This window comes from Tundrisphaera macrotermitis (genome assembly GCF_051175315.1).
GTDB lineage: Bacteria > Planctomycetota > Planctomycetia > Isosphaerales > Isosphaeraceae > Tundrisphaera.
This window is the reverse complement of the sequence record NZ_CP195103.1, coordinates 1-52434: the sequence shown is the minus strand read 5'-3', so window position 1 is coordinate 52434 and position 52434 is coordinate 1. Positions and strand designations below refer to the sequence as shown.

The 52434-nt window shown below is 57.2% G+C and carries 56 protein-coding genes; 16 read left to right on the top strand and 40 right to left on the bottom strand.

The features are described 5' to 3' along the window. Window positions 1-428 precede the first annotated feature (428 nt). Window positions 429-1241: a MobF family relaxase gene (gene mobF / locus TA3x_RS29250; RefSeq protein ID WP_435022769.1), complete on the bottom strand. Its 813-nt coding sequence runs from the start codon at window positions 1239-1241 to the stop codon at window positions 429-431. Between the two features lie 477 nt (window positions 1242-1718). Further along, complete coding sequence (locus tag TA3x_RS29245) at window positions 1719-1976, bottom strand: hypothetical protein (RefSeq protein WP_435022749.1); 258 nt, start codon at window positions 1974-1976, stop codon at window positions 1719-1721. On the opposite strand from TA3x_RS29245, the gene TA3x_RS29240 reads away from it, so the two are divergent. From TA3x_RS29240 to TA3x_RS29230, 3 genes are all read left to right on the top strand, one after another. Continuing rightward, window positions 1969-2226 carry a hypothetical protein gene (locus TA3x_RS29240; RefSeq protein ID WP_435022747.1) on the top strand — a complete coding sequence of 86 codons (258 nt, stop codon included), beginning with the start codon at window positions 1969-1971 and terminating at the stop codon, window positions 2224-2226. The genes TA3x_RS29245 and TA3x_RS29240 overlap by 8 nt on opposite strands. Window positions 2227-2511: 285 nt before the next feature. After that, window positions 2512-2790, top strand: a complete 279-nt coding sequence (locus tag TA3x_RS29235) for a hypothetical protein (protein WP_435022745.1) — start codon at window positions 2512-2514, stop codon at window positions 2788-2790. Window positions 2791-2809: 19 nt separating this feature from the next. Continuing rightward, a complete protein-coding gene (locus tag TA3x_RS29230; RefSeq protein ID WP_435022743.1) occupies window positions 2810-3040 on the top strand; it encodes a hypothetical protein in 231 nt (76 codons plus the stop codon). A gap of 21 nt (window positions 3041-3061) precedes the next feature. Here the strand turns inward: TA3x_RS29230 and TA3x_RS29225 are convergent, their stop codons facing one another. After that, window positions 3062-3511, bottom strand: a complete 450-nt coding sequence (locus TA3x_RS29225) for a type II toxin-antitoxin system VapC family toxin (protein ID WP_435022741.1) — start codon at window positions 3509-3511, stop codon at window positions 3062-3064. Continuing rightward, a complete protein-coding gene (locus tag TA3x_RS29220; protein WP_435022739.1) occupies window positions 3511-3795 on the bottom strand; it encodes a hypothetical protein in 285 nt (94 codons plus the stop codon). Before TA3x_RS29220 ends, TA3x_RS29225 begins: the two co-directional genes overlap by 1 nt. Before the next feature lie 81 nt (window positions 3796-3876). On the opposite strand from TA3x_RS29220, the gene TA3x_RS29215 reads away from it, so the two are divergent. Together TA3x_RS29215 and cas4 (TA3x_RS29210) are read left to right on the top strand one after the other, a co-directional pair. Beyond that, window positions 3877-4110, top strand: coding sequence for a hypothetical protein (locus TA3x_RS29215; RefSeq protein WP_435022738.1), 234 nt, complete (start codon window positions 3877-3879; stop codon window positions 4108-4110). Continuing rightward, window positions 4110-4613 carry a CRISPR-associated protein Cas4 gene (gene cas4 / locus TA3x_RS29210; protein ID WP_435022736.1) on the top strand — a complete coding sequence of 168 codons (504 nt, stop codon included), beginning with the start codon at window positions 4110-4112 and terminating at the stop codon, window positions 4611-4613. Before TA3x_RS29215 ends, cas4 (TA3x_RS29210) begins: the two co-directional genes overlap by 1 nt. Here the strand turns inward: cas4 (TA3x_RS29210) and TA3x_RS29205 are convergent. Genes TA3x_RS29205 through TA3x_RS29190 form a run of 4 tightly spaced genes read right to left on the bottom strand, consistent with a single transcriptional unit; the run spans window position 4603 to window position 9580 of the window. Beyond that, entirely contained in the window at window positions 4603-5943 is a 1341-nt protein-coding gene (locus TA3x_RS29205; protein WP_435022734.1) for an SEFIR domain-containing protein, read from the bottom strand. The genes cas4 (TA3x_RS29210) and TA3x_RS29205 overlap by 11 nt on opposite strands. Next, the gene (locus tag TA3x_RS29200) at window positions 5940-8258 is read right to left on the bottom strand and encodes an argonaute/piwi family protein (RefSeq protein WP_435022732.1); all 2319 of its coding nucleotides are present in this window, start codon (window positions 8256-8258) and stop codon (window positions 5940-5942) included. The genes TA3x_RS29205 and TA3x_RS29200 overlap by 4 nt, the downstream gene beginning before the upstream one ends. Before the next feature lie 25 nt (window positions 8259-8283). Continuing rightward, on the bottom strand, window positions 8284-9246 hold the full coding sequence (locus tag TA3x_RS29195; RefSeq protein WP_435022730.1) for a tyrosine-type recombinase/integrase: 963 nt from the start codon (window positions 9244-9246) through the stop codon (window positions 8284-8286). Beyond that, window positions 9236-9580, bottom strand: coding sequence for a hypothetical protein (locus tag TA3x_RS29190; RefSeq protein ID WP_435022728.1), 345 nt, complete (start codon window positions 9578-9580; stop codon window positions 9236-9238). Before TA3x_RS29190 ends, TA3x_RS29195 begins: the two co-directional genes overlap by 11 nt. Before the next feature lie 175 nt (window positions 9581-9755). Here TA3x_RS29190 and TA3x_RS29185 point away from each other — a divergent pair, with 175 nt between their 5' ends. Both TA3x_RS29185 and TA3x_RS29180 read left to right on the top strand, forming a co-directional pair. After that, window positions 9756-12278 carry a DEAD/DEAH box helicase gene (locus TA3x_RS29185; RefSeq protein WP_435022726.1) on the top strand — a complete coding sequence of 841 codons (2523 nt, stop codon included), beginning with the start codon at window positions 9756-9758 and terminating at the stop codon, window positions 12276-12278. A 228-nt stretch (window positions 12279-12506) separates the two neighbouring features. Next, the gene (locus tag TA3x_RS29180; RefSeq protein WP_435022724.1) at window positions 12507-13385 is read left to right on the top strand and encodes a DMT family transporter; all 879 of its coding nucleotides are present in this window, start codon (window positions 12507-12509) and stop codon (window positions 13383-13385) included. Window positions 13386-13551: 166 nt separating this feature from the next. On the opposite strand, the gene TA3x_RS29175 is transcribed toward TA3x_RS29180, so the two are convergent. From TA3x_RS29175 to TA3x_RS29135, 9 genes are all read right to left on the bottom strand, one after another. Next, a complete protein-coding gene (locus TA3x_RS29175; protein WP_435022722.1) occupies window positions 13552-14370 on the bottom strand; it encodes a hypothetical protein in 819 nt (272 codons plus the stop codon). After that, the gene (locus tag TA3x_RS29170; protein ID WP_435022720.1) at window positions 14367-14732 is read right to left on the bottom strand and encodes a hypothetical protein; all 366 of its coding nucleotides are present in this window, start codon (window positions 14730-14732) and stop codon (window positions 14367-14369) included. Before TA3x_RS29170 ends, TA3x_RS29175 begins: the two co-directional genes overlap by 4 nt. Window positions 14733-14783: 51 nt before the next feature. Next, window positions 14784-15152: a hypothetical protein gene (locus tag TA3x_RS29165; RefSeq protein WP_435022718.1), complete on the bottom strand. Its 369-nt coding sequence runs from the start codon at window positions 15150-15152 to the stop codon at window positions 14784-14786. Between the two features lie 6 nt (window positions 15153-15158). Beyond that, a complete protein-coding gene (locus tag TA3x_RS29160; RefSeq protein WP_435022717.1) occupies window positions 15159-16592 on the bottom strand; it encodes a type IV secretory system conjugative DNA transfer family protein in 1434 nt (477 codons plus the stop codon). 161 nt (window positions 16593-16753) lie between these two features. Next, window positions 16754-17071 carry a hypothetical protein gene (locus TA3x_RS29155; protein WP_435022715.1) on the bottom strand — a complete coding sequence of 106 codons (318 nt, stop codon included), beginning with the start codon at window positions 17069-17071 and terminating at the stop codon, window positions 16754-16756. A 26-nt stretch (window positions 17072-17097) separates the two neighbouring features. Continuing rightward, complete coding sequence (locus TA3x_RS29150) at window positions 17098-17637, bottom strand: hypothetical protein (protein WP_435022713.1); 540 nt, start codon at window positions 17635-17637, stop codon at window positions 17098-17100. Window positions 17638-17831: 194 nt separating this feature from the next. Further along, window positions 17832-18632, bottom strand: coding sequence for a hypothetical protein (locus tag TA3x_RS29145; RefSeq protein ID WP_435022711.1), 801 nt, complete (start codon window positions 18630-18632; stop codon window positions 17832-17834). A gap of 333 nt (window positions 18633-18965) precedes the next feature. Then, a complete protein-coding gene (locus tag TA3x_RS29140; protein WP_435022709.1) occupies window positions 18966-19433 on the bottom strand; it encodes a hypothetical protein in 468 nt (155 codons plus the stop codon). After that, window positions 19415-20365, bottom strand: a complete 951-nt coding sequence (locus TA3x_RS29135) for a ParA family protein (protein WP_435022707.1) — start codon at window positions 20363-20365, stop codon at window positions 19415-19417. Before TA3x_RS29135 ends, TA3x_RS29140 begins: the two co-directional genes overlap by 19 nt. A gap of 133 nt (window positions 20366-20498) precedes the next feature. Here TA3x_RS29135 and TA3x_RS29130 point away from each other — a divergent pair, with 133 nt between their 5' ends. Beyond that, window positions 20499-20771, top strand: coding sequence for a hypothetical protein (locus TA3x_RS29130; protein WP_435022705.1), 273 nt, complete (start codon window positions 20499-20501; stop codon window positions 20769-20771). A gap of 136 nt (window positions 20772-20907) precedes the next feature. Here TA3x_RS29130 and TA3x_RS29125 read toward each other — a convergent pair whose 3' ends face one another. The 4 genes from TA3x_RS29125 to mobF (TA3x_RS29110) form a co-directional block, all read right to left on the bottom strand. After that, window positions 20908-22416 (bottom strand): hypothetical protein, encoded by a 1509-nt coding sequence (locus tag TA3x_RS29125; RefSeq protein WP_435022704.1) that lies wholly within the window; start codon window positions 22414-22416, stop codon window positions 20908-20910. Window positions 22417-24065: 1649 nt separating this feature from the next. After that, window positions 24066-24278 carry a hypothetical protein gene (locus TA3x_RS29120; protein WP_435022702.1) on the bottom strand — a complete coding sequence of 71 codons (213 nt, stop codon included), beginning with the start codon at window positions 24276-24278 and terminating at the stop codon, window positions 24066-24068. A gap of 50 nt (window positions 24279-24328) precedes the next feature. Beyond that, a complete protein-coding gene (locus tag TA3x_RS29115) occupies window positions 24329-24673 on the bottom strand; it encodes a DUF7249 family protein (RefSeq protein WP_435022700.1) in 345 nt (114 codons plus the stop codon). A gap of 454 nt (window positions 24674-25127) precedes the next feature. Beyond that, window positions 25128-27704 carry a MobF family relaxase gene (mobF, locus tag TA3x_RS29110; RefSeq protein ID WP_435022767.1) on the bottom strand — a complete coding sequence of 859 codons (2577 nt, stop codon included), beginning with the start codon at window positions 27702-27704 and terminating at the stop codon, window positions 25128-25130. Window positions 27705-28168: 464 nt separating this feature from the next. Between mobF (TA3x_RS29110) and TA3x_RS29105 the strand changes: the two genes are divergently transcribed. From TA3x_RS29105 to TA3x_RS29095, 3 genes are all read left to right on the top strand, one after another. Further along, complete coding sequence (locus TA3x_RS29105) at window positions 28169-28624, top strand: hypothetical protein (protein ID WP_435022765.1); 456 nt, start codon at window positions 28169-28171, stop codon at window positions 28622-28624. A gap of 99 nt (window positions 28625-28723) precedes the next feature. Then, complete coding sequence (locus TA3x_RS29100; protein WP_435022763.1) at window positions 28724-29002, top strand: hypothetical protein; 279 nt, start codon at window positions 28724-28726, stop codon at window positions 29000-29002. A 19-nt stretch (window positions 29003-29021) separates the two neighbouring features. Continuing rightward, window positions 29022-29252 carry a hypothetical protein gene (locus tag TA3x_RS29095; protein WP_435022743.1) on the top strand — a complete coding sequence of 77 codons (231 nt, stop codon included), beginning with the start codon at window positions 29022-29024 and terminating at the stop codon, window positions 29250-29252. Between the two features lie 21 nt (window positions 29253-29273). On the opposite strand, the gene TA3x_RS29090 is transcribed toward TA3x_RS29095, so the two are convergent. Together TA3x_RS29090 and TA3x_RS29085 are read right to left on the bottom strand one after the other, a co-directional pair. Further along, window positions 29274-29723 (bottom strand): type II toxin-antitoxin system VapC family toxin, encoded by a 450-nt coding sequence (locus tag TA3x_RS29090; protein WP_435022741.1) that lies wholly within the window; start codon window positions 29721-29723, stop codon window positions 29274-29276. Beyond that, a complete protein-coding gene (locus TA3x_RS29085) occupies window positions 29723-30007 on the bottom strand; it encodes a hypothetical protein (RefSeq protein WP_435022739.1) in 285 nt (94 codons plus the stop codon). The genes TA3x_RS29090 and TA3x_RS29085 overlap by 1 nt, the downstream gene beginning before the upstream one ends. Window positions 30008-30088: 81 nt before the next feature. Between TA3x_RS29085 and TA3x_RS29080 the strand changes: the two genes are divergently transcribed. Continuing rightward, entirely contained in the window at window positions 30089-30322 is a 234-nt protein-coding gene (locus TA3x_RS29080; protein WP_435022738.1) for a hypothetical protein, read from the top strand. Beyond that, a complete protein-coding gene (gene cas4, locus TA3x_RS29075; RefSeq protein ID WP_435022736.1) occupies window positions 30322-30825 on the top strand; it encodes a CRISPR-associated protein Cas4 in 504 nt (167 codons plus the stop codon). Before TA3x_RS29080 ends, cas4 (TA3x_RS29075) begins: the two co-directional genes overlap by 1 nt. Here cas4 (TA3x_RS29075) and TA3x_RS29070 read toward each other — a convergent pair. From TA3x_RS29070 to TA3x_RS29055, 4 genes are read right to left on the bottom strand one after another with little or no spacing between them, the layout of a single operon-like run. Further along, window positions 30815-32155: an SEFIR domain-containing protein gene (locus TA3x_RS29070; RefSeq protein WP_435022734.1), complete on the bottom strand. Its 1341-nt coding sequence runs from the start codon at window positions 32153-32155 to the stop codon at window positions 30815-30817. The genes cas4 (TA3x_RS29075) and TA3x_RS29070 overlap by 11 nt on opposite strands. Then, window positions 32152-34473 carry an argonaute/piwi family protein gene (locus TA3x_RS29065; RefSeq protein ID WP_435022761.1) on the bottom strand — a complete coding sequence of 774 codons (2322 nt, stop codon included), beginning with the start codon at window positions 34471-34473 and terminating at the stop codon, window positions 32152-32154. Before TA3x_RS29065 ends, TA3x_RS29070 begins: the two co-directional genes overlap by 4 nt. Window positions 34474-34498: 25 nt before the next feature. After that, a complete protein-coding gene (locus TA3x_RS29060; RefSeq protein ID WP_435022730.1) occupies window positions 34499-35461 on the bottom strand; it encodes a tyrosine-type recombinase/integrase in 963 nt (320 codons plus the stop codon). After that, window positions 35451-35795, bottom strand: a complete 345-nt coding sequence (locus TA3x_RS29055) for a hypothetical protein (RefSeq protein WP_435022728.1) — start codon at window positions 35793-35795, stop codon at window positions 35451-35453. The genes TA3x_RS29060 and TA3x_RS29055 overlap by 11 nt, the downstream gene beginning before the upstream one ends. Before the next feature lie 175 nt (window positions 35796-35970). On the opposite strand from TA3x_RS29055, the gene TA3x_RS29050 reads away from it, so the two are divergent. Continuing rightward, the gene (locus TA3x_RS29050; protein WP_435022726.1) at window positions 35971-38493 is read left to right on the top strand and encodes a DEAD/DEAH box helicase; all 2523 of its coding nucleotides are present in this window, start codon (window positions 35971-35973) and stop codon (window positions 38491-38493) included. 228 nt (window positions 38494-38721) lie between these two features. Beyond that, entirely contained in the window at window positions 38722-39600 is an 879-nt protein-coding gene (locus tag TA3x_RS29045) for a DMT family transporter (RefSeq protein ID WP_435022724.1), read from the top strand. A gap of 165 nt (window positions 39601-39765) precedes the next feature. Here TA3x_RS29045 and TA3x_RS29040 read toward each other — a convergent pair whose 3' ends face one another. The 9 genes from TA3x_RS29040 to TA3x_RS29000 form a co-directional block, all read right to left on the bottom strand. Continuing rightward, entirely contained in the window at window positions 39766-40584 is an 819-nt protein-coding gene (locus TA3x_RS29040; protein ID WP_435022722.1) for a hypothetical protein, read from the bottom strand. After that, the gene (locus TA3x_RS29035) at window positions 40581-40946 is read right to left on the bottom strand and encodes a hypothetical protein (RefSeq protein ID WP_435022720.1); all 366 of its coding nucleotides are present in this window, start codon (window positions 40944-40946) and stop codon (window positions 40581-40583) included. Before TA3x_RS29035 ends, TA3x_RS29040 begins: the two co-directional genes overlap by 4 nt. Before the next feature lie 51 nt (window positions 40947-40997). Next, window positions 40998-41366: a hypothetical protein gene (locus TA3x_RS29030; protein WP_435022718.1), complete on the bottom strand. Its 369-nt coding sequence runs from the start codon at window positions 41364-41366 to the stop codon at window positions 40998-41000. A 6-nt stretch (window positions 41367-41372) separates the two neighbouring features. Next, window positions 41373-42806: a type IV secretory system conjugative DNA transfer family protein gene (locus TA3x_RS29025; protein WP_435022717.1), complete on the bottom strand. Its 1434-nt coding sequence runs from the start codon at window positions 42804-42806 to the stop codon at window positions 41373-41375. A 161-nt stretch (window positions 42807-42967) separates the two neighbouring features. Beyond that, window positions 42968-43285, bottom strand: a complete 318-nt coding sequence (locus TA3x_RS29020) for a hypothetical protein (protein WP_435022715.1) — start codon at window positions 43283-43285, stop codon at window positions 42968-42970. Between the two features lie 26 nt (window positions 43286-43311). Next, a complete protein-coding gene (locus TA3x_RS29015) occupies window positions 43312-43851 on the bottom strand; it encodes a hypothetical protein (RefSeq protein WP_435022713.1) in 540 nt (179 codons plus the stop codon). A gap of 194 nt (window positions 43852-44045) precedes the next feature. Then, complete coding sequence (locus tag TA3x_RS29010) at window positions 44046-44846, bottom strand: hypothetical protein (RefSeq protein WP_435022711.1); 801 nt, start codon at window positions 44844-44846, stop codon at window positions 44046-44048. Window positions 44847-45179: 333 nt separating this feature from the next. Then, window positions 45180-45647 carry a hypothetical protein gene (locus TA3x_RS29005; protein ID WP_435022709.1) on the bottom strand — a complete coding sequence of 156 codons (468 nt, stop codon included), beginning with the start codon at window positions 45645-45647 and terminating at the stop codon, window positions 45180-45182. Further along, a complete protein-coding gene (locus TA3x_RS29000; protein WP_435022759.1) occupies window positions 45629-46393 on the bottom strand; it encodes a ParA family protein in 765 nt (254 codons plus the stop codon). Before TA3x_RS29000 ends, TA3x_RS29005 begins: the two co-directional genes overlap by 19 nt. A 318-nt stretch (window positions 46394-46711) precedes the next feature. Between TA3x_RS29000 and TA3x_RS28995 the strand changes: the two genes are divergently transcribed. Beyond that, on the top strand, window positions 46712-46984 hold the full coding sequence (locus TA3x_RS28995) for a hypothetical protein (protein WP_435022705.1): 273 nt from the start codon (window positions 46712-46714) through the stop codon (window positions 46982-46984). Between the two features lie 136 nt (window positions 46985-47120). Here the strand turns inward: TA3x_RS28995 and TA3x_RS28990 are convergent, their stop codons facing one another. From TA3x_RS28990 to TA3x_RS28975, 4 genes are all read right to left on the bottom strand, one after another. After that, window positions 47121-47726, bottom strand: coding sequence for a hypothetical protein (locus tag TA3x_RS28990; protein WP_435022757.1), 606 nt, complete (start codon window positions 47724-47726; stop codon window positions 47121-47123). 361 nt (window positions 47727-48087) lie between these two features. Continuing rightward, window positions 48088-48630, bottom strand: a complete 543-nt coding sequence (locus TA3x_RS28985; RefSeq protein WP_435022755.1) for a hypothetical protein — start codon at window positions 48628-48630, stop codon at window positions 48088-48090. Between the two features lie 1915 nt (window positions 48631-50545). Then, window positions 50546-50890 carry a hypothetical protein gene (locus TA3x_RS28980; protein WP_435022753.1) on the bottom strand — a complete coding sequence of 115 codons (345 nt, stop codon included), beginning with the start codon at window positions 50888-50890 and terminating at the stop codon, window positions 50546-50548. Window positions 50891-51345: 455 nt separating this feature from the next. Continuing rightward, window positions 51346-52416 (bottom strand): AAA family ATPase, encoded by a 1071-nt coding sequence (locus TA3x_RS28975; RefSeq protein WP_435022751.1) that lies wholly within the window; start codon window positions 52414-52416, stop codon window positions 51346-51348. Window positions 52417-52434 lie beyond the last annotated feature (18 nt).

The window sequence follows — 52434 nt, the reverse complement described above, 5'->3', positions numbered from 1 at the left end:
CGGCGACGGCACAGCCCCAGATGAGTCGGTTGGGGTCCTCTCGCCTCCAGGCGTCCACGCAGGTCTTTAGCGTCGTCGTCTTCCCGGAACCGGCAACCCCTCGAAGTAATCTCACGCCGGGCCCAGAGCAAAGCTCCTGGACCGCCTTCGCCTGCTCGGGGTCAAGCTTCTTCCCGTGGTCGGCGGTGTGCTTGAGAGCGGCCTCGATGTGGCGGGCCGGGGTGCCGCTCCGGGGTCCGCGAACGATGAACTCCACATCCTGGAGCATCTGCCGTTGACTGGCGGCCTGATTTCTGGCGGTGGCGAATCGTTCTTCAATTCGCTCGATGTATTGCTTCTGCTTGGTGTTGCGGCTCTCGGTCTTGATTGGGCCCAGAGAGATGAGCTCAGGGCTCCGAAGCTTCTGCTCCATGAGCTCGCGAACATCCCTAGCCGAAATTCGCCCCGCCGACCGCTCGGCAACGGCCTTCGTGAGCTCGGTCTCGTTCCAGCCGGAGTAGTTCTCGCTGGAGAGCGGAGACGGCCTCCTGGTAAATCTTCTCCTTCCGTTCGGCCCGTTCCTCGGGGGTGAGCTTCTGATGAGGCTTCAAAAGCCGCCCGATGACTGCCTCGGTAACTCCGAACTCGAGCCCCACCTTCTTCCACTCGGCAATGAGTTCCGCTCGCGGCTTCTCGGTCTCCTTGGTGCGGCGGGTCTCTTTGGCGATGAGCTCGGCGTATTTCGCCGATGACGCATCGAGACTTCCGGCCCGAAGGTCCATCACCGCCTCAATCTCGGCTCTCCTCTTGGAAAATTCCTCGATGAGTTTGGATGGAATCCCCGCCAGCTCAAAGCCGATGCTCGAGCCGAGCGGGCGTTGTTCAACCTGGAAGCCGAGCTTCTGCATCTGGTCGGCGAGTGCGGCCCGGGACACGGCTCCTGCGGCCATTTTCACGTGATAAAGAAACGTAGAATCGACTGCCGTGGTCCTCCCGTCCGGGTGAACGGTGAGATTGATGAGGACCGCGTGGGTGTGGAGCTGGGGGTCCAGGGCTCGCGAGGTGCCGTGCTCAAAAAGTCCGAGAAGGAGCGGGGCCTTCACGAGGCTCTGCCCCTGGCTGCCGACACGAGCGTAACCGGCCTTGTCCTCGAGGTACTCGATAGCCTGCTTCACGGCGGCGAGCTGCCCCTTCTGGATGGCCGGCCGAGTTGCTTCGTCGCCAATGGCCCAGGCGACCGAGACAGATTTGGCAGAGAAAATGCGAGGTCGTGCCCGGGATTTCTGCCCTCGTCTCCAGCATTCCGAACGAGCCGTTTAGTCCCGGTCTCCGCATCGAACCCGGCACAGAGTCTTTGAGAACGCGCTCAGCCTGGGCGTTCCCGAAGAGGCCCAATTCCCTGGCGGCGGTCCCTGCCCAACCCGGGAGCGGCTCGCCCCCGAGCGAGTAGTAATTGATGCTCGTCAATTGCAGGTAGTAATCGGGTCCCCCGGAAAGGGCGGCGATGGAAAGCACGAGGGCACCTCTCAAACTTCAAGAGTGTTGAAGCTAGGCCGACGACCTGGTGAGCGAAAGGGAGAGGAGGAGGCGGGACAAACGATAAATGATATCCACTACGTCAACGGGTCAGAATTAAATCATAATTGATGGCGTATTTTGCTCCGCGTCGGGATAATCCGACACGGAAATGCTCGGAAAAAGGCCGCGAGAAGCGGCCTTTTCTCTTGGCGATACGAAAATCAATTTTGGATTTTAAGCTGCTGTTGCAAAGGGATTTGCGATGAAATCTTGCGGAAAATAATCCGATCGTGCAAGAGCCGCTTGCACAAATTCGCGGTCGCTTCCTGCTCGTCTTTTCGTTGTGCGTCCATGGTTTTCTTGCCATCGTCGGGCATGGACGACTCAGAAAAACGTGGGACACGCAGGAGGTGGAATAATCGACGGCGTGATTCAAAGCCGACGCCGAGTTTTCCGGATATGCCCTTCAACGTGGGCAAAGAAATCACCCCGAAGCATCTGGGCTTCCTCCACGTCCATCGCGGAATCCCGGTCTCTGATATCGTGAACCGCTATCCGAACCGTCTGAGTATGGAGCTCGCGTATCTCGGGCTCTCCAACTATTTCAGGGACCGCGAAAAGCTCGACGCGGAACTAAAAGCCGAGTTGAAATTCATCGGCGGGTCCGCGTTGGAAGATAGCTCGTTTAGCCTTTCCTCGCGTGGGCCTGGCCTCTCTCGTCGTGGCTGAGGAGGCGTTTGCGGCGGTCGCTGAAGCCGACCGGAAACGAATCGAAAAAGAGAATTGGAAACCAACGCTCCGCGTTGGCGAGCCTCCGAAGCTGCCAAGCTCTCAGCCATCCCCTCCGGTGAAAATGAGAAGGCTCGCAAATGGTCCGCAAAATCCATCTGGCGAGAGTTCAAGGGCCAGAGCTGAAGGTGAGAATCCGCCTCGAAGAGGCTTGAGCTCTGACCAGTCCACCCGGCTCGTCGAATCTCGTTGACTATCGCACCTCGTTCTATGATTCTTCCATATATGAGGAAGATAGAACATGACGCAGGTGCCCTGACCCCCTTCGGAATCACCAACTCGGGCTGCGGGCTCTCCAGGGAACAGGTCAGCAGAATTCAGGAAATCATCGCCCCTAGCTTCTCCTACCTCGCTCGCCTGAAGGTGAACCTCGAGGAGAGAAAAGGGTTTTACCCGCAGTTTGGTCGCGTGGTCTCAAAGGCCCATGAGGGCCTCGAAGAGCTTTCGATGTTCCTCCGCTACGAGGACATCAGGAGGGAGAACAGCCGAAAGGGTGGGGCTTAATGGGTTCGCGTGAGTTCGTATGGCCGATATCAAGAAGCGAATTTCGACGAAGCAGGCGATGTGGTCCCTCGAGCGGACAGAAAGGATGCAAGCCTTTCTGAGCAAGATGGATACGTGGCTCGCCGATGGCGACTACACCGACAAAGTCAGGTCAGCGACCTCGGAGGCTCACGAGGCAATTTTCAACCTGAATTACCGGCTCAAGCTCGAGGCGGCGATTCAAGCCGACAAGAAATCCCAACGCAGGTAGGCGGGGAAGAGCGGGGTTAGTTCAGGGTTGAATCGTCGAAAGCCCCTCGAGTCGAGCGACGTCGATGAGCCGCTGGTCCGAGCAGACGAAGTGGTCGAGCGGGAACGAGCGGTGAAGGTGAAGGGCGACAGAGAGCTGAATCGCATCGAGGGCCCGAAGTTGCCGACTCATGGCGTGCTTGCCGATGAGGTCCCCGGCGAACTCGTAGTGAGCGTTCAGAACTCGAATGGGCCGGATGGCCCGGCTCTTGATATCGGCAAGAAATCTCTTCCGGAGGTTGCCGTAATCAGAACTCGAAAAGACGCCGGTCCTCACCTTGCCAGCGAAGCCGGAAAGCATCTCAACCGAGGCGAGTCGGGAAATGAAGACCTCCGTGCCTTCCTCGTCCAGGAGCTGCCGCACGAGGGGCGAGCCGACCTCGGCGTGGTAATTCTTCACGAGCGAGCTGGTATCGAAGTAGAGTCGGGCCATCAGAACCGCTCGGCCCGCTCATCCTCGATGATGGCATCGGCCATCGAGCCGGGGATTTTTGAGGTGGCGGCGAGCACTTCCTCGAGCGAGACGGAATCATCACCCTCGCGAGCACAGTATGCCTCGAACTCGAGGTCGATGAGGTCCTCTAGCGTTGGGTTCGTCTCCCGGCCCTTCATGGCCTTCAAGGCGGCGAGCATGACCGCCTCTTCCGAGGGGTACTGACCGTTCTCGATTTTCTCCTCGACCCAACGCTTCAGGTCCGAGGTCAGTGGCAAGTTCATCGATTTGGCTCCGGGTTCTCTTCCGGGTAGCTTACCACGAGTCGCGTATTTTGGGCACGAAGAATGAAGCGAAGTGATGACGTGGTATCGGCTTCGGAGATTGCCTCCTGGGAATGGTGTCCGGAATCGTGGCGGCTCCATGCCATCGGCCACAAGTCAGGTAACCGTGAAGCCCTGGAGCGGGGGACCGAGCACCACACCGAGAAGGCGGTGTTCGAGAAGCGGTCCCGCTCGGCCATCTCCCTCGGTTGGTGGCTAATCGTCCTGGGCGGTCTCGCTGCCCTGGCGTTAGCCTACGCCCTGGTGAGTGCCTGATGGTCACCCTCTACCGTGTTGCCTACCTCCTGCTCCTCCTGGGCGTTGTACTGGTGGTCTTGTCCCGGCGAGGCCGAAAGGCAAAAGGACTCGGCGATGGGCAGACGGTCGCCCTGGATAACGTGACGCTCTTCTCCGAGCGGCTCGGGCTTGTGGGACGACCCGACCGCATCGTGAAGGTGGGAGAGGCGTTCATTCCTGAAGAGTGGAAGAGCTCAAAGAAGGTGAGCCACGGGCACAAGCTCCAGCTTGCGACCTACTTCCTCCTCATCGAGGAGGAGTATGGGGTGCGGCCAGCCCACGGATTCGTCGTCCTGGGCGACGGGTCGAGACACGAGGTCGAAAACACCGAGTCGCTTCGCTCAGAAGCTCTCGCGATAGCCGAGAAGATTCGCGAACACCGGATGAGCATCGGCGAAGAGATACGGGTGCGGCAACCGTTATGGACGTGCCGCGTGTGCGGCCAGAGAGCAGTGTGTGTTCAATCGTCAGTTAAGTCGTAGAACCGAAGGGCTTTACATCGCGTGGCGGGAGGATGGGCATCTTACCGATTGGTGACGGTAGATAAGCTGGCTGATTCGTCAAATGCCGCAAAAGGTTTTCGAAGCCCTCGGATAGTGAAAGGTCGTAATAGGTGGCTCCGGTCAGAATGGTCGGACGTTGTGCCAAATCCTTGCTGTCAAAAACGATGGGTATGAACTTGTCATTATGAAATTCATGTTCATAAAGTGTTCTTGTGATAATTCCGCCTTCCCATTTCACGCCCTTTCCTTTACCAGCCTCTTCTTCACCCTCACATCGTTTACGGTATTTCTCTGTGCAGACGCAGAGCACATAATCAGCCCATCGAATTTGTCGAATCATCCAATCCGGAAGCCCTTCGGGCGGCATACCGGAAATGAAGACATCAACGCTTGCCTCGAACCCATTTTCCCGAAGAGTGTTGGCGAGGCTAACGACTCGCTCTTGATGGGGTGGAGCTTCCCAAGCGTAACTCAGGAAAATCTTATTTTTAATCGCTCCACTCATGGGATTTACCCGTCTTTCCGAAAGGTTGCTTGTCGATTCCGAGAGAGTATCTTCGTTCATAGGTAAAACAAGGCGTGGGCCAGAATTAATAATTTGAGCATTGCGTTTAATGCCGTCAAACGCGGCCACCCTGAGAGCAAGTTGAGCCGTGCAAAGTCCTTCGGATGGGCTAAGCAGAAGAGCAAGAGATGCTACTTCGTCGGATTCCGCATGTCCCAGCTGAACTGGGGGGAGAAGGTCTCTCGAACGTAGTGTGACGCGGACGTCGGCCACAGTCTCATCTGATGGGAGAGGGCACGAAGCGGCGGCTCCGACTAAACGACGAACGGCAGCAAAGAGGCATCGCTCCCAGTCATGAGTACTCTTGCGTGAGTGGGAAGTCGAAAGGAACCGAGTCATCCATTCGCTTAAGGATTGCGTGAGAGATGGGTCGCCACAGTGGCGGGCACCAAGGGCGATACCGAGTAGTGCAACGGCGTCGGTCGTAAAACTCGCCGATGAGCCTGCAACAGTCTCGGGCCTTCCAGAAATCCAATTCAAAGAGTCTTTGAGCACCTCCAAGTGTTTGAAGGCAAAACCCTGTGCGTTCGCCGCGATTCCTAGAGTCGCCACACCTCGGGCTTTCCTGCACCCCGTTCTCAGAGCAACTTGGAGCGGTCCTTCGATAGTCAGAACGCTTTCGGACTCCCCAAGTAACCAGGCAGCAAAGACTTCGTCCAAATCGTTTCGACCCGAAAGCTTCCTCACATCTCTGACAAGGTCTTCTCTGGCGTCCTTCAATAGCCTGTTTTGGGTTTCGGTCATAGAAACCACCTCGTCCAACCAATCCTTCCCAACATCGCGTTGGAATTCCAATTAGGGATGGTTGAGAGTTGACCGAGCTGCCGTGCGATGAGCCCAGAGTAGAGGATGGAAACGGGCATGTCGCAGGGGAAGAAGCCTTGCCAAGAATGGCTAGCGAACGTGAAAACTTGTCTAGACAGATATGTTGTATCGACAAAAGTGGAGTGGCGATGAAGACGCAAGAGTACTGGGAAGGGAATACCGTCGTCGGGTCGTTTTACCTCTCTAAAGCCCGTTAGAGATAGTAGAACTTCATCATGTGACAAGCGAAAGAAAAGACCACGAGTAGGGCCAAAAACACCCTTCATTTTGCGAGTGCGTTTATCTAGAATCCCACCCTGATTTTCATCAAATACAAGATAAGGGTGGTCGGTTACAACGTGAATAAAAGCATACTCGACATCGTATTCACCCATCTCTTCCATAAGAGCTTTGACTGCCAATGTCTCAGCATCACGAAGCGGCTTGAAGGCATGGAAGATAAGGCGAACAGGGTCTCTAGCCCTCCAGTTGATGTCAGCTCTGACCTGATTCACAGCGATACGAAGCGTCGCTAAAAGCTCGTCTCTATAGTCGCGGTAGGCGACAGCTCGAGTGAGGTTAGACACACAGTAGTTGCCATCGCCAGTAAAAACAGTCGTTATTCCAACAACTCTTTCACCAACACCCAGGCGACTATCGCCAATTCTTGCACTTCCAATCCCTATCACCAATTCGTGGGCAATGCCTTGGTCAGCCCTAATGAGCCATGGAGTTCCACCAAGTTTTGCGTATATTGCAAGAGATATGTTGTTTAATGCATATGACAAACTGTACTCATTTAAATTGGCGGTCTCAATCTCAAATTCTTGCGAAGGGATTTGATGAGATAAAAATTCAGCCTTTGAAATGAGGTAGGGATTTGAACCTCCGTAGAGCTCATGGAACTTCTCTTCTGTTTGTACTAGAGCAAGATTCCATCTTGGGCCATTAGGACCTCCACTTTCTAACGCCTGTCGTATAGCTCTCTTGTAAGCCTGTGCCGAATTGTCTTCGGTTACGAAGAATTCGGTGTCCAAGTCCTCAAGGTGGTACTTGCGGAGCAATCCCTTCTCGAATGGATTGGAAGAAGACTTGGAATTCGTTATTCCTTCCTTGAGCTTCCGGATGAATTGCTCAACCTGACCCTTTTTCGATTTTTGACAAATGACGCAAACCTTTGGCCTTGTGATGAAATCGCGTTGTGAATAAGGGCCATGTTTTTCCAAACCGTTATCGACTGGCCAAATGGATGTGCGATTACCTGTAGGGTCAAATACGTAAGTTGCTCCTGGTGCTTTGAGAACGGTAGGGAACTGTAGTTCCGAACTATCTCGAACCTCAAGGAACGAACCAAACGTACAAGTTAGTCCTTGAGCCATCTCGAGATTCTGCTTTGAGATGTACTCCAATACGCGTCTTAACCTCTCGAGCCTTTCAGGTCCTCTGCGTAATTCAGCAAGTCTAGTATCAAGTCGGAATTTAATATCGGGGACAAGCTTTCCGAAAGCGTAACTGAAACACCGCTCCCATGCGTCAGGCCTTGTTTCTATGAATGCTTCCTCAGCAGGAAATTCGGAGATTCCATCGCGAGAATCGGACAGCTTCAAAATCCCTTTGCTGAAGGAGTCGATTCTTCCTATCAACTCACTTTTAGGGAAAATCCTAGGGTCTCTAGTTTCCATCCGTCGCTTGACGTAAAGCCCTCGCGGGTCAAATCCGTCATTAATTAACTCTGAACAATTCCAGCCAATTTGCCTCGTTGATTTGAGGTCAAGTGTTAGGCCAACGAAGGGAGGACTATGGTCCAACTTGAACTCTCGAACGTCAATTTCAAACAAGGGATGAATGGAAATCCACTCAGGGCAGGTGACTCCTGTTGGCATGGACTGCGAAAGCAGTTCATCTTTGATTCCATCAGCCACAAAAAGAATCGGTAGAAAATCAAGTATGGTTCTTTTGTACGACGCAAAGAAATTAATAAGACTGTTTCTGATAATAGTGCAACATAACCAGCGATTATCATGCGAGTAAATCACTTCTGTTTCCCCACCTATGGTTGGGGATTCAAGTGAGAGCGGGACGCAGATGATTCGGTCGGCCTTCTCGCTGAGGTCCCTTTTAAAGACGTGGGTTTTGTAATACCTCGCCCTCAATTCATCCAATTGAAGATTGCTATCGTAATCAAATATCTCGACTTCCAACGGTGAGTTTGCAAAGTAAACGGGTGAGACATTGAGGAGTAATTTGGAACGCATGGCTCTAATAACCTTGAATGCCCAATCAGATTGTAATCCGCTCGATTTCGTCGAGTGTGATTTGGTCGCTCGTCCGGTCGTAGAGCTTGGTGGTCCTGGGGCTTTCGTGAGCCGCTATCTGTTGGGCCTTCTCTATCGTACCACCTGATTCGAGATAGGCCGTTATCCCAGTCGCCCGGAACGTATGGCAGCAAACGCGATTCGGCAAGCCAGCGGCGACCGCCCGCCTCTTAATCATGTCGAGGGCGTTGTTCCTTCGGAGAGGCGACTCGGTAACGTTTTGCGAGCGGCCTGGGATGGAACGGAAAAGCGGCGTCTTCGCATCGCCCGCAATTCCGGCGGCCTCAAGGTATGCGTCGAGATAGCTCTCGGTGTTGTGGTGGGCCGGGACCTCGTGGAACTTGCCGCCCTTCTCGTGGAGCCGGAGCCACCACCGCTTGCCGTTCGAGTAGTAGTCCCCGACCTTCATCCCGACCACGGCCGAGACCCGTGCGAACGAGTAGACCATCGTGGCAATTAGGGCTCGGTCCCTCAAACCCAGGACGGTCGAGGTCTCGATGCTGTCGAGGAGCTTCCGGGCGTCGGCGGTCGAGAGTACATGCGTCTTTCCCTTCCTCACAATGACCTTCGGACCCTTGACCGAGGCCGCCGGATTCGTCGGAAGGATTTGCCCGGTCACGAGGTAATCGAAGAGCATCTTGATGGCGGCCAGGTGCTGTTTGACCGTTTCGTCGGCGAGCCGGGCCCTGGACTCCTTGATGTAGGCGGCGACGGCGATGGGCTCGATGCTCCGGAGCGTGAGCCCGCGGGCCTCGGCCCAGCGAAGGAACTGGCCCACGGCCTGGGCATAGGCGGCCCGGGTGTTGTCGTTGGGGATGTTGGCGGTGAAGAACTCGAAGAAGCGGCGTGAGGCCTGCTCACCCTCGTTGGTGATGAGGGCCGGGACCACCAACGCGTTGGATTGCCTCGGAACCAGCTCACCGCTCATCGGCCCATCCCCTCGGTCTTGAGTCACCCGCGTTCAGCCTGACCCTAAGTCCCGCCGCTTCCCACTCCGAAACCGACGCGAGTCGGCTGAGGACCTTTTCGACAAGAGCGGCCACGGGTCGGAAGCGTTGGGAAAATTCGCCCACCGTCTTCCGCCGCCAAGCTCGCACCTCGGCCTGGCTCTCCTCGAGGAGCTTGACCCGGAGTTGCCTCAGCATCGCGTCGAGGGCCTCCATCCGCTCAGGCCGTCCCTCGGAGCAGGTCTCCTCGAGGAACGTTCGGCAGGTCGCCTCGCACGCGTTGAACTTCAACCACCATCTCGCCTCGTCTTCCATGTTCCTCCCGGGTCGCTGAATGCGTGGATGTTGTACCACGTCGTTCGTAGGTCATAAAGGGCGTTATGACCTACGAAGATGCCCGGAAAGTTTTGCCAACCAACTGACTTGCATCGATTTGTCGGCCCAGGAACAATCAACTCTCAAGTCCATCCCCCCAAGCGAGATTCAATCGATGGTTGATTTCAGCAAGTTGCTAAATGAAGACGAGTCGCCGATTCCGATTGAACCGGGTGAGCTCTTTCAGAGCTTGGTCCGTGAACCTGCTTACGAGTATGTGAGAAGCGTTCAAACGGAAGTCCTCGATGCGTGGTTCGCCCGACGAGACGAGCAGGACGCCGTGATTAAGATGAATACAGGAGCGGGTAAGACCATGGTTGGTCTCCTGATGCTCCAGTCATCCTTGAACGAAGGGGTGAGTCCTGCAATCTATCTTTGTCCAACTAAGCAATTGGTCGAGCAAGTAGTGGCCCAAGCTAAGGGTTGCGGAATACAGACGGTAGAGTTCGGTGCCGACAGAGAAATGCCCCCAGAATTTCTCAACGGAGAAGCAATCCTTGTCACAACATTTCAGAAGCTATTCAACGGCAGGACAGTCTTTGGGATTCCAGGAAGCGGAAGGCAACCGGTCCATCTAGGAGCCGTGTTGATTGATGATGCACATAGTTGTCTCTCAATTGCGAGAGAAACTGTTTCTATCACCCTTGCTGGCGGGAGTTCTGGCTACGAAAGCCTACGAAGCCTGTTTCGTCCAGCTCTAGAAACTCAGTCGATGGGTACTGCAGCTACCATTCTGAACAACGACCCTCGTTACTATATGGCCGTTCCTTATTGGGCATGGATGACAGCACATGCCAGTGTTGCAAGAATCTTAAGTGACTTGAGAGAAACCGAACCTCTTAGGTTCTCTTGGGATTTGATTAAAGATGACCTCGAAATGTCCCATTGCGTGATTGCTGGTCACAAACTTGAAATCACACCTCATATAATACCGATTGAACGAATCCCGAGTTTCACTGAAGCAAAGCGTCGTTTTTTTCTGTCAGCAACCCTCGTAGATGATTCAGTTCTACTCAAAGAGTTTGGGGTTTCGGAATCGGCTGTGAATTCCACTATTAAACCCAAAGCCCGTGGCGATATAGGCGAAAGGATGATTGTTGCTCCACGACTAGTCCACAAAGACCTAACAAGAGACAACGCACTAACGATAGCAAGTGCTATTTCCAAATCTAAGAGGAACGCCGTCGTATTGGTTTCATCGAAAGAACGGTCGAAGTATTGGGAGGACAATGGGGCGATTGTAGCAATGGGTGAATCCGTCGGGCCCATGGTATCGAGACTGCTTGAATCGACGGGAAACTTTGCAGTCCTTGTAAATCGCTACGACGGGATTGATTTGCCAGGCTCTGCATGCCGTTTATTGATAATGGATGGACTTCCGGCGGGCATGTCGCTCTATGAGCAGCATTTAATGAGTGTCTTGCCCAATTCACCGCAACAGCGAGCGAACATGGCTCAGAAGATTGAACAGGGCCTGGGCCGGGGCGTCAGGTCTGGAAGTGACTATTGCGTGGTCTTGTTGACAGGCGTCGACCTGGTGGCGTTCATAACGCGTCGCGAAAATCATGCTTTCCTCTCTCCTGAAACAAGGCGTCAAATCGAGATTGGTCAAGAACTGGCGAAAGTGTCTCAGCAAGAAGTTGGCGTTCCGCAGAAAAGGCTTCAGGATTTGGTCATCCCCTGTATCAACCAAGACGGAAGTTGGAAGCGTTACCATGCCCACAAGATGACAAACTTAGACAAGCCTTTGACCGACGAAGTCAGGCTCAAACTTGCAGCAATGGAACGGGCCGCTGTTGAGAAGTTTCGTTCGGGCTCTGCCCTTGAGGGAGCTTCCATTATTCAGAAAGTGTTGAGCGAACTGAAAATGTCGGAGGGGCCAGACTTTGGATGGTACCTACAATTAGCTGCCAACCTCACTCAAAAGATTGACCCCGCAAGAGCTCAGGAAATGCAGCGGAAGGCTCACGAAGCCAATCGGAACCTTTTCCGCCCCATCGATGGAATCAAGTATCAGAAATTGGCGTCCAAAGCTGGTTTACAGGCAAATCGGGTTTTAGCATGGGTCAGGGGACATACTGACTCCAACGCGATACCTGTCGCGATGGCTGCCATGCTGAGCAACCTGAGTTTCGGAGTAAGCTTTGAGGATTTTGAAAAGGAGTGGGCTCACTTGGCCGATGTTCTTGGATTCGCAGGTCAGAGACCAGAGAAAGAGTTCGGAAATGGTCCAGATATACTTTGGAACATGACAGACGGCTACTACCTCGTCCAAGAAGCCAAGAGTGAAGTTGAACTCAAGCGGAAGACGGTCCATAAGAGTGAGGCCGGACAGCTTTCGGTGAGCGTCAATTGGTTTAAGCAAACCTATGGTGAGGGAACTCCTTTCTCGCCGATTCTTATTCATCCAGCCACAGTTTGCCATGAAGACGCCTTCGCTCCTGAAGGCACTCTAGTCCACGATGGTGATAGCTCGGCTAAACTACATCGGAAACTAACCGAGTTCGCGGCCGCTTTGGCCTCTAAAGCTCCAGAGGCTTGGTCGGTTGAAGAGATTTCGGAACTGCTCTCATCGCATTCACTCACCCCGAGCCGTTTCCGAAAAGGGTTTTTCAAGCCTCTGGAATCTGCTCGCTGACTCTAGCTATCTGGCTGGGGTGTGAAGACGCGAATCAAGCTACGCAACATCGTTGGTTATCTGTTTACCGGAGATAAAGGGAATTATCTCCGGTAAAGGTGGCGGGGTTGAGGTCCCGATGTTCGCGGTGCGTGCTTCGTCGCGGTAGACTCGTCTGCCCCTCGTGTCGGTCGGTCGGGCCAGTCTCAAGGAGGAGGGGTTTAGGCTGGCGACAACGAGCGAGAGCCGATGAAGCAACTAGCGGGTTTCTCAAGGCAAGAAGCGGCCCTGGTCATCGTCACGATGGTCTGGGGCGGGACCTTCCTCGCCGTCCAGCAGGCCCTCACCGTCAGCGGCCCGCTTTTCTTCGTCGGCCTCAAGTTCGCTGCCGCCGCCGCTTTCGTCGCCTTAGCTTCGGTCCGCCTCCTAAAGAAAATGACCCGACGCGAACTCCTCGCGGGCGTCATCATCGGCGTCTCAATCTTCCTCGGCTACGTGCTCCAGACTTACGGCCTGCAAACGATTTCGAGCAGTAAGTCGGCCTTCATCACCGCCCTCTACGTGCCGATGGTCCCGCTCCTGCAATGGGGACTCCTCCGTAAGCCGCCCCGATTGATGAGCTGGGCCGGCATCGGCCTCGCCTTCATGGGCCTTGTGCTCCTGGCCGGGCCTGATGTTGGGCCGATTGGGCTCGGACGGGGCGAGATGCTGACGGTCATCAGTGCAGTCGCCATCGCCGCCGAAATCATCCTCATCGGTCTCTTCGCAGATGACGTGGATAGCCGCCGCGTCACCGTTGTCCAATTGGCGGCGACCGCCGCCATCTCCTTCTCGCTCATGCCTGTCGTCCGAGAGCCGGTCCCGGCCTTCTCCTGGCTCCTAGTGTTGATTGTCGGAAGCCTGGGGCTCGCCAGTGCGGCCATCCAACTTGCGATGAACTGGGCCCAGAAGTCGGTGTCACCGACGAGGGCAACGGTGATTTACGCGAGCGAGCCCGTGTGGGCAGGAGTGGTCGGCTACCTGGCTGGCGAACGGCTACCCGCCTTGGCGTTGCTCGGAGCCGCCCTGATTGTGGCAGGAGTCATCGTCAGCGAGTGGAAGTTAGTACCCAAAAACAAGGTGACATAAAGGGCATTCTCGGACGCCCTGAGCGAGCCCTAATCTCACCGAGCACGCTTGTCCGTGGGATAGAATACGGAAGAACGACTCGGTTTCATCCGAGCGGGAAATGCCAGAGGCCTGCCATCCCCGGGGGGGGAAGATGGCAGGCCTCTAACACTTCGAAGAGCGTGCGTCACCGGCCCTGTTGCTGCCGCCGGTCGTGCTGGATGGCGGGTCGGTTCAACACCTGGTTCGAAATTGCCTTCTGCTGGGTATTGCGGCGATTGGCCTCGAAGCGTTGGGCCACCTCGGGCCGGAGCTGCAAAGGGACCATTTGCCCCCGGTGGGGCGGTCGCTCCCCCGCATGCCCTTCGATTCGAGTGAAGGGATGCCGCACCTGGTGACGCTTGGCCGCCTCGAGGTTGTCAAAGCTCCTCACCACACGGCCTTGGGCCGCCCCGTTGGGGGCACACTTCTCGATATAGACCAGAGCGAACCATTTCGTCTGCCCGGGGGGGCGGTCCTCCGCCCGCTGGGTGGGGGTGCTTCGGGCTTTCTGCTGCTTCGGAGCGGCATCCCGCTTGAGCGAGCGGGGGCCGCGTTTGGCGGCTTGCTGAATCCTCGTTGTCAGGCCGAGCGGTTGATTGATGACCCTCCGAATGTTGCGGAGTTCCTCCGCCGGGCCGGTGGCGAGCCGGACCCGGCGGCCATCGGGGTTGATGCGATTGAGGCCGTAAACCTTGCGAATCGTCCCGGCCCGATGGTCCCTGACGCGGTAGAGCGAGATGCTCACCTGCCCATGTCTAACCTCACGCACGAACTCCGCGGTGGGCCTCAACGGCAGGCGGCCCATCGCCCGGGCGTTAACCCGGGCGGTACGTCGGGCCTCGATGCTCGCTACTTTGCGGCCCATGGCGTCGGCCACCGAGGCGGCCTTCGTGGCGACCTTGGTCGCCACGGCCTGACATTTTCGGGCCAGCCTGGCGATGGCCTCGAACGGTTTCTCAATCATTCGGGCAGCTCCCCATTTATCGTCAGCTTCTTCGCGAAGCGAACGATGGCGTTGTCCGTCAGCACGACCCGAAGGAAAACGACCCAGCAGGCGGCGATGATGGTTGACCAGAGAAAAGCCGTGGCTCGCTCGTCCACAGGGCCGAACATGGCCCTGAGTACCAGCCAAGGCATGGCGATAAGTCCCATGCCCAGCACCATGAGGATGAGTTTCATGAATGCGAAGACGACAAGGTGCGTCGCGACCACCCAATAGCCCCGGTAGAAGGCGGCGAGCACGATGACCAGGGCCACGGCCCCGGCGAGGAGCAGCAGCGGGTCTTTTGCGGTCAAGTCCGTGACGGACGCAATGAGGTCGCTCATCGATGTGTTCTCTTCGGTGTCAACTGGGGTAGGAGGGCCAGGGTCAAATCATCAATTGCTGTTATCTTCTTCGTTGATGAAGAGGCTCGACAGGAACCGCGTGAGCAGGTTGTCCCGGGTGAGGATTGGATTGATGACGAGCATCGAGGCGGTGACGATGACGGCCCCGATGAAGTTCCCGGCACGATTCCGCTCCTCCCCGAACAAGGCCAGCCAGAACAGGCCGAACGCGATAAATCCCGCCCCTACGAGGGCGAGCCCGTAGGCACAAAGGAGGATGCGAACGACGGCATTGGCCACGTGCCTCCAGCCACCCTGGTAGAGGACGGCCAGGATGAGGGCTAGAGACCCGGCAGCCAGGAGCAGGACAAACGGGTTATCCGCGGGCAGGGACTCGAACACCGTGGTGGCGGCAATCATCGTGAGCTACTCCTCTTCGGTTGCGAGTTGGGAATCGTCCTGCGGCTTCACTCCGGAGTTCAGGAAGAATTCGCGTTCCCACTCCTCCAGGGGTTCGAGGGTGTATGCCGCTTCGGGCTTCAGCGACCGGGCGTAGGAGACGAACTCCCCCGGCTCATGGACGTGGCGAGCAATCCATTCCGGGGACAGCCAAAACCGCCAGCGGATGGGCATAGGGAATCCGGTCACCGGGCTGATGAGCCGAGAGAGCGGCACGCTCGCATATCCGTACATGCCGAACTCGTAGGTACCGACCGGCAGGTCGCCGATGTCCGACTGCGTGACCCGTTCAAGGTCAAATCGCTCAATGTTCACGCTTTGAGTCACCGACCAGTTGGAGCTTCCGTTCGGCCCGCCGGTACCCCCCGTCTGGCGGCTCGTGCCCCGCTTCTCCTCGAACCCCCGCTCCTTCCCGAGTCGCCTCGCGAAGTAAGCCTGGCCGGGGCCGTCGTTATGCCGGAAGGCCACGATGATGTGGCACTGACCGAGCAGGGTCTCAGCCTGCTTTTCGCCGAAAACGGCCTCAACCTGGGCGGGCGTCTGCATGGCAAGGCAGCTACGGACGTCGCTGGAGCGGCCAAACTCGAGCACCTTCTGGATGATGGCCATCTTCTGGCCGCCACCGGCCGAGAGCTGCGGGAACTCATCGAGGTAGAGCAGCGTCTCGACGCCGATTTTTCCGCGAATGAGCAGCTCGTGGCCGATGAGTTCGAGCTGCACCGCGTTCCACGGCTCGATGGTCGTGTTGTAGCGGGGGTCGCTGCCCCACACCCAGATGATGCCCGGAGTATTGGCCGCCTCCTCGGTGGAAAACCGGCGGTCCTCGGGGGTCGATTCGATGAGCGAAGCGACGAGGTCCAGCCCTTTGAGCTCGGCGATGAGGGTCGCGTGGATGTTCGCGGCGGTCACCCCCTGCTCCGACGAGAGCAAGGACACCAGGTGGGCGGTCTTCTCGCACCGCCCGAGCACCTTGATGCAGAGCTCCAAGTCTCGCAGGATGAGCCCGACGTGCCGCACCGTCCAAAGACCCGGGTGCGTCGTGGCGAGCGACTGCACCACGCCGCGGAGCATGAGCTGGGCGGTCTTCTTGAAGAACGGATTGCTCTCACGAGCGTCGTCCTTGATGACCACCGCCGAGAGCTCATCAATCCGGGGCAAGTTGGTCAGGTTACCCGCACAATCCCAAGACCAGGAATCGGCGATAAACGGGTTGGTGGCCCGCACCGAGAAGCCGAGCGGTTCGTAGCGGGCCTTCAGAAGCGGGTAGAAATCATCCGGTTTTGTAGTGAACGCATGAACATTAAACGGGCGACCGGACGCAATGAGGGCGTCGATGTGGCTCGTCATCTGGGCCTTAAAGGCCGTGGTCTTGCCCGTGCCCATGCCGCCGGAATAGACCATCGCAAACTCGGCGAGCCTCAGGGGGACCGGCACGCCAGCGATGAGCAGCGAGTTCCTCTCCAGCCAATCCTCAGACGGGCGGCCCCTTAAGGCACGCCCCGCGTGAGACCTTTGGGTCAGGAGCGGACCCGCGAGCAAAGACAATATGTCTCTTAAGTGCTTCATTGTTCACGCTCCCAAAACTCTGCAATGAGGTCATCGAGGTGGCGTTCGGCCTCGTCCTGGGAGAACACTCCCGTGGGGCCGAGTTGGGGAGCAGGCGGCGGGGGCGGCTCTGAGATGAACCAGAATTCCTGGTACACCTCCCAGCCAGCGGCACCGACGACGAAGAGGAGGGGCACGCCCGCGACGACGATGAGCACCGACCCATAACCGCCGAGAAGAATGAGGCACAGGGCCGGGATGACCCCGATGTATGTCGCCTTGGCCGCCCCGCGAAAGGCGGCCTCGGCGACGGCCCTCGGCTCGAGGTCCGGCAACCGCCGGGACTCGAGCGGCGTGGGGGTTACGACTGGGCTTCGCCCTGGCCCGTGTCCGTGTCCGGGAGCGGGGACGATTTGGGCTTGTTGCGTGACCCCTTGGGCCGACCCTTGGGCTTTTTCGGCTGGGGCTTCGTCCGGGCCTGGTTGTCGGCCTGGTGCGAACTCGACGCGTCGGGCAAGGCTTCGACCTGGCCCGACCCGCCCTGCGGCCCAGAGACGGGCATGGGCCGCGAGATGGTCGAGCCCATGGAAGGGCGTTGCATTACCTCCCGCCGGGCTTCGGGGTCTGTCGGGAACAGGTGGGTAGGCGTTGCGACCAGGGCGGCCAGCCCTTCGCGATAGGCCAGTGCGGCGGCGGCCACGACCTGGTCACCACCTTCGAACTTCTTGGAGAACTCGGCGACCTGGTTCAGCGTCTCGAGATTCGCCTCGGCCACCTCGGCGAGGTCCTTCAAAGCCGACGAGGCCCGCTGCTCGGCAATCACGCCCTGGTCGAGGTCGAAAATCGCCTCGTGGGCCTGCTTCCTGTTCTGGATGAGCAGGGAGAGCCATTTCCACGCCATCGATGGAACTCCTGATACGGGGTAAATCATGGTGGGATAGGGCCTAGGCTCCGTTTCGCGATGCGCAGCATCGCACCACAACCGCCGAGCGGCTTTCTCGATGGGTGTTTGCTGGTTGAAGTCCAGGCGGGCGTAGGGCCTCTGCCCTCGCGGATTAATTGTGGATTAAAATTCCACAGAAACAATAGCCTGGTTCAGATTTTCTTGGCGGGGCGTCCCGGCTTGCGGTCTGGGAGCTCAAATGAGTCGCATTCGACTTCCGAAAACACTGGCTTCCCGTTCGGTCCAAGAGCACCAATTTGGATATTCGGGTTCAAGAACCATCGCTTGAGTTGAGTTTCATGCAGGCGGATGCCGTGGGACTGGGAAATTCTCTGGGCCGCTTGGTACGTGTTGAGTGTCCTCTCTTCGCTCGGCGGCCTGAGTTCCTCGGCAATCTCCATGATTCGTTCGGCCGCAGGTTTCGCCCTATCCGGATGTGCTCGGCCGAACTCGGTGAACTGCGAGAAGACTAGGGCCTGCCGTTCTTCCGGCGTGAACTTGGTCTCCGTCGTCATCGGGGGAGCCAACATGACGCCTTCCGGCCTCGTCAGGCTGGCCAGCGTCGTCTCCACCCACGGGATTCCCGCAACGACGTCGAGCGATTCGTTGGGAATTGCGGGAGACAAGCCTCTCAGAAGGTTTTTGAGTTGCTGCTTCTCTTTGTCGTGCTGGATTTTGTCTTCTGGTACCACTGGCAATATTTCAAACGGGATGTACTCCAGCACGATACCATCAAAACCTATTGATTCGGAAAACTTCATTTTAAAATGAGGTTCGAGCATAATATTTCCGATATCTTCTTCGGAATTCAGATTGGCTATCACGCCGTAGGTGATTTTCAACTCTTCGTTACTTTCGGCATTCTTCGAGTTCGCAGACTCAACGGCATCATCCGCACGGAGTGGTTCTTTCTCCTTGCTCAGGTGTGTGTCCGGCGGTTTCTTTCTGCCCATTGAGCACCACTCCCCCTCTCCTACGTCTTCTCGCTGTATCCCTAAGACCCACCTGGACCTTCAGACCCCGCAGGGTTCTGAGTCCATTCACTCCCTTGCGGCAGCACCTCCATTTTATGCCAGAATTATTCCCTTTCTGGCATTTCCCATGGTCTGCACCTATCTCAGTTGTGGTCCTCCGGGTGGCCTGCCGGTCCACGCGAAAGCTTAAAAGCGTCATGGCTTTAACGCCTTGATGCCATCTGGCTTCAACGCCTTAAAGACTAGACGGATTGTGTCTCTGTTCAACGATGGTCGTAAACTACTGCCTTGACACCAGATTAAATGCCAGAATTATTCCTTTTCTGGCTTTCTGGCATTTCCCTTGGCCTTCCAATAGTACTCAAGAGCTCGGTCCACCAAGTCGCTGAACTGGCACTGCTCCTTCCACGACCAGTCGCGGTAGGTGGCCGCGAGGTCTGACCGCAATCGGAGCGAGACCTTCTCACGCTCGACCATGGCGGCTGGGGTCTTGCTGCCCGGCGGCCTCCCCCTCCTCGCCTCCTGCTTCTTCAGCGGAGCGGCTCGCTTCGGTGTCGCCGCTGGTGGCTCGGCGAGGTCCACGACCTGGGCGGGGGCAAATTGAGCCCCTTCAACCTGTCGCTGGGCCTCGGGTGGCCCGGGGGTCTCCACCGGCTTGGGCATCTCCACCGCTCGGCTCTCGGCGACCGTCTCCTCTTCGGGGGCGTTGGCTGCTGCCTCGTTCCTCGAGATGATATTCCCGAGGACTCCCCCGATTCCCTTTACTTGCTTTTGAGCCACGGCAGTTCCTCTCCCAATTTCTTGACCACGACTCCGTAATCCTCAAGGGCGGTCGAACGCTTAAGCTTCAACATCCCCCCCCCTGCCGCCGCTTCCACGAGGTCCACGTCCTGCCGAATCTGACCGAGGACCGGATAAATCTGCTTCACCTCCTCGATGACCTGCTGAGTGATGGCTCGACGCGAGTTCGCCTCGGTGAGGATGACCCCGACGATTTTGAGCTGCTTGTTGACGTACTCCTTGAGGACCCGGACCACCTCCGTCAGGTGGCCAACAGCACGGAGCTCAAACCCCCCAGCCTTCATCGGGACGATGATGCCCTCGGCTGAGGTAAAGCAGTTTGTCGCGAGCACGGCGAGAGACGGCGGGCAGTCGATGATGACCAGCGTGTCTTTCGGCAGGTCCGTTTTCTCGAGACAGGTTTTCAGCATGTACTCGCGGGCGGTCTCGGCGAGGAGTTCGGTCTCTGCCTTCGCGAGGTCAATGCTCGATGGGGTGATGGAAAGATTCTCCGCGAGCTCAACTACCGGGAGAGGTCCCCTGCTCTTCAGGGCTTGGTAGAGGACTCCTTCGGTGTCCTCATATCCGAAGGACTCGGTGAGATTCGCCTGAGGGTCCATGTCTACGAGGTGGACCCTTTTCCCCTGCCGACTGAGGAGCACTCCCAATACAGCCGTTGAGGTTGTCTTGGCAACTCCCCCCTTTTGATTCCCAACCGCAAGTATGTGCATCCCCAAAATCCTCCAATAATTCTCCGTAAGTGACTGTAGCGAAACGTAGAAAAATTCTTCCTTTCTGGCAATGCCAGAATTATTCCTTTTCTGGCATTCTTCCAAAGCAAGAATTCTGGCTTTCTTCCTTATCTTCCTTTCTTGCCTTTCAGGCTTTTTCAAATGAATTCTGGCTTTCTTCCTTTTCAAGAATTCTGGCATTTCAGGCAGGCCATTTCGGAGACCGAGTGGAGCGGGGCAGGGGAGGGGGCCGATGCTGACTGGTAGTTGCTGTTTGGCCACAGAGCGGGCAAAGCAGCTTGGCTCCAATCATCCGATAAGGCGGGCTACTCTGATGGCAGAGAACCAGGACGCTCAGGCAGGCAAAGCTCGGAAGCGGCAACCGGCCAAAGCATCGGTCCGTGTCGCCACAAAGAAGCTCAAATCAACTATCCACCTGACCCCGGAAGCGTCTCAGCGGCTTGATATCCACGTGGCGATGATGGGTCCAGGCTTTGACCGCTCGAGCCTCATCGAGAATCTCATCAACACCCACCTTCGTCGCTACGTGGTCTCCGACCGGGGCGGAGCAGCGTCGGACACTGACGAGTTGGCGGCGGCGGGGTAGGGCGGTCGCCATCTCAAAAGAGGGCTTTGGAGCTTCCCTGAGCCCCGTGGTGGCTTTGCTTGCCCGGACCCAAGGGAAGAGGTGGCCAAGCCGGAGACTCGGCGTCCTGGGTCATCCTGGACTGCCAAAACGGATGTTAGGATTCGCCTGGCTCGGGGATACCGAGAAGCTTCCGAACATGCTTCTCGCGTATGACCCTGAGGAAACCCTGCCTAATCGATGAGCGGGGCATCTGCTCGTAGGCGGCTAGCATGACGGGGTCGGCCTGCTTGAGGGCCTCGGCATTGAATTGCTCTAAGCCCCCGTCCTTGGCCGCTCGCTGAGTGAGGTACTCATCGACCTTGGATTTAACAGCGGTTTCGGCTGCCCTAGCTTCCCGGGCTTTGCGAGCGGCTTCGGACACTCGACGTTGCTCGGTCTGCTTGGCGAGTTCTCTCTTTTGGCGGTCGGATTTCGTCTCAAAACCCTGGGGAAGCTTCTCGCTGAAACGTCCTCGGATTGCTGAGGCGAGGTAGGCCCCGTCATCCTTGACCTTGGTGGGTTTCTTTTCCTTGAGCCAATCGAAGAGCTCACACTCGGCCTGAATTTCCTCCTCGGAGAATTCAGCCACGAGTTGAGAGGCCACACCCGAAGAAACCCCCCGGTCAACAAGCTCCTGCTCCAGAGGGGAGAGCACGACCTGGTGAGCGACGGTTTCGACAGTGACAGGGCCTTGCTCGATTTCGAGAGTCCGAGGTCCACCTCGTTTAGTGAACGCTCGAAACTCGGCCTTAGCCTTTGGGCCCGGGGTATAAACCATCGTCCAATCAGGCTTACCCGACTTGTCGATGCACTGCTCAAACTCAACGCACTCGACGTATCCCGAAGCCAAATGGTCCCGGTGGATTCTGGCCATCTGGGGACGAACTTGATTCCAGGTGAAGAACCGTGAAAGCGGAGCGTAGGTGCAAAACTCGGAATAGCAGAGCTTGGCATGCCTGCGACCGAATTTCAGGGCCGCGTAAATCTGGTAGCTCAACAACTCGTAGAGCCTTTGTGATGCGGGCGGTAGGTCCTTCAGGTAATCGTAGTCGAGCGGCCTGGTCTGAGCTCCGCTAATGACCTGCATGAACACGTCGTTTAGCACCAGGTAGACCGCATCGGCCCGCCTTCCGTCGGGTAACTCCTCGCCGGTGAAAATCACGCTATAGCGAGTGAATCCGGCCTCGAGCTCCTTGGTCTTGCCATCGGCGAGCTTGTATTTGAATTTGGCTTTGATGCTGACAAAGGCGTTTTGGAAAAGGGATTTTCTGATGTGGTCGCGAGATTTCCCGCCGCTCAAGCCAAGTTCTCGGCTGATGTCGTGAATGCTGCCGAGTTTAATCAGCTTCGGAATGGGGCGACTGGCTTCCTCGATTCGCCGGTTCACGATGAGGGTATCGATTTTGTACGCCAGGGGCCCGGGCTGACCATAGTGGCTGTCGTGGCCTACCTGCCATTGAACGAGACTCGCTCCGTCTGGGCTTTGCTCGCGAATCTCGATGGAAACCATTCCCTGCTTTGCCAAGCGATGAACGGGGTATCGAGAGAGAGCCGTCTCAACCCTGATGACGTTGAGGGGCGTAAGCCCTGCGGGCTTTTGAATTTCCTCCTCGTCAGCCTTCATGAAATCAAAATCCATAAATACAACAACACTCTTATGGTTATTGTTGTTGTCTTTAAGAGTCTTAACAAGAGTAATAGTATAAAGCGAATTCCCGGGTCAGAAGGCATGGAATACCAGTCACTTACAGGAAAATCAAGCCCGAAAAGCGTAACTCAAAGTGGCCAACCTCGTAACTCAAAGTGGCCAGGGCGGTAACTCAAAGTGGCCAAAGGCGTAACTCAAAGTGGCCAACCTCGTAACTCAAAGTGGCCAGGGCGGTAACTCAAAGTGGCCAGCGAAGCAACGCTCGAAGGACCAAAATCGGGCAAATCGCCTCGCTACTGTCAGCGGGAAAGATGACCAGGGCTGGGTTTACGTCCAATCTCGGTACCCAAGCCATCTAACACGGCGTTTAATCAGCTTGGGGTAGGTCGTCCGGTGGCCACTTTGAGTTACGGCCCTAAAGGCAATTAGTTTCAGGTATTTAGGCTCCCTAGATACCGCAAACACGCTGAGTCTTCTCATATTTCCTATTCTTAAGAGCATTCGCAAGTAATTGGAAATATTCAGCTTGCGATGATATTTGGTTTCTGGATTGAGCCGTCCAGTCTTAGAGGCCAGTCCGGTAACTCAAAGTGGCCAGTAGACACCTAAAGGGCCTGGTCTGGCTTCCGGTTTCACGCTTTGGGGTTTGCAAAATGTCCCCCGGTTATCGGTGGAGCCGTAACCGAAACCGTGATTGTGGTCCGAACGAACTCCAAAGCGTGAAGCGTCACCAAAGGGCAAGGAGTTCATCCTTCGGACCGCGGTACACGCCGAGAACCGGGGAACCTTTTACTTTTCTCTCCCTGCCCCCGGCCCCTTCATCCTCGCCCCCTCACCCCGTGCTGGGGGGCGAGGATGAAGGGGCCGGGGGCAGGGAGCCATACACTCCCGCTCGAAGCCTGGCGTGGGGATAGACCAGTTGCCCGGCCCATGCTTCTGGTTTGCTGATTCTGAGCCCCCATCACGCGGACGGCTGAGCCGTCCGCAAATCGTCCCGGAGGGACACCGCCTCCGCGTCAGGGGGCGAGAGGGGGAGTCGCCGCAGGCGACCGGAGCGAAGCGGAGCCCGGAAGCACCCGGCCCCGCAGGGGCGACGCCAGAGGGATTATCCGGCTGGGCGGGAGGCTCACAAAATCCGCCCACCCATTTCCAAAAGATGGTTTGAGAATGGGCCGAAAACCCCCGCAAATATCCGGCGGAAACTCCGAAAACGGACCGTTTTCCAGGTCAGGAGGCCCATTTTCAGGGTTTGCGTAAGTCGAGCAATTTCAAGCACTTCGTAGAAGTGGACGGGTGTGGCATTTAGGGCAGTAGAGGAGCGAAATGGAGGCCCATAGGCCGAAATGGAGTGACGAGGGCTCGCCTGGGAGCCGAGCGAAAAGACCGCAGGGAATGGAGGGAGGCGGATTTGGGGGAGGGGAGGCGGCGACCGAGGAGCAAGGCAGCGAGAGCTGCTGAGCGGAGTTATCGGGGAGGGGCCGAGTGCCGTGAGCTGTAAGCAGCTAACGGCAGGAGGGCGAGCGGGTGGGAGAAGGCAAGGCGAGCAAGTCGAGGGAGACGGCGGGGCGATTGCGAAGGGGAAGGGGGCGGAGGCGTTAGCCTCCTGCCCCTCTCCCCGCATGCAATCAGCCTCGCTTGTCCTCGATGAGCCGCAGGACGACCCGCCCGTCTAGCGGTTGCAGGTCGAGCGATATGGTGAGCCCCTTGCCGTTTGTGTGGCCCCAGGCGACGCCGATTTGACGCCACTCCGATTTCCTCCCATCCCGTTCCTTAACCCACCAGGCGGCGTGCGTGGGGCGTTTAACGGCCTGCCCGTTCGATTCGTAGCTCTCTTCCATTTTCGTGTTCCAACAAAAGGGCGGGGCCACTCGACCCCGCCCGGTAATTTCTAAAAGGGTTGGGAGTCAAATTCCTCGTCGATGAAGGTCTCTGCCACTTCGTGCCAATCCACTTCGGAAAGGGCTGCGTTCAGGAGGTCGGAATAGAGGTTGGGCCCAAGCTCAGGCATCCCTTCGTTGAGCTCCTCCTTCAACCGAGTGGCGAGGAGATAAACGGGGGCCCTCCGTGGTTCCCAGATGCCTTCTCGGACTTGCCAACAATCGGCGGCTTCCTCTCTCGCCTCCCTGGCTGCCCCAACCCAATAAGCTTGATTTCCCTCGTCATTCTCCAACCAGAGGCACACGGCCCAGGTCTCGTAATTGGCGAATCCGTTGTGCTTTTTCTCGGCTTCCATGCTCCCAACTTCGTAAGTGGGCCCGCCTCACCATCGAGCGGACACCAGGTTATTTCCATTCCAGCCTCCGCCCCCAGAACCGCTTTTCGGCGGCGGGAGGGGAGAGCGTGTGTTTCGACCCGCCTTGCACGCACGCTCTCTCCTCCCGGTGCTGAAAAGAGGAAATGGCCCTCTCTGGAGCGATAGCGGAAGGCGATTTGGCGGGAGCCAATCCCTAGCGGCGTCGGGAGTGGGAGCGTTGCAGGGGGCATGACATAGCGAAGTCTTGGCGTGACCCCTGCTAAGCGAAGCGACCAGAGCCGATGGGGTGGGCGACGAAGGCTGATGCGGCCCTTGGCCGCACCTCTTTGGTTCTAACGCGTGAGGGGTCTGGAGGGTGATTAAGTCCGCTAGGACCGAAGCGACAGCGAAGCCCGGAAGGGGCCCGACCCGTGAGGAGCACGCCCGAAGTCCCTCACCGGCTAATCGAATATCCCCGCTTAATCGTGTGCTCGGAGAGTTGCCCTGTCTGCTCGACCACGGTCCTTGTCACCTCCTGGGCCATCGTCTTGTAACGGGCCTGCCCGAGGGAGCGAATCAGGTTGGCGAGCTTCGGCCCACCGGCGGAGAACTCGTCGCAGAAGAGATGCGTGCTCTTGATGCTCCGAGAGAGCTGGACGTATCCCATGTGCTGGTCGGTCATCGAGCCGCCGATGAGGACGTGCACGTGGGGGAGCGAGGCTCCTTGGAGCTTGTGCGTGGTGGATGCGTATCCGAGCCGCAAATTGTCTTTCGAGTACTTCTTGAGGTCGACGGTCACCTCTCTCCCGTCCTTGTCGAGCTTGAACGTGACCCGCTGAAGCTTGTTGTCGATTCGGGTTACGGTGCCGCAGTCCGAGTTCTCGAGTCCGTTCGGCTTCGACCGTTTCTGAAACTGAACCTTGTCGCCCTGGTGGATGAAATATCCGTTCGCGTAAAACTTCTTCTCTGGGTCCACCTCGCCACACAGGATGCGAGCGGCCTGGGCCTTCACGTTGAGAGCCTTCACCTCGGAGTTGGTTGAGGCGAGCATAAAGACGCTGGTCGGGTCCTTGATTCCGCCATCGGCCTTCCATTGCTCAAGCAGCCTATCCATCGTCTCGGGGCGGGTCTTCGCGAGGTGAAACCGCCCGTTGTTGATGTAAGCCTTGATGGCGGCATCCGCATCCCCTCGTTCCATTGCCTTCACGGCATCGCGTGCCCACGGGTCATCCTGACGGCGAATCTTGGTCAAAAGACTCGTCCCCAGGACGGATGCGAGGTACTTGAACGGGCCACCCGCCGAAATCGGCTGAAGCTGCTTGTCGTCGCCGACGAGGATGAGCCTGGCTCCCGGAGCTTTCTTCACGTGCTCGATGAGCTTCGCGAGCTGATTGGTCCCGAGCATCCCGGCTTCATCGACCAGCACCACGGACTTCGCATCGAGCTTCAGCCGACCCTTATCGAGTTGGTAGAGGGTCGATTGGAGCGTCTCGCAATCGATGCCCTTGCCGACCCCCTCTTTCAGTCTCTGCATGGCGGCACCGGCGACGGCACAGCCCCAGATGAGTCGGTTGGGGTCCTCTCGCCTCCAGGCGTCCACGCAGGTCTTTAGCGTCGTCGTCTTCCCGGAACCGGCAACCCCTCGAAGTAATCTCACGCCGGGCCCAGAGCAAAGCTCCTGGACCGCCTTCGCCTGCTCGGGGTCAAGCTTCTTCCCGTGGTCGGCGGTGTGCTTGAGAGCGGCCTCGATGTGGCGGGCCGGGGTGCCGCTCCGGGGTCCGCGAACGATGAACTCCACATCCTGGAGCATCTGCCGTTCAATCCGCCTGATTTCTGGCGTGGTGAATCGTTCTTCAATTCGCTCGATGTATTGCTTCTGCTTGGTGTTGCGGCTCTCGGTCTTGATTGGGCCCAGAGAGATGAGCTCAGGGCTCCGAAGCTTCTGCTCCATGAGCTCGCGAACATCCCTAGCCGAAATTCGCCCCGCCGACCGCTCGGCAACGGCCTTCGTGAGCTCGGTCTCGTTCCAGTGGGAGTAGTTCTCGCTCAGAGCGGAGACGGCCTCCTGGTAAATCTTCTCCTTCCGTTCGGCCCGTTCCTCGGGGGTGAGCTTCTGATGAGGCTTCAAAAGCCGCCCGATGACTGCCTCGGTAACTCCGAACTCGAGCCCCACCTTCTTCCACTCGGCAATGAGTTCCGCTCGCGGCTTCTCGGTCTCCTTGGTGCGGCGGGTCTCTTTGGCGATGAGCTCGGCGTATTTCGCCGATGACGCATCGAGACTTCCGGCCCGAAGGTCCATCACCGCCTCAATCTCGGCTCTCCTCTTGGAAAATTCCTCGATGAGTTTGGATGGAATCCCCGCCAGCTCAAAGCCGATGCTCGAGCCGAGCGGGCGTTGTTCAACCTGGAAGCCGAGCTTCTGCATCTGGTCGGCGAGTGCGGCCCGGTAGATGGCTCCTGCGGCCATTTTCACGTGATAAAGAAACGTAGAATCGACTGCCGTGGTCCTCCCGTCCGGGTGAACGGTGAGATTGATGAGGACCGCGTGGGTGTGGAGCTGGGGGTCCAGGGCTCGCGAGGTGCCGTGCTCAAAAAGTCCGAGAAGGAGCGGGGCCTTCACGAGGCTCTGCCCCTGGCTGCCGACACGAGCGTAACCGGCCTTGTCCTCGAGGTACTCGATAGCCTGCTTCACGGCGGCGAGCTGCCCCTTCTGGATGGCCAGCCGAGTTGCTTCGTCGCCAATGGCCCAGGCGACCGAGACAGATTTCGGGCAAGAGAACGTGAGGTCGTGCCCGGGATTTCTGCCCTCGTCTCCAGCATTCCGAACGAGCCGTTTAGTCCCGGTCTCCGCATCGAACCCGGCACAGAGTCTTTGAACGTGCTCAGCCTGGGCGTTCCCGAAGAGGCCCAATTCCCTGGCGGCGGTCCCTGCCCAAATGGGGAGCGGCTCGCCCCCGAGCGAGTAGTAATTGATGCTCGTCAATTGCAGGTAGTAATCGGGTCCCCCGGAAAGGGCGGCGATGGAAAGCACGAGGGCACCTCTCAAACTTCAAGAGTGTTGAAGCTAGGCCGACGACCTGGTGAGCGAAAGGGAGAGGAGGAGGCGGGACAAACGATAAATGATATCCACTACGTCAACGGGTCAGAATTAAATCATAATTGATGGCGTATTTTGCTCCGCGTCGGGATAATCCGACACGGAAATGCTCGGAGAAAAGGCCGCGAGAAGCGGCCTTTTCTCTTGGCGATACGAAAATCAATTTTGGATTTTAAGCTGCTGTTGCAAAGGGATTTGCGATGAAATCTTGCGGAAAATAATCCGATTCGTGCAAGAGCCGCTTGCACAAATTCGCGGTCGCTTCCTGCTCGTCTCTTCGTTGTGCGTCCATGGTTTTCTTGCCATCGTCGGGCATGGACGACTCAGAAAAACGTGGGACACGCAGGAGGTGGAATAATCGACGGCGTGATTCAAAGCCGACGCCGAGTTTTCCGGATATGCCCTTCAACGTGGGCAAAGAAATCACCCCGAAGCATCTGGGCTTCCTCCACGTCCATCGCGGAATCCCGGTCTCTGATATCGTGAACCGCTATCCGAACCGTCTGAGTATGGAGCTCGCGTATCTCGGGCTCTCCAACTATTTCAGGGACCGCGAAAAGCTCGACGCGGAACTAAAAGCCGAGTTGAAATTCATCGGCGGGTCCGCGTTGGAAGATAGCTCGTTTAGCCTTCCTCGCGTGGGCCTGGCCTCTCTCGTCGTGGCTGAGGAGGCGTTTGCGGCGGTCGCTGAAGCCGACCGGAAACGAATCGAAAAAGAGAATTGGAAACCAACGCTCCGCGTTGGCGAGCCTCCGAAGCTGCCAAGCTCTGAGCCATCCCCTCCCGGTGAAACTGAGAAGGCTCGCAAATGGTCCGCAAAATCCATCTGGCGAGAGTTCAAGGGCCAGAGCTGAAGGTGAGAATCCGCCTCGAAGAGGCTTGAGCTCTGACCAGTCCACCCGGCTCGTCGAATCTCGTTGACTATCGCACCTCGTTCTATGATTCTTCCATATATGAGGAAGATAGAACATGACGCAGGTGCCCTGACCCCCTTCGGAATCACCAACTCGGGCTGCGAGCTCTCCAGGGAACAGGTCAGCAGAATTCAGGAAATCATCGCCCCTAGCTTCTCCTACCTCGCTCGCCTGAAGGTGAACCTCGAGGAGAGAAAAGGGTTTTACCCGCAGTTTGGTCGCGTGGTCTCAAAGGCCCATGAGGGCCTCGAAGAGCTTTCGATGTTCCTCCGCTACGAGGACATCAGGAGGGAGAACAGCCGAAAGGGTGGGGCTTAATGGGTTCGCGTGAGTTCGTATGGCCGATATCAAGAAGCGAATTTCGACGAAGCAGGCGATGTGGTCCCTCGAGCGGACAGAAAGGATGCAAGCCTTTCTGAGCAAGATGGATACGTGGCTCGCCGATGGCGACTACACCGACAAAGTCAGGTCAGCGACCTCGGAGGCTCACGAGGCAATTTTCAACCTGAATTACCGGCTCAAGCTCGAGGCGGCGATTCAAGCCGACAAGAAATCCCAACGCAGGTAGGCGGGGAAGAGCGGGGTTAGTTCAGGGTTGAATCGTCGAAAGCCCCTCGAGTCGAGCGACGTCGATGAGCCGCTGGTCCGAGCAGACGAAGTGGTCGAGCGGGAACGAGCGGTGAAGGTGAAGGGCGACAGAGAGCTGAATCGCATCGAGGGCCCGAAGTTGCCGACTCATGGCGTGCTTGCCGATGAGGTCCCCGGCGAACTCGTAGTGAGCGTTCAGAACTCGAATGGGCCGGATGGCCCGGCTCTTGATATCGGCAAGAAATCTCTTCCGGAGGTTGCCGTAATCAGAACTCGAAAAGACGCCGGTCCTCACCTTGCCAGCGAAGCCGGAAAGCATCTCAACCGAGGCGAGTCGGGAAATGAAGACCTCCGTGCCTTCCTCGTCCAGGAGCTGCCGCACGAGGGGCGAGCCGACCTCGGCGTGGTAATTCTTCACGAGCGAGCTGGTATCGAAGTAGAGTCGGGCCATCAGAACCGCTCGGCCCGCTCATCCTCGATGATGGCATCGGCCATCGAGCCGGGGATTTTTGAGGTGGCGGCGAGCACTTCCTCGAGCGAGACGGAATCATCACCCTCGCGAGCACAGTATGCCTCGAACTCGAGGTCGATGAGGTCCTCTAGCGTTGGGTTCGTCTCCCGGCCCTTCATGGCCTTCAAGGCGGCGAGCATGACCGCCTCTTCCGAGGGGTACTGACCGTTCTCGATTTTCTCCTCGACCCAACGCTTCAGGTCCGAGGTCAGTGGCAAGTTCATCGATTTGGCTCCGGGTTCTCTTCCGGGTAGCTTACCACGAGTCGCGTATTTTGGGCACGAAGAATGAAGCGAAGTGATGACGTGGTATCGGCTTCGGAGATTGCCTCCTGGGAATGGTGTCCGGAATCGTGGCGGCTCCATGCCATCGGCCACAAGTCAGGTAACCGTGAAGCCCTGGAGCGGGGGACCGAGCACCACACCGAGAAGGCGGTGTTCGAGAAGCGGTCCCGCTCGGCCATCTCCCTCGGTTGGTGGCTAATCGTCCTGGGCGGTCTCGCTGCCCTGGCGTTAGCCTACGCCCTGGTGAGTGCCTGATGGTCACCCTCTACCGTGTTGCCTACCTCCTGCTCCTCCTGGGCGTTGTACTGGTGGTCTTGTCCCGGCGAGGCCGAAAGGCAAAAGGACTCGGCGATGGGCAGACGGTCGCCCTGGATAACGTGACGCTCTTCTCCGAGCGGCTCGGGCTTGTGGGACGACCCGACCGCATCGTGAAGGTGGGAGAGGCGTTCATTCCTGAAGAGTGGAAGAGCTCAAAGAAGGTGAGCCACGGGCACAAGCTCCAGCTTGCGACCTACTTCCTCCTCATCGAGGAGGAGTATGGGGTGCGGCCAGCCCACGGATTCGTCGTCCTGGGCGACGGGTCGAGACACGAGGTCGAAAACACCGAGTCGCTTCGCTCAGAAGCTCTCGCGATAGCCGAGAAGATTCGCGAACACCGGATGAGCATCGGCGAAGAGATACGGGTGCGGCAACCGTTATGGACGTGCCGCGTGTGCGGCCAGAGAGCAGTGTGTGTTCAATCGTCAGTTAAGTCGTAGAACCGAAGGGCTTTACATCGCGTGGCGGGAGGATGGGCATCTTACCGATTGGTGACGGTAGATAAGCTGGCTGATTCGTCAAATGCCGCAAAAGGTTTTCGAAGCCCTCGGATAGTGAAAGGTCGTAATAGGTGGCTCCGGTCAGAATGGTCGGACGTTGTGCCAAATCCTTGCTGTCAAAAACGATGGGTATGAACTTGTCATTATGAAATTCATGTTCATAAAGTGTTCTTGTGATAATTCCGCCTTCCCATTTCACGCCCTTTCCTTTACCAGCCTCTTCTTCACCCTCACATCGTTTACGGTATTTCTCTGTGCAGACGCAGAGCACATAATCAGCCCATCGAATTTGTCGAATCATCCAATCCGGAAGCCCTTCGGGCGGCATACCGGAAATGAAGACATCAACGCTTGCCTCGAACCCATTTTCCCGAAGAGTGTTGGCGAGGCTAACGACTCGCTCTTGATGGGGTGGAGCTTCCCAAGCGTAACTCAGGAAAATCTTATTTTTAATCGCTCCACTCATGGGATTTACCCGTCTTTCCGAAAGGTTGCTTGTCGATTCCGAGAGAGTATCTTCGTTCATAGGTAAAACAAGGCGTGGGCCAGAATTAATAATTTGAGCATTGCGTTTAATGCCGTCAAACGCGGCCACCCTGAGAGCAAGTTGAGCCGTGCAAAGTCCTTCGGATGGGCTAAGCAGAAGAGCAAGAGATGCTACTTCGTCGGATTCCGCATGTCCCAGCTGAACTGGGGGGAGAAGGTCTCTCGAACGTAGTGTGACGCGGACGTCGGCCACAGTCTCATCTGATGGGAGAGGGCACGAAGCGGCGGCTCCGACTAAACGACGAACGGCAGCAAAGAGGCATCGCTCCCAGTCATGAGTACTCTTGCGTGAGTGGGAAGTCGAAAGGAACCGAGTCATCCATTCGCTTAAGGATTGCGTGAGAGATGGGTCGCCACAGTGGCGGGCACCAAGGGCGATACCGAGTAGTGCAACGGCGTCGGTCGTAAAACTCGCCGATGAGCCTGCAACAGTCTCGGGCCTTCCAGAAATCCAATTCAAAGAGTCTTTGAGCACCTCCAAGTGTTTGAAGGCAAAACCCTGTGCGTTCGCCGCGATTCCTAGAGTCGCCACACCTCGGGCTTTCCTGCACCCCGTTCTCAGAGCAACTTGGAGCGGTCCTTCGATAGTCAGAACGCTTTCGGACTCCCCAAGTAACCAGGCAGCAAAGACTTCGTCCAAATCGTTTCGACCCGAAAGCTTCCTCACATCTCTGACAAGGTCTTCTCTGGCGTCCTTCAATAGCCTGTTTTGGGTTTCGGTCATAGAAACCACCTCGTCCAACCAATCCTTCCCAACATCGCGTTGGAATTCCAATTAGGGATGGTTGAGAGTTGACCGAGCTGCCGTGCGATGAGCCCAGAGTAGAGGATGGAAACGGGCATGTCGCAGGGGAAGAAGCCTTGCCAAGAATGGCTAGCGAACGTGAAAACTTGTCTAGACAGATATGTTGTATCGACAAAAGTGGAGTGGCGATGAAGACGCAAGAGTACTGGGAAGGGAATACCGTCGTCGGGTCGTTTTACCTCTCTAAAGCCCGTTAGAGATAGTAGAACTTCATCATGTGACAAGCGAAAGAAAAGACCACGAGTAGGGCCAAAAACACCCTTCATTTTGCGAGTGCGTTTATCTAGAATCCCACCCTGATTTTCATCAAATACAAGATAAGGGTGGTCGGTTACAACGTGAATAAAAGCATACTCGACATCGTATTCACCCATCTCTTCCATAAGAGCTTTGACTGCCAATGTCTCAGCATCACGAAGCGGCTTGAAGGCATGGAAGATAAGGCGAACAGGGTCTCTAGCCCTCCAGTTGATGTCAGCTCTGACCTGATTCACAGCGATACGAAGCGTCGCTAAAAGCTCGTCTCTATAGTCGCGGTAGGCGACAGCTCGAGTGAGGTTAGACACACAGTAGTTGCCATCGCCAGTAAAAACAGTCGTTATTCCAACAACTCTTTCACCAACACCCAGGCGACTATCGCCAATTCTTGCACTTCCAATCCCTATCACCAATTCGTGGGCAATGCCTTGGTCAGCCCTAATGAGCCATGGAGTTCCACCAAGTTTTGCGTATATTGCAAGAGATATGTTGTTTAATGCATATGACAAACTGTACTCATTTAAATTGGCGGTCTCAATCTCAAATTCTTGCGAAGGGATTTGATGAGATAAAAATTCAGCCTTTGAAATGAGGTAGGGATTTGAACCTCCGTAGAGCTCATGGAACTTCTCTTCTGTTTGTACTAGAGCAAGATTCCATCTTGGGCCATTAGGACCTCCACTTTCTAACGCCTGTCGTATAGCTCTCTTGTAAGCCTGTGCCGAATTGTCTTCGGTTACGAAGAATTCGGTGTCCAAGTCCTCAAGGTGGTACTTGCGGAGCAATCCCTTCTCGAATGGATTGGAAGAAGACTTGGAATTCGTTATTCCTTCCTTGAGCTTCCGGATGAATTGCTCAACCTGACCCTTTTTCGATTTTTGACAAATGACGCAAACCTTTGGCCTTGTGATGAAATCGCGTTGTGAATAAGGGCCATGTTTTTCCAAACCGTTATCGACTGGCCAAATGGATGTGCGATTACCTGTAGGGTCAAATACGTAAGTTGCTCCTGGTGCTTTGAGAACGGTAGGGAACTGTAGTTCCGAACTATCTCGAACCTCAGAGAGGAACGAACCAAACGTACAAGTTAGTCCTTGAGCCATCTCGAGATTCTGCTTTGAGATGTACTCCAATACGCGTCTTAACCTCTCGAGCCTTTCAGGTCCTCTGCGTAATTCAGCAAGTCTAGTATCAAGTCGGAATTTAATATCGGGGACAAGCTTTCCGAAAGCGTAACTGAAACACCGCTCCCATGCGTCAGGCCTTGTTTCTATGAATGCTTCCTCAGCAGGAAATTCGGAGATTCCATCGCGAGAATCGGACAGCTTCAAAATCCCTTTGCTGAAGGAGTCGATTCTTCCTATCAACTCACTTTTAGGGAAAATCCTAGGGTCTCTAGTTTCCATCCGTCGCTTGACGTAAAGCCCTCGCGGGTCAAATCCGTCATTAATTAACTCTGAACAATTCCAGCCAATTTGCCTCGTTGATTTGAGGTCAAGTGTTAGGCCAACGAAGGGAGGACTATGGTCCAACTTGAACTCTCGAACGTCAATTTCAAACAAGGGATGAATGGAAATCCACTCAGGGCAGGTGACTCCTGTTGGCATGGACTGCGAAAGCAGTTCATCTTTGATTCCATCAGCCACAAAAAGAATCGGTAGAAAATCAAGTATGGTTCTTTTGTACGACGCAAAGAAATTAATAAGACTGTTTCTGATAATAGTGCAACATAACCAGCGATTATCATGCGAGTAAATCACTTCTGTTTCCCCACCTATGGTTGGGGATTCAAGTGAGAGCGGGACGCAGATGATTCGGTCGGCCTTCTCGCTGAGGTCCCTTTTAAAGACGTGGGTTTTGTAATACCTCGCCCTCAATTCATCCAATTGAAGATTGCTATCGTAATCAAATATCTCGACTTCCAACGGTGAGTTTGCAAAGTAAACGGGTGAGACATTGAGGAGTAATTTGGAACGCATGGCTCTAATAACCTTGAATGCCCAATCAGATTGTAATCCGCTCGATTTCGTCGAGTGTGATTTGGTCGCTCGTCCGGTCGTAGAGCTTGGTGGTCCTGGGGCTTTCGTGAGCCGCTATCTGTTGGGCCTTCTCTATCGTACCACCTGATTCGAGATAGGCCGTTATCCCAGTCGCCCGGAACGTATGGCAGCAAACGCGATTCGGCAAGCCAGCGGCGACCGCCCGCCTCTTAATCATGTCGAGGGCGTTGTTCCTTCGGAGAGGCGACTCGGTAACGTTTTGCGAGCGGCCTGGGATGGAACGGAAAAGCGGCGTCTTCGCATCGCCCGCAATTCCGGCGGCCTCAAGGTATGCGTCGAGATAGCTCTCGGTGTTGTGGTGGGCCGGGACCTCGTGGAACTTGCCGCCCTTCTCGTGGAGCCGGAGCCACCACCGCTTGCCGTTCGAGTAGTAGTCCCCGACCTTCATCCCGACCACGGCCGAGACCCGTGCGAACGAGTAGACCATCGTGGCAATTAGGGCTCGGTCCCTCAAACCCAGGACGGTCGAGGTCTCGATGCTGTCGAGGAGCTTCCGGGCGTCGGCGGTCGAGAGTACATGCGTCTTTCCCTTCCTCACAATGACCTTCGGACCCTTGACCGAGGCCGCCGGATTCGTCGGAAGGATTTGCCCGGTCACGAGGTAATCGAAGAGCATCTTGATGGCGGCCAGGTGCTGTTTGACCGTTTCGTCGGCGAGCCGGGCCCTGGACTCCTTGATGTAGGCGGCGACGGCGATGGGCTCGATGCTCCGGAGCGTGAGCCCGCGGGCCTCGGCCCAGCGAAGGAACTGGCCCACGGCCTGGGCATAGGCGGCCCGGGTGTTGTCGTTGGGGATGTTGGCGGTGAAGAACTCGAAGAAGCGGCGTGAGGCCTGCTCACCCTCGTTGGTGATGAGGGCCGGGACCACCAACGCGTTGGATTGCCTCGGAACCAGCTCACCGCTCATCGGCCCATCCCCTCGGTCTTGAGTCACCCGCGTTCAGCCTGACCCTAAGTCCCGCCGCTTCCCACTCCGAAACCGACGCGAGTCGGCTGAGGACCTTTTCGACAAGAGCGGCCACGGGTCGGAAGCGTTGGGAAAATTCGCCCACCGTCTTCCGCCGCCAAGCTCGCACCTCGGCCTGGCTCTCCTCGAGGAGCTTGACCCGGAGTTGCCTCAGCATCGCGTCGAGGGCCTCCATCCGCTCAGGCCGTCCCTCGGAGCAGGTCTCCTCGAGGAACGTTCGGCAGGTCGCCTCGCACGCGTTGAACTTCAACCACCATCTCGCCTCGTCTTCCATGTTCCTCCCGGGTCGCTGAATGCGTGGATGTTGTACCACGTCGTTCGTAGGTCATAAAGGGCGTTATGACCTACGAAGATGCCCGGAAAGTTTTGCCAACCAACTGACTTGCATCGATTTGTCGGCCCAGGAACAATCAACTCTCAAGTCCATCCCCCCAAGCGAGATTCAATCGATGGTTGATTTCAGCAAGTTGCTAAATGAAGACGAGTCGCCGATTCCGATTGAACCGGGTGAGCTCTTTCAGAGCTTGGTCCGTGAACCTGCTTACGAGTATGTGAGAAGCGTTCAAACGGAAGTCCTCGATGCGTGGTTCGCCCGACGAGACGAGCAGGACGCCGTGATTAAGATGAATACAGGAGCGGGTAAGACCATGGTTGGTCTCCTGATGCTCCAGTCATCCTTGAACGAAGGGGTGAGTCCTGCAATCTATCTTTGTCCAACTAAGCAATTGGTCGAGCAAGTAGTGGCCCAAGCTAAGGGTTGCGGAATACAGACGGTAGAGTTCGGTGCCGACAGAGAAATGCCCCCAGAATTTCTCAACGGAGAAGCAATCCTTGTCACAACATTTCAGAAGCTATTCAACGGCAGGACAGTCTTTGGGATTCCAGGAAGCGGAAGGCAACCGGTCCATCTAGGAGCCGTGTTGATTGATGATGCACATAGTTGTCTCTCAATTGCGAGAGAAACTGTTTCTATCACCCTTGCTGGCGGGAGTTCTGGCTACGAAAGCCTACGAAGCCTGTTTCGTCCAGCTCTAGAAACTCAGTCGATGGGTACTGCAGCTACCATTCTGAACAACGACCCTCGTTACTATATGGCCGTTCCTTATTGGGCATGGATGACAGCACATGCCAGTGTTGCAAGAATCTTAAGTGACTTGAGAGAAACCGAACCTCTTAGGTTCTCTTGGGATTTGATTAAAGATGACCTCGAAATGTCCCATTGCGTGATTGCTGGTCACAAACTTGAAATCACACCTCATATAATACCGATTGAACGAATCCCGAGTTTCACTGAAGCAAAGCGTCGTTTTTTTCTGTCAGCAACCCTCGTAGATGATTCAGTTCTACTCAAAGAGTTTGGGGTTTCGGAATCGGCTGTGAATTCCACTATTAAACCCAAAGCCCGTGGCGATATAGGCGAAAGGATGATTGTTGCTCCACGACTAGTCCACAAAGACCTAACAAGAGACAACGCACTAACGATAGCAAGTGCTATTTCCAAATCTAAGAGGAACGCCGTCGTATTGGTTTCATCGAAAGAACGGTCGAAGTATTGGGAGGACAATGGGGCGATTGTAGCAATGGGTGAATCCGTCGGGCCCATGGTATCGAGACTGCTTGAATCGACGGGAAACTTTGCAGTCCTTGTAAATCGCTACGACGGGATTGATTTGCCAGGCTCTGCATGCCGTTTATTGATAATGGATGGACTTCCGGCGGGCATGTCGCTCTATGAGCAGCATTTAATGAGTGTCTTGCCCAATTCACCGCAACAGCGAGCGAACATGGCTCAGAAGATTGAACAGGGCCTGGGCCGGGGCGTCAGGTCTGGAAGTGACTATTGCGTGGTCTTGTTGACAGGCGTCGACCTGGTGGCGTTCATAACGCGTCGCGAAAATCATGCTTTCCTCTCTCCTGAAACAAGGCGTCAAATCGAGATTGGTCAAGAACTGGCGAAAGTGTCTCAGCAAGAAGTTGGCGTTCCGCAGAAAAGGCTTCAGGATTTGGTCATCCCCTGTATCAACCAAGACGGAAGTTGGAAGCGTTACCATGCCCACAAGATGACAAACTTAGACAAGCCTTTGACCGACGAAGTCAGGCTCAAACTTGCAGCAATGGAACGGGCCGCTGTTGAGAAGTTTCGTTCGGGCTCTGCCCTTGAGGGAGCTTCCATTATTCAGAAAGTGTTGAGCGAACTGAAAATGTCGGAGGGGCCAGACTTTGGATGGTACCTACAATTAGCTGCCAACCTCACTCAAAAGATTGACCCCGCAAGAGCTCAGGAAATGCAGCGGAAGGCTCACGAAGCCAATCGGAACCTTTTCCGCCCCATCGATGGAATCAAGTATCAGAAATTGGCGTCCAAAGCTGGTTTACAGGCAAATCGGGTTTTAGCATGGGTCAGGGGACATACTGACTCCAACGCGATACCTGTCGCGATGGCTGCCATGCTGAGCAACCTGAGTTTCGGAGTAAGCTTTGAGGATTTTGAAAAGGAGTGGGCTCACTTGGCCGATGTTCTTGGATTCGCAGGTCAGAGACCAGAGAAAGAGTTCGGAAATGGTCCAGATATACTTTGGAACATGACAGACGGCTACTACCTCGTCCAAGAAGCCAAGAGTGAAGTTGAACTCAAGCGGAAGACGGTCCATAAGAGTGAGGCCGGACAGCTTTCGGTGAGCGTCAATTGGTTTAAGCAAACCTATGGTGAGGGAACTCCTTTCTCGCCGATTCTTATTCATCCAGCCACAGTTTGCCATGAAGACGCCTTCGCTCCTGAAGGCACTCTAGTCCACGATGGTGATAGCTCGGCTAAACTACATCGGAAACTAACCGAGTTCGCGGCCGCTTTGGCCTCTAAAGCTCCAGAGGCTTGGTCGGTTGAAGAGATTTCGGAACTGCTCTCATCGCATTCACTCACCCCGAGCCGTTTCCGAAAAGGGTTTTTCAAGCCTCTGGAATCTGCTCGCTGACTCTAGCTATCTGGCTGGGGTGTGAAGACGCGAATCAAGCTACGCAACATCGTTGGTTATCTGTTTACCGGAGATAAAGGGAATTATCTCCGGTAAAGGTGGCGGGGTTGAGGTCCCGATGTTCGCGGTGCGTGCTTCGTCGCGGTAGACTCGTCTGCCCCTCGTGTCGGTCGGTCGGGCCAGTCTCAAGGAGGAGGGGTTTAGGCTGGCGACAACGAGCGAGAGCCGATGAAGCAACTAGCGGGTTTCTCAAGGCAAGAAGCGGCCCTGGTCATCGTCACGATGGTCTGGGGCGGGACCTTCCTCGCCGTCCAGCAGGCCCTCACCGTCAGCGGCCCGCTTTTCTTCGTCGGCCTCAAGTTCGCTGCCGCCGCCGCTTTCGTCGCCTTAGCTTCGGTCCGCCTCCTAAAGAAAATGACCCGACGCGAACTCCTCGCGGGCGTCATCATCGGCGTCTCAATCTTCCTCGGCTACGTGCTCCAGACTTACGGCCTGCAAACGATTTCGAGCAGTAAGTCGGCCTTCATCACCGCCCTCTACGTGCCGATGGTCCCGCTCCTGCAATGGGGACTCCTCCGTAAGCCGCCCCGATTGATGAGCTGGGCCGGCATCGGCCTCGCCTTCATGGGCCTTGTGCTCCTGGCCGGGCCTGATGTTGGGCCGATTGGGCTCGGACGGGGCGAGATGCTGACGGTCATCAGTGCAGTCGCCATCGCCGCCGAAATCATCCTCATCGGTCTCTTCGCAGATGACGTGGATAGCCGCCGCGTCACCGTTGTCCAATTGGCGGCGACCGCCGCCATCTCCTTCTCGCTCATGCCTGTCGTCCGAGAGCCGGTCCCGGCCTTCTCCTGGCTCCTAGTGTTGATTGTCGGAAGCCTGGGGCTCGCCAGTGCGGCCATCCAACTTGCGATGAACTGGGCCCAGAAGTCGGTGTCACCGACGAGGGCAACGGTGATTTACGCGAGCGAGCCCGTGTGGGCAGGAGTGGTCGGCTACCTGGCTGGCGAACGGCTACCCGCCTTGGCGTTGCTCGGAGCCGCCCTGATTGTGGCAGGAGTCATCGTCAGCGAGTGGAAGTTAGTACCCAAAAACAAGGTGACATAAAGGGCATTCTCGGACGCCCTGAGCGAGCCCTAATCTCACCGAGCACGCTTGTCCGTGGGATAGAATACGGAAGAACGACTCGGTTTCATCCGAGCGGGAAATGCCAGAGGCCTGCCATCCCCGGGGGGGAAGATGGCAGGCCTCTAACACTTCGAAGAGCGTGCGTCACCGGCCCTGTTGCTGCCGCCGGTCGTGCTGGATGGCGGGTCGGTTCAACACCTGGTTCGAAATTGCCTTCTGCTGGGTATTGCGGCGATTGGCCTCGAAGCGTTGGGCCACCTCGGGCCGGAGCTGCAAAGGGACCATTTGCCCCCGGTGGGGCGGTCGCTCCCCCGCATGCCCTTCGATTCGAGTGAAGGGATGCCGCACCTGGTGACGCTTGGCCGCCTCGAGGTTGTCAAAGCTCCTCACCACACGGCCTTGGGCCGCCCCGTTGGGGGCACACTTCTCGATATAGACCAGAGCGAACCATTTCGTCTGCCCGGGGGGGCGGTCCTCCGCCCGCTGGGTGGGGGTGCTTCGGGCTTTCTGCTGCTTCGGAGCGGCATCCCGCTTGAGCGAGCGGGGGCCGCGTTTGGCGGCTTGCTGAATCCTCGTTGTCAGGCCGAGCGGTTGATTGATGACCCTCCGAATGTTGCGGAGTTCCTCCGCCGGGCCGGTGGCGAGCCGGACCCGGCGGCCATCGGGGTTGATGCGATTGAGGCCGTAAACCTTGCGAATCGTCCCGGCCCGATGGTCCCTGACGCGGTAGAGCGAGATGCTCACCTGCCCATGTCTAACCTCACGCACGAACTCCGCGGTGGGCCTCAACGGCAGGCGGCCCATCGCCCGGGCGTTAACCCGGGCGGTACGTCGGGCCTCGATGCTCGCTACTTTGCGGCCCATGGCGTCGGCCACCGAGGCGGCCTTCGTGGCGACCTTGGTCGCCACGGCCTGACATTTTCGGGCCAGCCTGGCGATGGCCTCGAACGGTTTCTCAATCATTCGGGCAGCTCCCCATTTATCGTCAGCTTCTTCGCGAAGCGAACGATGGCGTTGTCCGTCAGCACGACCCGAAGGAAAACGACCCAGCAGGCGGCGATGATGGTTGACCAGAGAAAAGCCGTGGCTCGCTCGTCCACAGGGCCGAACATGGCCCTGAGTACCAGCCAAGGCATGGCGATAAGTCCCATGCCCAGCACCATGAGGATGAGTTTCATGAATGCGAAGACGACAAGGTGCGTCGCGACCACCCAATAGCCCCGGTAGAAGGCGGCGAGCACGATGACCAGGGCCACGGCCCCGGCGAGGAGCAGCAGCGGGTCTTTTGCGGTCAAGTCCGTGACGGACGCAATGAGGTCGCTCATCGATGTGTTCTCTTCGGTGTCAACTGGGGTAGGAGGGCCAGGGTCAAATCATCAATTGCTGTTATCTTCTTCGTTGATGAAGAGGCTCGACAGGAACCGCGTGAGCAGGTTGTCCCGGGTGAGGATTGGATTGATGACGAGCATCGAGGCGGTGACGATGACGGCCCCGATGAAGTTCCCGGCACGATTCCGCTCCTCCCCGAACAAGGCCAGCCAGAACAGGCCGAACGCGATAAATCCCGCCCCTACGAGGGCGAGCCCGTAGGCACAAAGGAGGATGCGAACGACGGCATTGGCCACGTGCCTCCAGCCACCCTGGTAGAGGACGGCCAGGATGAGGGCTAGAGACCCGGCAGCCAGGAGCAGGACAAACGGGTTATCCGCGGGCAGGGACTCGAACACCGTGGTGGCGGCAATCATCGTGAGCTACTCCTCTTCGGTTGCGAGTTGGGAATCGTCCTGCGGCTTCACTCCGGAGTTCAGGAAGAATTCGCGTTCCCACTCCTCCAGGGGTTCGAGGGTGTATGCCGCTTCGGGCTTCAGCGACCGGGCGTAGGAGACGAACTCCCCCGGCTCATGGACGTGGCGAGCAATCCATTCCGGGGACAGCCAAAACCGCCAGCGGATGGGCATAGGGAATCCGGTCACCGGGCTGATGAGCCGAGAGAGCGGCACGCTCGCATATCCGTACATGCCGAACTCGTAGGTACCGACCGGCAGGTCGCCGATGTCCGACTGCGTGACCCGTTCAAGGTCAAATCGCTCAATGTTCACGCTTTGAGTCACCGACCAGTTGGAGCTTCCGTTCGGCCCGCCGGTACCCCCCGTCTGGCGGCTCGTGCCCCGCTTCTCCTCGAACCCCCGCTCCTTCCCGAGTCGCCTCGCGAAGTAAGCCTGGCCGGGGCCGTCGTTATGCCGGAAGGCCACGATGATGTGGCACTGACCGAGCAGGGTCTCAGCCTGCTTTTCGCCGAAAACGGCCTCAACCTGGGCGGGCGTCTGCATGGCAAGGCAGCTACGGACGTCGCTGGAGCGGCCAAACTCGAGCACCTTCTGGATGATGGCCATCTTCTGGCCGCCACCGGCCGAGAGCTGCGGGAACTCATCGAGGTAGAGCAGCGTCTCGACGCCGATTTTTCCGCGAATGAGCAGCTCGTGGCCGATGAGTTCGAGCTGCACCGCGTTCCACGGCTCGATGGTCGTGTTGTAGCGGGGGTCGCTGCCCCACACCCAGATGATGCCCGGAGTATTGGCCGCCTCCTCGGTGGAAAACCGGCGGTCCTCGGGGGTCGATTCGATGAGCGAAGCGACGAGGTCCAGCCCTTTGAGCTCGGCGATGAGGGTCGCGTGGATGTTCGCGGCGGTCACCCCCTGCTCCGACGAGAGCAAGGACACCAGGTGGGCGGTCTTCTCGCACCGCCCGAGCACCTTGATGCAGAGCTCCAAGTCTCGCAGGATGAGCCCGACGTGCCGCACCGTCCAAAGACCCGGGTGCGTCGTGGCGAGCGACTGCACCACGCCGCGGAGCATGAGCTGGGCGGTCTTCTTGAAGAACGGATTGCTCTCACGAGCGTCGTCCTTGATGACCACCGCCGAGAGCTCATCAATCCGGGGCAAGTTGGTCAGGTTACCCGCACAATCCCAAGACCAGGAATCGGCGATAAACGGGTTGGTGGCCCGCACCGAGAAGCCGAGCGGTTCGTAGCGGGCCTTCAGAAGCGGGTAGAAATCATCCGGTTTTGTAGTGAACGCATGAACATTAAACGGGCGACCGGACGCAATGAGGGCGTCGATGTGGCTCGTCATCTGGGCCTTAAAGGCCGTGGTCTTGCCCGTGCCCATGCCGCCGGAATAGACCATCGCAAACTCGGCGAGCCTCAGGGGGACCGGCACGCCAGCGATGAGCAGCGAGTTCCTCTCCAGCCAATCCTCAGACGGGCGGCCCCTTAAGGCACGCCCCGCGTGAGACCTTTGGGTCAGGAGCGGACCCGCGAGCAAAGACAATATGTCTCTTAAGTGCTTCATTGTTCACGCTCCCAAAACTCTGCAATGAGGTCATCGAGGTGGCGTTCGGCCTCGTCCTGGGAGAACACTCCCGTGGGGCCGAGTTGGGGAGCAGGCGGCGGGGGCGGCTCTGAGATGAACCAGAATTCCTGGTACACCTCCCAGCCAGCGGCACCGACGACGAAGAGGAGGGGCACGCCCGCGACGACGATGAGCACCGACCCATAACCGCCGAGAAGAATGAGGCACAGGGCCGGGATGACCCCGATGTATGTCGCCTTGGCCGCCCCGCGAAAGGCGGCCTCGGCGACGGCCCTCGGCTCGAGGTCCGGCAACCGCCGGGACTCGAGCGGCGTGGGGGTTACGACTGGGCTTCGCCCTGGCCCGTGTCCGTGTCCGGGAGCGGGGACGATTTGGGCTTGTTGCGTGACCCCTTGGGCCGACCCTTGGGCTTTTTCGGCTGGGGCTTCGTCCGGGCCTGGTTGTCGGCCTGGTGCGAACTCGACGCGTCGGGCAAGGCTTCGACCTGGCCCGACCCGCCCTGCGGCCCAGAGACGGGCATGGGCCGCGAGATGGTCGAGCCCATGGAAGGGCGTTGCATTACCTCCCGCCGGGCTTCGGGGTCTGTCGGGAACAGGTGGGTAGGCGTTGCGACCAGGGCGGCCAGCCCTTCGCGATAGGCCAGTGCGGCGGCGGCCACGACCTGGTCACCACCTTCGAACTTCTTGGAGAACTCGGCGACCTGGTTCAGCGTCTCGAGATTCGCCTCGGCCACCTCGGCGAGGTCCTTCAAAGCCGACGAGGCCCGCTGCTCGGCAATCACGCCCTGGTCGAGGTCGAAAATCGCCTCGTGGGCCTGCTTCCTGTTCTGGATGAGCAGGGAGAGCCATTTCCACGCCATCGATGGAACTCCTGATACGGGGTAAATCATGGTGGGATAGGGCCTAGGCTCCGTTTCGCGATGCGCAGCATCGCACCACAACCGCCGAGCGGCTTTCTCGATGGGTGTTTGCTGGTTGAAGTCCAGGCGGGCGTAGGGCCTCTGCCCTCGCGGATTAATTGTGGATTAAAATTCCACAGAAACAATAGCCTGGTTCAGATTTTCTTGGCGGGGCGTCCCGGCTTGCGGTCTGGGAGCTCAAATGAGTCGCATTCGACTTCCGAAAACACTGGCTTCCCGTTCGGTCCAAGAGCACCAATTTGGATATTCGGGTTCAAGAACCATCGCTTGAGTTGAGTTTCATGCAGGCGGATGCCGTGGGACTGGGAAATTCTCTGGGCCGCTTGGTACGTGTTGAGTGTCCTCTCTTCGCTCGGCGGCCTGAGTTCCTCGGCAATCTCCATGATTCGTTCGGCCGCAGGTTTCGCCCTATCCGGATGTGCTCGGCCGAACTCGGTGAACTGCGAGAAGACTAGGGCCTGCCGTTCTTCCGGCGTGAACTTGGTCTCCGTCGTCATCGGGGGAGCCAACATGACGCCTTCCGGCCTCGTCAGGCTGGCCAGCGTCGTCTCCACCCACGGGATTCCCGCAACGACGTCGAGCGATTCGTTGGGAATTGCGGGAGACAAGCCTCTCAGAAGGTTTTTGAGTTGCTGCTTCTCTTTGTCGTGCTGGATTTTGTCTTCTGGTACCACTGGCAATATTTCAAACGGGATGTACTCCAGCACGATACCATCAAAACCTATTGATTCGGAAAACTTCATTTTAAAATGAGGTTCGAGCATAATATTTCCGATATCTTCTTCGGAATTCAGATTGGCTATCACGCCGTAGGTGATTTTCAACTCTTCGTTACTTTCGGCATTCTTCGAGTTCGCAGACTCAACGGCATCATCCGCACGGAGTGGTTCTTTCTCCTTGCTCAGGTGTGTGTCCGGCGGTTTCTTTCTGCCCATTGAGCACCACTCCCCCTCTCCTACGTCTTCTCGCTGTATCCCTAAGACCCACCTGGACCTTCAGACCCCGCAGGGTTCTGAGTCCATTCACTCCCTTGCGGCAGCACCTCCATTTTATGCCAGAATTATTCCCTTTCTGGCATTTCCCATGGTCTGCACCTATCTCAGTTGTGGTCCTCCGGGTGGCCTGCCGGTCCACGCGAAAGCTTAAAAGCGTCATGGCTTTAACGCCTTGATGCCATCTGGCTTCAACGCCTTAAAGACTAGACGGATTGTGTCTCTGTTCAACGATGGTCGTAAACTACTGCCTTGACACCAGATTAAATGCCAGAATTATTCCTTTTCTGGCTTTCTGGCATTTCCCTTGGCCTTCCAATAGTACTCAAGAGCTCGGTCCACCAAGTCGCTGAACTGGCACTGCTCCTTCCACGACCAGTCGCGGTAGGTGGCCGCGAGGTCTGACCGCAATCGGAGCGAGACCTTCTCACGCTCGACCATGGCGGCTGGGGTCTTGCTGCCCGGCGGCCTCCCCCTCCTCGCCTCCTGCTTCTTCAGCGGAGCGGCTCGCTTCGGTGTCGCCGCTGGTGGCTCGGCGAGGTCCACGACCTGGGCGGGGGCAAATTGAGCCCCTTCAACCTGTCGCTGGGCCTCGGGTGGCCCGGGGGTCTCCACCGGCTTGGGCATCTCCACCGCTCGGCTCTCGGCGACCGTCTCCTCTTCGGGGGCGTTGGCTGCTGCCTCGTTCCTCGAGATGATATTCCCGAGGACTCCCCCGATTCCCTTTACTTGCTTTTGAGCCACGGCAGTTCCTCTCCCAATTTCTTGACCACGACTCCGTAATCCTCAAGGGCGGTCGAACGCTTAAGCTTCAACATCCCCCCCCCTGCCGCCGCTTCCACGAGGTCCACGTCCTGCCGAATCTGACCGAGGACCGGATAAATCTGCTTCACCTCCTCGATGACCTGCTGAGTGATGGCTCGACGCGAGTTCGCCTCGGTGAGGATGACCCCGACGATTTTGAGCTGCTTGTTGACGTACTCCTTGAGGACCCGGACCACCTCCGTCAGGTGGCCAACAGCACGGAGCTCAAACCCCCCAGCCTTCATCGGGACGATGATGCCCTCGGCTGAGGTAAAGCAGTTTGTCGCGAGCACGGCGAGAGACGGCGGGCAGTCGATGATGACCAGCGTGTCTTTCGGCAGGTCCGTTTTCTCGAGACAGGTTTTCAGCATGTACTCGCGGGCGGTCTCGGCGAGGAGTTCGGTCTCTGCCTTCGCGAGGTCAATGCTCGATGGGGTGATGGAAAGATTCTCCGCGAGCTCAACTACCGGGAGAGGTCCCCTGCTCTTCAGGGCTTGGTAGAGGACTCCTTCGGTGTCCTCATATCCGAAGGACTCGGTGAGATTCGCCTGAGGGTCCATGTCTACGAGGTGGACCCTTTTCCCTGCCGACTGAGGAGCACTCCCAATACAGCCGTTGAGGTTGTCTTGGCAACTCCCCCCTTTTGATTCCCAACCGCAAGTATGTGCATCCCCAAAATCCTCCAATAATTCTCCGTAAGTGACTGTAGCGAAACGTAGAAAAATTCTTCCTTTCTGGCAATGCCAGAATTATTCCTTTTCTGGCATTCTTCCAAAGCAAGAATTCTGGCTTTCTTCCTTATCTTCCTTTCTTGCCTTTCAGGCTTTTTCAAATGAATTCTGGCTTTCTTCCTTTTCAAGAATTCTGGCATTTCAGGCAGGCCATTTCGGAGACCGAGTGGAGCGGGGCAGGGGAGGGGGCCGATGCTGACTGGTAGTTGCTGTTTGGCCACAGAGCGGGCAAAGCAGCTTGGCTCCAATCATCCGATAAGGCGGGCTACTCTGATGGCAGAGAACCAGGACGCTCAGGCAGGCAAAGCTCGGAAGCGGCAACCGGCCAAAGCATCGGTCCGTGTCGCCACAAAGAAGCTCAAATCAACTATCCACCTGACCCCGGAAGCGTCTCAGCGGCTTGATATCCACGTGGCGATGATGGGTCCAGGCTTTGACCGCTCGAGCCTCATCGAGAATCTCATCAACACCCACCTTCGTCGCTACGTGGTCTCCGACCGGGGCGGAGCAGCGTCGGACACTGACGAGTTGGCGGCGGCGGGGTAGGGCGGTCGCCATCTCAAAAGAGGGCTTTGGAGCTTCCCTGAGCCCCGTGGTGGCTTTGCTTGCCCGGACCCAAGGGAAGAGGTGGCCAAGCCGGAGACTCGGCGTCCTGGGTCATCCTGGACTGCCAAAACGGATGTTAGGATTCGCCTGGCTCGGGGATACCGAGAAGCTTCCGAACATGCTTCTCGCGTATGACCCTGAGGAAACCCTGCCTAATCGATGAGCGGGGCATCTGCTCGTAGGCGGCTAGCATGACGGGGTCGGCCTGCTTGAGGGCCTCGGCATTGAATTGCTCTAAGCCCCCGTCCTTGGCCGCTCGCTGAGTGAGGTACTCATCGACCTTGGATTTAACAGCGGTTTCGGCTGCCCTAGCTTCCCGGGCTTTGCGAGCGGCTTCGGACACTCGACGTTGCTCGGTCTGCTTGGCGAGTTCTCTCTTTTGGCGGTCGGATTTCGTCTCAAAACCCTGGGGAAGCTTCTCGCTGAAACGTCCTCGGATCGCTGAGGCGAGGTAGGCCCCGTCATCCTTGACCTTGGTGGGTTTCTTTTCCTTGAGCCAATCGAAGAGCTCACACTCGGCCTGAATTTCCTCCTCGGAGAATTCAGCCACGAGTTGAGAGGCCACACCCGAGGAAACCCCCCGGTCAACAAGCTCCTGCTCCAGAGGGGAGAGCACGACCTGGTGAGCGACGGTTTCAGACAGTGACAGGGCCTTGCTCGATTTCGAGAGTCCGAGGTCCACCTCGTTTAGTGAACGCTCGAAACTCGGCCTTAGCCTTTGGGCCCGGGGTATAAACCATCGTCCAATCAGGCTTACCCGACTTGTCGATGCACTGCTCAAACTCAACGCACTCGACGTATCCCGAAGCCAAATGGTCCCGGTGGATTCTGGCCATCTGGGGACGAACTTGATTCCAGGTGAAGAACCGTGAAAGCGGAGCGTAGGTGCAAAACTCGGAATAGTAGAACTTGGCATGCCTGCATCCGAATTTTAAGGCCGTGTAAATCCGGTAGCTCAACAACTCGTAGAGCCTTTGTGATACGGGTGGTAGGTCCTTCAGGTAATCGTAGTCGAGCGGCCTGGTCTGAGCTCTGCTGATGACCTACATGAACACGTCGTTTAGCACCAGGTAGACCGCATCGGCCCGCCTTCCGTCGGGTAACTCCTCGCCGGTGAAAATCACGCTATAGCGAGTGAATCCGGCCTCGAGCTCCTTGGTCTTGCCATCGGCGAGCTTGTATTTGAATTTGGCTTTGATGCTGACAAAGGCGTTTTGGAAAAGGGATTTTCTGATGTGGTCGCGAGATTTCCCGCCGCTCAAGCCAAGTTCTCGGCTGATGTCGTGAATGCTGCCGAGTTTAATCAGCTTCGGAATGGGGCGACTGGCTTCCTCTATTCGCCGGTTCACGATGAGGGTATCGATTTTGTACGCCAGGGGCCCGGGCTGACCATAGTGGCTGTCGTGGCCTACCTGCCATTGAACGAGACTCGCTCCGTCTGGGCTTTGCTCGCGAATCTCGATGGAAACCATTCCCTGCTTTGCCAAGCGATGAACGGGGTATCGAGAGAGAGCCGTCTCAACCCTGATGACGTTGAGGGGCGTAAGCCCTGCGGGCTTTTGAATTTCCTCCTCGTCAGCCTTCATGAAATCAAAATCCATAACTACAACAACACTCTTATGGTTATTGTTGTTGTCTTTAAGAGTCTTAACAAGAGTAATAGTATAAAGCGAATTCCCGGGTCAGAAGGCATGGAATACCAGTCACTTACAGGAAAATCAAGCCCGAAAAGCGTAACTCAAAGTGGCCAACCTCGTAACTCAAAGTGGCCAGGGCGGTAACTCAAAGTGGCCAAAGGCGTAACTGAAGTGGCCAACCTCGGAACCAGAAAGTGGCCAGGGCGGTAACTCAAAGTGGCCAGCGAAGCAACGCTCGAAGGACCAAAATCGGGCAAATCGCCTCGCTACTGTCAGCGGGAAAGATGACCAGGGCTGGGTTTACGTCCCATCTTGGTACCCAAGCCATCTAACACGGCGTTTAATCAGCTTGGGGTAGGTCGTCCGGTGGCCACTTTGAGTTACGGCCCTAAAGGCAATTAGTTTCAGGTATTTAGGCTCCCTAGATACCGCAAACACGCTGAGTCTTCTCATATTTCCTATTCTTAAGAGCATTCGCAAGTAATTGGAAATATTCAGCTTGCGATGATATTTGGTTTCTGGATTGAGCCGTCCAGTCTTAGAGGCCAGTCCGGTAACTCAAAGTGGCCAGATAGACACGATAAAGGGCCTGGTCCGGCTTCCGAGTTTCACGATTTGGGGTTTGCAAAATGTTCCCCGGTTATCGGTGGAGCCGTAACCGAAACCGTGATTGTGGTCCGAACGAACTCCAAAGCGTGAAGCGTCACCAAAGGGCAAGGAGTTCATCCTTCGGACCGCGGTACACGCCGAGAACCGGGGAACCTTTTACTTTTCTCTCCCTGCCCCCGGCCCCTTCATCCTCGCCCCCTCACCCCGTGCTGGGGGGCGAGGATGAAGGGGCCGGGGGCAGGGAGCCATACACTCCCGCTCGAAGCCTGGCGTGGGGATAGACCAGTTGCCCGGCCCATGCTTCTGTTTGCTGATTCTGAGCCCCCATCACGCGGACGGCCGAGCCGTCCGCAAATCGTCCCGGAGGGACACCGCCTCCGCGTCAGGGGGCGAGAGGGGGAGTCGCCGCAGGCGACCGGAGCGAAGCGGAGCCCGGAAGCACCCGGCCCCGCAGGGGCGACGCCAGAGGGATTATCCGGCTGGGGGGGAGGCTCACAAAATCCGCCCACCCATTTCCAAAAGATGGTTTGAGAATGGGCCGAAAACCCCCGCAAATATCCGGCGGGAACTCCGAAAACGGACCGTTTTCCAGGTCAGGAGACCCATTTTCAGGGTTTGCGTAAGTCGAGCAATTTCAAATACTTCGTAGAAGTGGACGCGCGGGCATTTCGGGCAGTAGAGCAAGCGAAATTGAGGCCCATAGGCCGAAAACGGAGAGCGATGAGGGCTCGCCTGGGAGCCGAGCGAAAAGACCGCAGGGAATGGAGGGAGGCGGATTTGGGGGAGGGGAGGCGGCGACCGAGGAGCAAGGCAGCGAGAGCTGCTGAGCGGAGTTATCGGAGAGGGGCCGAGTGCCGTGAGCTGTAAGCAGCTAACGGCAGGAGGGCGAGCGGGTGGGAGAAGGCAAGGCGAGCAAGTCGAGGGAGACGGCGGGGCGATTGCGAAGGGGAAGGGCGGAGGCGTTAGCCTCCTGCCCCTCTCCCCGCATGCAAGCAGCCTCGCTTGTCCTCGATGAGCCGCAGGACGACCCGCCCGTCTAGCGGTTGCAGGTCGAGCGATATGGTGAGCCCCTTGCCGTTTGTGTGGCCCCAGGCGACGCCGATTTGACGCCACTCCGATTTCCTCCCATCCCGTTCCTTAACCCACCAGGCGGCGTGCGTGGGGCGTTTAACGGCCTGCCCGTTCGATTCGTAGCTCTCTTCCATTTTCGTGTTCCAACAAAAGGGCGGGGCCACTCGACCCCGCCCGGTAATTTCTAAAAGGGTTGGGAGTCAAATTCCTCGTCGATGAAGGTCTCTGCCACTTCGTGCCAATCCACTTCGGAAAGGGCTGCGTTCAGGAGGTCGGAATAGAGGTTGGGCCCAAGCTCAGGCATCCCTTCGTTGAGCTCCTCCTTCAACCGAGTGGCGAGGAGATAAACGGGGGCCCTCCGTGGTTCCCAGATGCCTTCTCGGACTTGCCAACAATCGGCGGCTTCCTCTCTCGCCTCCCTGGCTGCCCCAACCCAATAAGCTTGATTTCCCTCGTTATTCTCCAACCAGAGGCACACGGCCCAGGTCTCGTAATTGGCGAATCCGTTGTGCTTTTTCTCGGCTTCCATGCTCCCAACTTCGTAAGTGGGCCCGCCTCACCATCGAGCGGACACCAGGTTATTTCCATTCCAGCCTCCGCCCCCAGAACCGCTTTTCGGCGGCGGGAGGGGAGAGCGTGTGTTTCGACCCGCCTTGCACGCACGCTCTCTCCTCCCGGTGCTGAAAAGAGGAAATGGCCCTCCCTGGAGCGATAGCGGAAGGCGATTTGGCGGGAGCCGATCCCTAGCGGCGTCGGGAGTGGGAGCGTTGCAGGGGGCATGACATAGCGAAGTCTTGGCGTGACCCCTGCTAAGCGAAGCGACCAGAGCCGATGGGGTGGGCGACGAAGGCTGATGTGGCCCTTGGCCGCACCTCTTTGGTTCTAACGCGTGAGGGGTCTGAAGGGCGATTAAGTCCGCTAGGACCGAAGCGACAGCGAAGCCCGGAAGGGGCCACGACCCGTGAGCAGCACGCCCGAAGTCCCTCACCGGCTAATCGAATATCCCCGCTTAATCGTGTGCTCGGAGAGTTGCCCTGTCTGCTCGACCACGGTCCTTGTCACCTCCTGGGCCATCGTCTTGTAACGGGCCTGCCCGAGGGAGCGAATCAGGTTGGCGAGCTTCGGCCCACCGGCGGAGAACTCGTCGCAGAAGAGATGCGTGCTCTTGATGCTCCGAGAGAGCTGGACGTATCCCATGTGCTGGTCGGTCATCGAGCCGCCGATGAGGACGTGCACGTGGGGGAGCGAGGCTCCTTGGAGCTTGTGCGTGGTGGATGCGTATCCGAGCCGCAAATTGTCTTTCGAGTACTTCTTGAGGTCGACGGTCACCTCTCTCCCGTCCTTGTCGAGCTTGAACGTGACCCGCTGAAGCTTGTTGTCGATTCGGGTTACGGTGCCGCAGTCCGAGTTCTCGAGTCCGTTCGGCTTCGACCGTTTCTGAAACTGAACCTTGTCGCCCTGGTGGATGAAATATCCGTTCGCGTAAAACTTCTTCTCTGGGTCCACCTCGCCACACAGGATGCGAGCGGCCTGGGCCTTCACGTTGAGAGCCTTCACCTCGGAGTTGGTTGAGGCGAGCATAAAGACGCTGGTCGGGTCCTTGATTCCGCCATCGGCCTTCCATTGCTCAAGCAGCCTATCCATCGTCTCGGGGCGGGTCTTCGCGAGGTGAAACCGCCCGTTGTTGATGTAAGCCTTGATGGCGGCATCCGCATCCCCTCGTTCCATTGCCTTCACGGCATCGCGTGCCCACGGGTCATCCTGACGGCGAATCTTGGTCAAAAGACTCGTCCCCAGGACGGATGCGAGGTACTTGAACGGGCCACCCGCCGAAATCGGCTGAAGCTGTTTGTCGTCGCCGACGAGGATGAGCCTGGCTCCCGGAGCTTTCTTCACGTGCTCGATGAGCTTCGCGAGCTGATTGGTCCCGAGCATCCCGGCTTCATCGACCAGCACCACGGACTTCGCATCGAGCTTCAGCCGACCCTTATCGAGTTGGTAGAGGGTCGATTGGAGAAACTCGCAATCGATGCCCTTGCCGACCCCCTCTTTCAAATCCCTGCATGGCGGCAC

Coding starts and splice junctions, on each gene's coding strand:
- TA3x_RS29205 (WP_435022734.1), bottom strand. CDS start 5,943: ATGACCGAAACCCAAAACAGGCTATTGAAGGACGCCAGAGAAGACCTT.
- TA3x_RS29060 (WP_435022730.1), bottom strand. CDS start 35,461: ATGAGCGGTGAGCTGGTTCCGAGGCAATCCAACGCGTTGGTGGTCCCG.
- cas4 (WP_435022736.1), top strand. CDS start 4,110: ATGGTCACCCTCTACCGTGTTGCCTACCTCCTGCTCCTCCTGGGCGTT.
- TA3x_RS29225 (WP_435022741.1), bottom strand. CDS start 3,511: ATGGCCCGACTCTACTTCGATACCAGCTCGCTCGTGAAGAATTACCAC.
- TA3x_RS29130 (WP_435022705.1), top strand. CDS start 20,499: ATGGCAGAGAACCAGGACGCTCAGGCAGGCAAAGCTCGGAAGCGGCAA.
- TA3x_RS29095 (WP_435022743.1), top strand. CDS start 29,022: ATGGCCGATATCAAGAAGCGAATTTCGACGAAGCAGGCGATGTGGTCC.
- TA3x_RS29040 (WP_435022722.1), bottom strand. CDS start 40,584: ATGATTGAGAAACCGTTCGAGGCCATCGCCAGGCTGGCCCGAAAATGT.
- TA3x_RS29230 (WP_435022743.1), top strand. CDS start 2,810: ATGGCCGATATCAAGAAGCGAATTTCGACGAAGCAGGCGATGTGGTCC.
- TA3x_RS29180 (WP_435022724.1), top strand. CDS start 12,507: ATGAAGCAACTAGCGGGTTTCTCAAGGCAAGAAGCGGCCCTGGTCATC.
- TA3x_RS29015 (WP_435022713.1), bottom strand. CDS start 43,851: ATGGCGTGGAAATGGCTCTCCCTGCTCATCCAGAACAGGAAGCAGGCC.
- TA3x_RS29065 (WP_435022761.1), bottom strand. CDS start 34,473: ATGCGTTCCAAATTACTCCTCAATGTCTCACCCGTTTACTTTGCAAAC.
- TA3x_RS29165 (WP_435022718.1), bottom strand. CDS start 15,152: ATGATTGCCGCCACCACGGTGTTCGAGTCCCTGCCCGCGGATAACCCG.
- TA3x_RS29120 (WP_435022702.1), bottom strand. CDS start 24,278: ATGGAAGAGAGCTACGAATCGAACGGGCAGGCCGTTAAACGCCCCACG.
- TA3x_RS29105 (WP_435022765.1), top strand. CDS start 28,169: ATGCCCTTCAACGTGGGCAAAGAAATCACCCCGAAGCATCTGGGCTTC.
- TA3x_RS29090 (WP_435022741.1), bottom strand. CDS start 29,723: ATGGCCCGACTCTACTTCGATACCAGCTCGCTCGTGAAGAATTACCAC.
- TA3x_RS29150 (WP_435022713.1), bottom strand. CDS start 17,637: ATGGCGTGGAAATGGCTCTCCCTGCTCATCCAGAACAGGAAGCAGGCC.
- TA3x_RS29175 (WP_435022722.1), bottom strand. CDS start 14,370: ATGATTGAGAAACCGTTCGAGGCCATCGCCAGGCTGGCCCGAAAATGT.
- cas4 (WP_435022736.1), top strand. CDS start 30,322: ATGGTCACCCTCTACCGTGTTGCCTACCTCCTGCTCCTCCTGGGCGTT.
- TA3x_RS28980 (WP_435022753.1), bottom strand. CDS start 50,890: ATGGAAGCCGAGAAAAAGCACAACGGATTCGCCAATTACGAGACCTGG.
- TA3x_RS29185 (WP_435022726.1), top strand. CDS start 9,756: ATGGTTGATTTCAGCAAGTTGCTAAATGAAGACGAGTCGCCGATTCCG.
- TA3x_RS29135 (WP_435022707.1), bottom strand. CDS start 20,365: ATGCCAGAATTCTTGAAAAGGAAGAAAGCCAGAATTCATTTGAAAAAG.
- TA3x_RS29220 (WP_435022739.1), bottom strand. CDS start 3,795: ATGAACTTGCCACTGACCTCGGACCTGAAGCGTTGGGTCGAGGAGAAA.
- TA3x_RS29195 (WP_435022730.1), bottom strand. CDS start 9,246: ATGAGCGGTGAGCTGGTTCCGAGGCAATCCAACGCGTTGGTGGTCCCG.
- TA3x_RS29200 (WP_435022732.1), bottom strand. CDS start 8,258: ATGCGTTCCAAATTACTCCTCAATGTCTCACCCGTTTACTTTGCAAAC.
- TA3x_RS29050 (WP_435022726.1), top strand. CDS start 35,971: ATGGTTGATTTCAGCAAGTTGCTAAATGAAGACGAGTCGCCGATTCCG.
- TA3x_RS29025 (WP_435022717.1), bottom strand. CDS start 42,806: ATGGTCTATTCCGGCGGCATGGGCACGGGCAAGACCACGGCCTTTAAG.
- TA3x_RS29085 (WP_435022739.1), bottom strand. CDS start 30,007: ATGAACTTGCCACTGACCTCGGACCTGAAGCGTTGGGTCGAGGAGAAA.
- TA3x_RS29030 (WP_435022718.1), bottom strand. CDS start 41,366: ATGATTGCCGCCACCACGGTGTTCGAGTCCCTGCCCGCGGATAACCCG.
- TA3x_RS29235 (WP_435022745.1), top strand. CDS start 2,512: ATGAGGAAGATAGAACATGACGCAGGTGCCCTGACCCCCTTCGGAATC.
- TA3x_RS29125 (WP_435022704.1), bottom strand. CDS start 22,416: ATGAAGGCTGACGAGGAGGAAATTCAAAAGCCCGCAGGGCTTACGCCC.
- TA3x_RS29045 (WP_435022724.1), top strand. CDS start 38,722: ATGAAGCAACTAGCGGGTTTCTCAAGGCAAGAAGCGGCCCTGGTCATC.
- TA3x_RS29035 (WP_435022720.1), bottom strand. CDS start 40,946: ATGAGCGACCTCATTGCGTCCGTCACGGACTTGACCGCAAAAGACCCG.
- TA3x_RS29170 (WP_435022720.1), bottom strand. CDS start 14,732: ATGAGCGACCTCATTGCGTCCGTCACGGACTTGACCGCAAAAGACCCG.
- TA3x_RS29010 (WP_435022711.1), bottom strand. CDS start 44,846: ATGGGCAGAAAGAAACCGCCGGACACACACCTGAGCAAGGAGAAAGAA.
- TA3x_RS28995 (WP_435022705.1), top strand. CDS start 46,712: ATGGCAGAGAACCAGGACGCTCAGGCAGGCAAAGCTCGGAAGCGGCAA.
- TA3x_RS29100 (WP_435022763.1), top strand. CDS start 28,724: ATGAGGAAGATAGAACATGACGCAGGTGCCCTGACCCCCTTCGGAATC.
- TA3x_RS29115 (WP_435022700.1), bottom strand. CDS start 24,673: ATGGAAGCCGAGAAAAAGCACAACGGATTCGCCAATTACGAGACCTGG.
- TA3x_RS29070 (WP_435022734.1), bottom strand. CDS start 32,155: ATGACCGAAACCCAAAACAGGCTATTGAAGGACGCCAGAGAAGACCTT.
- TA3x_RS29190 (WP_435022728.1), bottom strand. CDS start 9,580: ATGGAAGACGAGGCGAGATGGTGGTTGAAGTTCAACGCGTGCGAGGCG.
- TA3x_RS29160 (WP_435022717.1), bottom strand. CDS start 16,592: ATGGTCTATTCCGGCGGCATGGGCACGGGCAAGACCACGGCCTTTAAG.
- TA3x_RS28985 (WP_435022755.1), bottom strand. CDS start 48,630: ATGAAGGCTGACGAGGAGGAAATTCAAAAGCCCGCAGGGCTTACGCCC.
- TA3x_RS29055 (WP_435022728.1), bottom strand. CDS start 35,795: ATGGAAGACGAGGCGAGATGGTGGTTGAAGTTCAACGCGTGCGAGGCG.
- TA3x_RS29145 (WP_435022711.1), bottom strand. CDS start 18,632: ATGGGCAGAAAGAAACCGCCGGACACACACCTGAGCAAGGAGAAAGAA.